The sequence below is a fragment of the Chryseobacterium koreense CCUG 49689 genome, from assembly GCF_001045435.1.
In the GTDB taxonomy this organism is placed as follows: domain Bacteria; phylum Bacteroidota; class Bacteroidia; order Flavobacteriales; family Weeksellaceae; genus Kaistella; species Kaistella koreensis.
Genome location: NZ_LFNG01000003.1, coordinates 115,343 through 170,440, shown reverse-complemented (window position 1 = coordinate 170,440; position 55,098 = coordinate 115,343). Strand labels below are relative to the sequence as shown.

Below are 55,098 nucleotides of genomic sequence, written 5' to 3'. Positions count from 1 at the left end.
AACAGTAATTTTTATCTAAATTTGAACCTACATTAACACATGAAAAAAGCAGTTCACTGAATGAAAAAAGGGGTGGTCAGTTTACTCCGAAATTAGGTGGTCAGTTTAAACCGAACTTAGGTGGTCAGTTTAAATTGAAACTGGGTGGTCAATATCACCGAAGTTTCCATCCTGATGTCTAATTTGCGATAATATTTTACTCAACACGATTTCCATAGCATAGTCTTTTTTGAAGTTATCACTATTTGTTTCGGAATTGCAACTATTGTTGTATGCCAAAATTTGGCAATAATATTGAAACCAATATCACAGGTTCTCCCCAGTGTGGGATTTTTTTTCAAAGATTTTTATATTAGGGAGGATGAAAAAAGGGTAAAGCAGTAATATACTTTACCCATTAATTTATTACATTTGCAGTAATGATTTACAAGGTAATCAAATGAAAGCAAGTGCAGTAAGCACCATTACTAAATCGTTACCGATAAGGTTTTCAATTCTTGTAAACTACTCTTTATAAACAACTTTGAACCTTATTAATCTTTTTTTAAATAAAAAAAACCAAGACAAGAAATTGCCTTGGTTCTATTGATTTTAAATCAAGTTTCTTACGACATCTTTTTAGCATCCGCTACGAATTGCGCCAAACCTTTGTCGGTTAAAGGATGGTTCAATAAATTCAGAATTGAAGCCAAAGGAGAGGTCACCACATCTGCACCGATTTTTGCGCAGTTGATGATGTGCATTGGCGAGCGAATGGATGCAGCCAAGATTTCAGTATCGAACATATAGTTGTCGAAAATCACTCTGATTTCTTCGATCAGGGTCATTCCGTCCACAGAAATGTCGTCTAATCTTCCAAGAAAGGGAGATACGTAGTTTGCACCGGCTTTCGCGGCAATTAAAGCTTGTCCTGCGGAAAAAATCAAAGTGCAGTTGGTTCTGATACCTTTGTCTGCAAAGTATTTCAAAGCTTTCAAACCATCTTTAATCATCGGGATTTTCACCACGATATTCGGGTGGATTGCCGCCAGTTCTTCACCTTCCTTAATCATCTCGTCATAAGTGGTTCCTAAAACTTCCGCGGAGATGTCGCCGTCTTCCACGATTTCGCAGATCGTTTTGTAGTGGTTCAGAATTGCCTCTTTTCCACTGATTCCTTCTTTTGCCATCAATGAAGGATTGGTGGTAACTCCGTCTAGAATTCCTAAATCCTGAGCTTCTCTGATTTGGTCTAGGTTTGCCGTGTCAATAAAAAATTTCATATACTTTCTAATATTTTTTGCAAAGGTAAGATTTTGAAAGCCAATTCAGAATAAAATTGATGAAAGAGAAAATCCCTTTTTTTAATTTAAGTCTAAAGTTAATCCTAAAAATTAAATGAAACGGTATATTTGCTAAAATTTAAAGAGATGAGGAACGTGCCCACATTGGTTTTTGTGTTTGCTTTTTCAATGTCACTTTTCGCCCAATCCAAGAAAATCACTTTTTCAGAGATTCGATGGAAAGCCTATAAAACCTTGAAATCAGAATCCATGTCCCATTTCGGAACGGTGAAATTGAAATCCGGAAATCTCATTTCTAATGGTAATGAACTGACCGGCGGTAGTTTTATTATCGACATGAACACGATTGATGCCGAAGACATGAACGGAAATCCAAAACAAAAGAAATTCCTGGAAAACCATTTGAAAAGTGATGATTTTTTTGATACCGAAAAATTTCCGGTAACTGTTTTTCAAATCAAGTCGGTCAAGAAGATTTCAGGGAAGGACTATAATTACCAAATTGATGGAATTCTCAATATCAAAGGAATTTCTAAGACTATTTCATTTCCCGCAAAAGTGGTCGAAAATAACAAAGCCATCAGCATTACTTCCGCCCAATTTACCTTTAACCGAAAACATTTCGGGTTGAAATACAATATTTTCGAAGATATGTTGATTTCCAACGATGTGGAGATGAATGTGAAAATTTCGGCACAATAATTTCTGTTTCTTTATTGAGTTTTTGACGATGAAAGTTTACGTTATCAGTGGAATGGGGGCCGATTTCAAAGTTTTGGAAAAGCTCCGGTTTCCAGAGAATCTGGAGGTGGTATTCCTGGATTGGCTGATGCCGGAACAGGGTGAAAGTCTGAGCCACTATGTTCAAAAAATGGCAGATAGAATTGATGATTCCGAACCGTTCTATTTGTTGGGATATTCTTTTGGTGGAATGATTGCGCAGGAAATCGACAAGTTGAAACCTGCAGAAAAAATTGTAATTCTGGGAAGCATAAAATCTAAGAATGAAATGTCGGGCTTTATCAAATTGGGTCAAGTGACGAAGCTCGCGCACTATCTGCCGGAAGTCCTGTTTAATGAAAAATCCGGATTAGCCTATTCCTTTTTCCGAAAACTTGTGGACCCGAATAATCCGAAAATAATGAAATATTTCACCGTCAGGAATCCTTATTATTTGAAATGGTGTGTCGCGAAAATTTCCGGCTGGAAATCGACCGAGATTAACCCAAAAGTCGTTCAGGTTTTGGCGGATCATGATGTGGTTTTCCCGCCAAAATATTCCAAGCCGGAGTATATCGTGAAAAATGCCACTCATCTTTTTCCAGTTACTAAACCAAAAGAGGTTTCGCGGATTTTGGCCGAGATTTTTACTTCATAGACCAAAGAACTGCTGTTTCCACCCAAAATCTACGGTGATTATTCCTGAAAAGGTTATCCAATAATTTATTTAGATTTATCTTTGTGCAAACATTAGCATTTTACACCTCATGGAATCCATAAGCGTTTTTGAAATCATCAAAGTTGGAATCGGCCCATCAAGTTCCCACACAATGGGACCGTGGAATGCTGCGGAAAACTTCTTGAAAAAAATCAGAGCTGATTATCAAATTCGTGATGTGAAAGAAGTTTTCGTGGAATTTTTTGGTTCACTCGCAAAGACTGGAATCGGTCATGGAACGGACATTGCGGGTATGCTCGGACTTTCGGGTGAAAACTTTAAAACCATTGACACTACGAAAATTGAGGAGAAAATTGAAAAAATTAAGTCCTCCAACGAACTTAATTTGGGTGGCGAAAAAATAATTCCATTCGTTTATGGAAAACACTTGATTTTGAATAAATCGAAGTCTTTGAATTTTCATCCGAACGGGATGATTTTTAAGGCTGTCTTTGATGATGGTCATGAAATTTCGCAGGATTATTATTCCGTCGGTGGTGGATTTATCGCCACGCAGAACGAAAATTCGATGGAGAAACATTGTATTCGAACGCTTTATCCATGTCATAACGGTGCGGATGTACTGCGAAATACGGAAAAATTAGGTTTGGATAAGATTTCAGATTTAATTTTCCTGAACGAAGAATCATGGCGAACAAGGGAAGAAACCGAAGCGGAAGCACTTTATATTTGGGATCAAATCAAAGAATGTGTTTACAAGGGAATTAACAAGGATGGAATTTTACCGGGAGGCTTGAATGTAACCCGGCGAGCGGCAGGTCTGAACAGGAAACTGCTCGGTGATAAAGTTTATGAAAACCTTGACCAATGGTTTCAGCTCGTGGTGGACGCGGAGGAATCTTTTACGAATATCAATAAATGGGTTTCCACTTTCGCCTTGGCTGTGAACGAGGAAAATGCCAGTTTTGGAAGGATTATCACTGCTCCAACCAATGGCGCGAGTGGCGTGATTCCGGCGGTTTTAATGTATTCGCAGGCGTTTACTGAATTTCAATCGGAAGACGATATCATCAGATTTATTTTGGTGGCGGGAGAAATCGGGACTTTATTCAAAAAAAATGCAACCATTTCTGCGGCGATGGGCGGCTGTCAAGCAGAAATTGGAGTCTCCTCGGCAATGGCTGCCGCAGGTTTGACCGAAATCATGGGCGGAACTCCCGGCCAAGTCCTGATGGCGGCAGAAATCGCAATGGAACATCATCTTGGGATGACTTGCGATCCCATTGCGGGTTTGGTTCAGATTCCTTGCATCGAAAGAAATTCAATGGGAGCTATGAAGGCAATCACGGCAGCAAATATCGCGCTGGAAAGCGATCCCACCAAAGCTAGAGTGAGTTTGGATCAAGTCATCCAATCGATGTGGGAAACCGCTCAAAGCATGAGTGACCGTTTCAAGGAAACTTCCGAAGGCGGTTTGGCAATTGCGGTGAACGTGCCGGAATGTTAGTGAAATCCGTATAGAAAATATTAGATTTTTCCGGTTAAAACTGAGCAATGTAGAAAAATGAATTCTGCAGGTCTTACAGGGGCAATTCCAATTTGGAGCACAATTCGCCCGGCAGCAATATCCTGTTCGGTCATCGTTTCATTTAAGCCACATAAAACTAGATAGGCATGTTCCGGTTTTGCGCCCATAAGTGCTCCTGAATTCCAAAAACGGTAAAGGTAATCGCTGGCCATTGATTTTATTTTAGACCAGGTCTTGACATTGTTTTCTTCCAGAGAAAATTGGTGCAGCGAATTCTGGATTTCTTTTTCGATTTTGTTTGCCAACCGGCGAATGGGAAAGTATCTCCATTCAATTTCATTTCCAGCCAATGTTCTGCTTCCCCAAATCAGGTTTCCTCTACCCGCGAAATAGCGTATGCAGTTGATGGGTTTTTCTGACAGGTTCAAGTTTACTGATTGCTGATCACTGTCTGTCATTGATATTTCAGGCCTTATCACTTGGTTTAAAGCTACTACGGCGGGCGCTTTCCAGATCCCTATATTCATATCATTTTTCATAATCGCCCCCATTACCGCTCCACCGACGGGAATAATGACCGAAAAATGATCAATCGCATTCTTATATTTGGAGATTTGGGTATTGGTGAAGGAGCTCAAAGGATGAAAAAAACCATTCTTACTGATTTCCACTGCAGATTCATCATAGCGATAGCTGCAGGAAGTTTCCACAGAAGGGAAAAATGATGCTCCGAATTTCAAGGAATTTGAATTAAGTTTTGCCCTATAGTCGGTAATGATGTTTGGATAATTATCCTCAGTGGCTTTCGGAAGATCCAGAATAGCGAAACCGCGATGGATTTCACAAAATTCAAGTAATTCCTGCTGCAAAAGGTAGAAGTCCGTTTCCGATAAATTTTGACTTTCGGGAGCGCTGATCAGAAGAGTTCCGTTTTCGCTTTGCAAAGCTTCCAGACCTGTCTTGAAATCATTTGCGGTGATTGTTTCACCAATTTCTTTGAATAAACCCACGGAAATTATTTTGCATGAGTTTCCTCCGTTTTCAAAGAAGAGTTTCACGGAATAAAATAAGTTGTGCTTTGATTTTGCGCCGCTAAAACAAACCTGAAAACGATCCTCACCAGAATTTGAAAAATCATGAATCACCAAGTTTTTTTCAGCTTGTGCTGTTCCGAAAAATTTTTCAAATTCCAGTATGGAATGGATTTCAGTGGGAATATTCTGGATACTTTGGGCGTTTTCGTTTTGGCATTTTTCTGAATAGCCTAAGAATACGGCGGTGTTTTCTAAAGATTTTACTGTTGGAATTAAATTATTTTTTAATTCCTCAATATAAACGCCGGGAAAATTCCATTTTGCCATGGGGATTAGTTTTTAGTAAAATTACAATATTTAAACTAATCAAAATCAGCTTACTGGAGTTTATTTCAAAATTCCGCGGATTCTGTTGGCATTGGTAATCAACTCTTCCAGCAACTCATAATTTTCCTTTTCCAAAGCTGATTTGAACTTTCTGAGCTGGGAAATATGTTCGTTCAGGACGTCCAAAATATTTTCCTTGTTTTGCTTGAAAATGGGGACCCACATTTCCGGATGCGATTTAGCCAACCGAACCGTGCTTGAAAATCCGGAACTTGCCAACTGAAAAATGGTCTCTTCTTCGCGTTCTTTTTCTAGGACGGTATTTGCCAAAGCATAGGAGGTGATGTGTGAGATATGCGAAATATAAGCGGTGTGGATGTCGTGGTCTTCCGCGCTCATGTACAGCAGGTGCAGATCTAAGTTTTTTGCGACTTCTTTCGCCAATTCCAGTGCATCTTCTGCGGAATCGTTTTGGTTGCAGATTACGGCTGCTTTTCCCCCAAAACTTTCTGCAGTTGCAGATTTTGGACCGGAGTCTTCCGTTCCCCACATGGGATGAAAGGGTACGAAACGATTTCTTTTGGGATGGTTTTTCACGGCATATACGATCCCTGATTTTGTGGAACCCACATCCATCACGGTTTGATGGTTGTCAACTAAATTCAGAACGCTTGGCAAAACTTCCCGGGTTGCATCAACGGGTATTGCGATGATGATGAGTTCAGAATTTTTCACTGCGTTTTCCAGCGAAGAAATTTCATCGATGATTCCTAAACTTTTGGCATCTTCCAAATGTTTTTCATTAAAATCTACCCCAAAAACATAATCTGCAAAATGTTTTTTCCGAAGTTTCAGCGCTATGGAGCCGCCAATTAATCCGATTCCGATTACCGCGATTTTCACTTTTTGAAAGAAGAATTAAAAATTAATAAAGAATAATTTAAAGGCGATTACCGAAGCTTTTTGAATGAATTGAAAGTGGTGGTTTTTTCGCATTTCTCATAGGAAATTTCGAACTTTGGATTTTTTTTCGGGTAAATTAAAACGTATTCGGGACAAGGCTTTTTTTGTGCAAGGCTTTTATCGAAGTTGATTTCGCCTTTGGTAATGACGCTGTCTCTAAGGAATTTTTCATCCATTTGATGAGCACTCATCTCCGCTTTGAAACTTTCGGAATATTGGAAATCTTTAGACAAAGTTTCTGCAATCACTCTGGAATTCGGTAAATAGCCGCTGCAGCTCGCGCCCTTTTTGTTAAGGATAAAAAACGTCAAAAGCAGTCCCGGAATCAATCCGATTAAGAAAAATCTGAGTTTTCTCATTTAAAAGATTAGGAGGTTAATATCGTGGTAAGTAAGGTCGAATCGGTCGCAAAGGATTTTCTTCGTGTGACGCCCTTTGTACATATATAGGGATTGCTTCATTTCGTTTTTATGGACGAGCATGTTTTCAAAGCCGCCCTCTTCATCGTAGTTTAGGAGATAACTCAAAAAGAAGTTGGAAATTGCTTTGGTCGTAGTTCGCGGCATTTTAGAAGTGAGGTTGGGCAAGCCGCTGTGAATCACGCCGTGTTTGATGATATACGGATTTTCCATGCTGGTCAGTTCAGAAGTCTCGATGACATTGCCATTGTCAATTGTCACGTCGATGATTACACTTCCTTTTTTCATCTGGGCAACCATTTCTTCGGTAATGATTGGGAAAGCACTTAATTTGGAGTAGGCGCCAATGACCACATCTGCTCTTTTCAGACTTTTTGCCAATTCTTTGGGATCAACAATCGAGGTTGGAACTCTGCCATCCACCATCATGTGGAGTCTGCGGAGTTTTGATAGTGAATTGTCAAAAACTTTTACACTTGCTCCCAAACCTAGAGCGGCTTTTGTGGCAAATTCACCCACGATTCCTGCGCCAAGAATCACCACTTCCGTTGGACGAACCCCGGTAATTCCACCCAGCATCAATCCATTGGATAACGCTAAAAGTTCTGCAGCATACAGGATCGAGATATTTCCCGCTATTTCTCCAATCAGCCGTACCAGTGAAAGTTGCTTATATTCATCGCAGATAAATTCGAACGCGATTGCGTTGATTTTTTTCTCGGAAAGTTTCTTGAAATATTCCTGGTCACGCAAATTGATTTGCAATGCGGAAACCAGGTAGGTGTTCGGTTGAAGGTATTCTATTTCTTCGGTCGTTGGAGGATTAATCTTTAAGACCAAATCTTGCTCAAAAGCTTCTTTGGGATCGTTGGTGATTTTTGCACCCGATTCGGAATATTGCAGATCGGTAAAGAATGAACCTTCTCCGGCACCGGATTCCACCACAATTTGATGTCCGTTTGCAACCAAAACCTGCACTGCGTCTGGAGTGAGGCAAGTTCTCCTTTCGTGGAGACAAGTTTCTTTCGGGATTCCGATTCCGAACTGTTTTCCTTTCTTCACCACCTCCAGTTTTTCTTCTTTGGGAATTAATTCTTCTTCGGAAAATGGTGTGAATATCTGTGTATGACTCATTATTAAAGATGTTGATGATTGCTTGCTAAAACATTCATCGATTTTGGTTTAGCAAAGATACAATGATTTGGTAATTGGCAAATAGCCATTTACCTGAAATCTACGGTTCGTTCAGTTCCGGATGTTTCGATGGTCATTTCGTGGTGAGGTAAATCGGCCAGTTCCTGCTCGTAAATTTCAGGCCATTCGATAATGCAGAGGGCCGCGTTATCTAAATATTCTTCGATACCGATATCATAAACTTCACCGATGTTCTTCATCCGGTACAAATCGAAATGGAAAATCTTTCCATTTGGCGAATGGTATTCGTTGACAATCGCATAAGTGGGGGAGGAAACTTCATCGCTGCTGCCTAAATTTTTAAGCAAATATTGGGTGAAAGTCGTTTTTCCAGCACCAAGATTTCCTTTTAGCAAGAGAATAGGATGCTGAAGTTTTGGCAGGATTTCGTCAATCACGTTTTGCCATTCTTCGATTTTATGGATTTTAAATTGCATGGGGCAAAATTAAGAATTTTCGGATTTCATTTTCTACCGGTAGATTTCAATTTCAATGTCACCGTTTTCAGTCACTGCTCCGCGATACATTCCCGCAGTATTGAATGGCATTGCAATATTTCCGTCTTTATCTAAAGCAATTAATCCGCCGTCACCGCCCATTTTTCCAATTTCATCGATCGTTTCCTGGGCTGCAGTTTTCACATCTTTATTTTGATATTCCATTTTTGCGGCCACAGTTCTGGCAGCGGTGGAACGGATGAAAAACTCGCCCCATCCCGTTCCTGAAATTCCAACTTGGGAATTGGCGTAAGTTCCCGCACCAATAATTGGGGAGTCGCCGATTCTGCCAAATTTTTTGTTGGTCATTCCACCCGTGGAAGTTCCTGCAGTGATGTTTCCCTCTTTGTCTAATGCAATCGCCCCCACTGTGCCGAATTTTTGGTCGATGGAATAAGAATCCGGTAAAGTATTTTGCGAAGTCTTCTTATTTTTTTCTAATTCTTTCTGTTTGGCTTTTTGCAAACCGTGCCACCGGTCTTTTGTCCAGAAATATTTTGGATCCACGATTTCCAATCCTTGTTCTTTCGCAAAAGTTTCGGCTCCGGTTCCGGCGAGCATTACATGTTCGGATTTTTGCATTACCGCAATCGCTGCTTTGATCGGGTTTTTTATAGTGTGAACTCCTGCAACCGCACCTGCGGATTTGTCTTTTCCAAACATGATGGACGCATCCATTTCGTTTTTTCCGTCTGCGGTGAAAACGGCGCCTTTTCCGGCATTGAAAAGTGGTGAGTCTTCCATGACGACTATTGCGGCGGAAACCGCTTCGATGCTGGATTTTCCTTTTTCAATCTCGGCATATCCCGCTTTCAATGCTTCCGTCAATTTTTCGCGATAGGCTTTTTCCTTTTCAGGAGTCATGTTTTCTTTGGTGATCGTTCCCGCGCCACCGTGAATGACCATGACATATTTTTTTTGTCCATAAATAAACGTGGTGAACAAAACTAAGAAGGCAAGAATTACTTTTTTCATTAATAATTTTTTTCAAAATTAGTCATTATTATGTGATGGAAAGACTTTATCGGGGCAAAGTATTCCAATTTTCAGAGGAAGTCCAGAACATTTTATTGTTGATATTTAACGCACAAGCGCAATTGAAGTCATCAAGAAAGGATTTGATTTCCATTCTAAAACAGCGTGGTTTCTATGAAATTCCATTAAATAGTATTAAATTTCATAAAATATGGGTAAATTATTAAAAGTAATTGAAATATTTAATAATTTTGTTAGTGAACCTTTAAAATCAAACTCTATGAAAAAATTTTATCTTCTGACCAGTCTATTGATTGGTTTTTACAGTTTTTCACAGGTCGGTACTTTATGTACTGATCCTATTGTGATTAGTACGCTGCCTTATACCACCACAGACAACACCGCAAATTATGCGGATAATTACGATCCGCAAACCGGCACAAGTCCTGCATGTGTCAGCACCACTTTTGGAAATTTCTACCATGGTGGAAATGATGTAATCTACTCTTGGACCGCGCCTTCTGATGGTTCCATCAAAATTGAAATTCCGAATGCCGTTGCCTGGACCGGTATGTTCGTTTATACCGACTGTGCCAATATCGGCGTTAATTATGCCGCGTGTGCAACTAGTCCAACAGCCAAAACATTGACGATTGACAATTTCGCGGTGATTTCTGGACAGAAATACTACATCTATATTTCTTCGTGGCCAAGTCCACAAACCGTTCCTTATACCTTGAAAGTGACTGCAATCAATTTGGCGACCGAGAACTCGGTGAAAGTGAATGGATCTGCAATTTATCCAAATCCGGCAGGAAAAGAACTGAACTTTAGAACTGAAAACCCTGTCCATTCAGCGACCATATATGATATGAGTGGAAAAGTCCTCCATAAAATGAATGTTTCAGATGGCAAGATTTCCGTGGAAGATTTGAAACCCGGAAGTTATATCATCGAATATACGGACAGAGCGGGAGTTACCGCAACCAAGAAATTTATCAAGTCTTAAAGTAAGTAGATAAACAGAACCAGACCCTTCAATTTTTGGAGGGTTTTTCATTTTTAAAATGCATCTTGAGGCGATTTTAAAAAACTTATTTCCTATTTTTACAGCATGATTTCAAAGGCAACCATCGATAAAATTTTCTCTACCATCCGTGTGGAAGAAATTGTTGGTGAATATGTGCAGCTGAAAAGAGCGGGCTCTAATTTCAAGGGATTGAGCCCGTTTCATGATGAAAAGACGCCGAGTTTCGTGGTTTCTCCCAGCAAACAGATTTGGAAAGATTTTTCTTCGGGAAAAGGTGGTACCGCGATTTCTTTTTTAATGGAAATCGAAAATTTCACCTATCCTGAAGCACTTCGGCACGCTGCAAAAAAATACGGAATCGAAATTGAAGAAGATAAGCGTGAATACACTGAAGAAGAAAAGCAGCAGCAAACGGATAAGGAGCTGCTCTACAAAATCCACGAAGTGGCGAATGATTTTTTTCAGCACCAGCTTTTTGATACCGAAGAAGGAAGGTCGATCGGTTATTCTTATTTCAAGGAAAGGGGACTCCGAGATGAAATCATCCGGAAATTTCAGCTTGGTTATTCGCCGGAACAGAAAAATGCGTTTACGGAATTTGCTTTAGATAAAGGATATTCGAAGGATATTTTGGAGAAATCGGGATTATCTATTTTTCCTGATCATGCGCAAGATGGCGTGGACCGGTTCAGAGAAAGGGTGATTTTCCCTATTCACAGTTTTTCCGGGCGGGTTTTGGGATTTGGTGCGCGAATCCTCAAAAACAATGTCAAAACCGCAAAATATCTCAACTCTCCGGAAACCGAGATTTACCATAAATCCAATGTCCTTTATGGCTTAAACCAAAGTAAACAATCCATTTCTAAGCACAACCTCTGTCTTTTGGTGGAAGGTTATATGGATGTGATCGCACTTCACCAAGCAGGAATTGAAAACGTGGTTTCAAGTTCCGGTACCGCTTTGACGGTGGAGCAAATCAAACTGATCAAACGGCTCACTGAAAATGTCACGATTCTCTTTGATGGAGATTCGGCCGGAATCAAGGCAAGTTTCCGAAGCATCGATATGTTGCTTTCAGAGTCCATGAATATTAGGATTTTGCTTTTTCCGGATGGGGATGATCCCGATTCTTTTTCCAGGAAACATCCGCAGGAATATGTGGAAAATTTCATTAAAAATGAAGCCCGTGATTTCATCGACTTTAAAGCTGAAATTTTACTGAAGGAAGCAGCAGAGGATCCCATCAAAAAAGCGGAAGCGATCCGGGATATCGTGAAATCGGTCGCTTTTGTGACCAATGCCCTGAAACAGGAGATTTATTTAAAGGAAATTTCAAATCGGTTTGGACTTTCGGAACAGTCGCTTTTTAATGAGTTGAATGTTCAGAAACAGATTAAAAATCAGCAGGTTTCCGCAGTGCAAAGACCGGCAGTTGCCAATCAAGTGAAGTTGGAAAAGGTTGCCGATGTTTTTGAAACCGTAAATCCATTGCTGATTTTGGAGGAAAAACTGGTAGAATTAATGCTGAAATATGGAGACCGCGTCCTGGATCGAAAAGATGAAGAAGACCAAGCCTTTCAAATCACGGTGATTGAGGAAATTATCGCTCATTTGGAAGAGGATTCCTATGAAGTGCAATCGCCATTAAACCAAAAGATAATTGAAGAGATAAAATCCGGAATTTCTGAAAACCAGCTTCGTGCCGGAGATTTCTTTAAAACTTTGATGGATGAAGACATCACCGGAAAAGTTGCTGATGCTTTAGTGGAGCCTTATGAAACCAGTGATTGGGCGAAACACCAGATTTTTTTCAGCACGGAAGAAGAGGTGCTCCCGAAAATTGTGCAGGATGTAATTTTCAGACATAAAAGAGAATATATTTTGAAAATCGTCAATGATATGAAGGCCGAATTATCTGAGACGGAAAACAACGATGAAACCTATCGCAAAATCATTTTGCTGAACCAGCTTAGAAAGCAGTTGGATGAAAAACTGTACCGGATTTTGTGACAGATTGTCGGATTTTTGATTGTGGAATATTGTTTGAGAGAAGTCATAGGAATGTAGTCCGAAGTCATTAGTAACCAAGCTGAAAACTTGTAGTAAATCATTAACTTTAAACAAAAAAAAATAAAATGGACATAAAAAAAGATTTCAGAGATTTCTCTGTAAAACATTTGGGAAATAGTGGATTGGTAACCGACCAGTATATGGGAATGTTTAACCCGACCAATCTCACGCCATACATTATGGAAGAAAGGCGTTTAAACGTTGCTCAGATGGACGTTTTTTCAAGGTTAATGATGGACAGGATTATTTTCTTGGGAACCGGAATTGACGATCAGGTTGCAAATATTGTGACTGCACAATTGCTTTTCCTCGAAAGTTCGGATGCATCCAAAGACATCCAGATCTATATTAACTCTCCTGGCGGAAGCGTTTATGCCGGATTGGGAATTTATGACACGATGCAGATCATCAAACCACACGTTGCCACGATCTGTACAGGAATGGCGGCTTCCATGGGTGCGGTGCTTTTGGTTGCAGGAGAAAAGGGAAAACGTTCGGCACTGAAACACTCCAGAGTGATGATTCACCAACCTTCCGGCGGAGCTCAAGGTGTGGCGTCTGATATGGAAATCAACTTACGCGAAATGCTTAAACTGAAACAGGAACTGTATGACATCATCGCGCATCATTCCGGACAAACCTACGAATGGGTTGAAAAAAGTTCAGATCGGGATTATTGGATGACTTCTTCCGAAGCTAAAGATTTTGGAATGGTGGACGAAGTTTTGGAGAGAAAAACTGAAAAATAGCTTCTAGCGAATATAGAGAGCTGTTTGTCAAAGGCAGAATAGTGCCATAGGATTTAAATAAAATGCGCCCCAATTTGAGGCGCATTTTTGTCGATTGTTCCAGGTTTTTTTTTCAGGAATTGAAACCTTCAATAATTTTTGCAAAATCTTCAATTTTCAAAGCGGCTCCTCCGATCAAACCACCATCAATGTCCGGTTGCGAGAAGATTTCTTTAGCATTGTCTGGTTTCACAGAACCGCCATAAAGAATAGAGATTTCGTCTGCAACCTCTTTTCCGTACTTGGCGGCGATGAGGTTTCTGATGTGTGCGTGGATTTCCTGCGCCTGTTCCGGCGTAGCGGTTTCGCCGGTTCCGATGGCCCAAACCGGTTCGTAAGCAATCACTACTTTCTTAATTTCATCAGCAGTAAGGGTGAATAGTGCCACTTCTGTCTGGTTTTTCACCACCTCCAAATGTTGGCCGGATTTTCTTTGCTCCAAAGTTTCACCGTTGCAGTAAATCGGGATCAATCCTTTGTCCAGGGCAAGCTTGATTTTTCTGTTGCAATGTGAATCGGTTTCGCCATGGTATTGCCTTCTTTCAGAATGTCCGATGATGGAACCGGTCGCTTCGATGGATTCCAGCATGGAGGCAGAGATTTCTCCGGTGTATGCGCCGCTTTCGTGTTCGCTCATGTCCTGAGAGAAAACGCCTACTTCATCTTTCTCATAGAGGTCTTTTGCCATCATTAAATAGAGCGATGGTGGCGCGATCCAAACTTCGCAATTGGTAGGATTGTTTTTTTTGTATTCCAGGATCTGAAACATGAGTTGCTGTGCATCAATCACGTCCTTGTTCATTTTCCAGTTTCCTGCCACGATATTTTTTCTCATAAAGCTTCCTTATTTAGATGTTTTAAATGATTTCGGTTTTTAAGATTTTCTTTAGCGCCATTTTCGGCATTCACCAATCAGGATAATCCCCACATATTTTTCAGCAGTTTATAGAACTGGTGTTCTCTGTCGGTGACTTCTTCGTCGGCTTTGATCAATGATTTGGCGAATTGGATGAAGTCCAAGCGCTCTTTTTCGGTGGAATCTTCATGGAAGCATCTTGCATGAAACTCAAAATGATCTTTCCATTCTTCAGGTTGCAACAAAGCAATGACATGCAATTCGTTATCTAAATTAACTTTAAACGGAAATTCTTCCGCTAAATATTCCTGGATTTTCATTCCTTCTTCGGGCGCGAATTCCCCGTCCACAGAAGATAAAATCATCAAAAGGTGATAACCTGCTATTGATTTATTAGATTTTTGCATAACGCGTATTTTTTTGGATGTTTTAAAACTTAATTTTTCAGATAATCTTCTGCCGACATTTTATCTAATATTTTGCCCCTTTCCAAAACCAGGACGAAAGGATTGCTTCTCGCAATAGTTTTGATCGCTGTTGCATCCATCATGGCTTTAGGAATCTGTGTGAAGGTATTCGGATTATTTGAAACCCCCAGAACATAGGTGTCTTTTTCTTCGCTGAGTAACTTTTCGGTTTTTTCCAAGATGTTTTTGTCCACATTTTGTGGAGCATAGGAAAAGAGGAGCACCGCTTTTGGAGCCATTAAAACAGCGTCGGTCAAGTCCATTCCTTCTAAGTTTTCTGGTTTAAACTTCATGATTTCAGACGCATATCCCTCTTTTACAATTTTAGAAGTAGTTTTACCTTCCTGGATTTTCCATGGCGAACCTTCTTTCCAATATTCTTCTTTGTTTACATAATCATCCTGATTCACGTCGATCACCTCGCCGGTTTTTTCATTTTTTAAGGAGTAGAACGTTTTGTATTCCGATGGATTTTTCTGAATTTTTTCTTTTTCGGAGATCAAGTTGGTCCCGATCTTATAGTCTCTGAAATCGATGAGTGGTTCGTGTTTTATGCCATGTGCGGTGACCATTCCCATTGCAATGACAAAAGAAATCAGTGCGATGGTTTTTGCCTTTCCGTTATTTTCATGATTGAAATCTTTGCGATAAAGCTGCCATAAAAGCAAAAGCCCCAAAAGGAGTGCGATATCTTTCCAGAAGCTTTGCCACGGTGTGAATTTTAGCGCATCACCAAAACATCCACAGTCGGTCACCACTTGGAAGTAGGCGGAATAAAACGTGAGAAACCCGAAAAACACGCTTAATGCGATCAGAACTGAAAGGGTGAATTTCAAACGGATTTTGAGCAAAAGCATGAATCCAAAAATGAGTTCCACCGCAACCACAATGATCGCGATCGGAAGTGCCTGCTTTTCAAAAAACGGCATATTAAAGACTGAAGGTGAAAAGTATTCTTCCAATTTAAAGGAAAATCCCACTGCATCTATAGCTTTCACAAATCCGGATGCGATAAAGATCAACGCAATAATAACTCTTAAAATGTGCTTCATAATGGTCCTAAATAAAAATCCGTTTTTTTTTTAAATATTACTTTCAGGTAAATTTTCCCTTAAACTCCGCGTTTTCCTCCCAAATCTTAATTAAAGAGAAAACGGCGTAATTCAAGATGTCATAATAATTGGCATCCAAACCTTCTGAAACAAGGAGTTTTCCCTGTCTGTCTTCGATGTTTTTCACCCGCAAAACTTTCTGGTAAATTAAATCGGTGATAGAAGTGACCCGCATGATTCGCCAAGCTTCGCCGTAATCGTGGTTTTTGCGCATCATCAAATCTTTCGCCTCTTTGGCAAATTTGTCGTAGAGCTGCATAGTGGAATCCCTGTTTTCTTCCAGGTTTTCAGAAGTTCCCTTTTCCAGCTGAATTAATCCGATGATGGAGTAGTTCACAATCGCAATGAAGCAGTCTTCTTCATTCTCATCATCCACTTTTTGCACCGCGGAAGTTTGCAAAGTGACCAGGCGTTTTACCTTGATATAGATTTGGTCTGTAACCGATGAAGTGCGTAAAATTCTAAAAGAAGATCCATAGTCGTAAAACTTTTTTTCAAAAAGCTCACGGCATTTCATAATCACTTCATCAAACTGCAATGACGTTCTGTTCATAATTTTCTTAATGTTTCAAAGATAAGGATTTGGCCTGAAAAAAGCAGTATGGAAACTGGAAAACTCCCTGCTCCACAAAATTAGATGAAATCGAAAGTAACGTGTTGTATTTCTGATAATTGCGCAGTAATTTGCTCTTTTTCGGCCAATTTGATGTTCGCGAATATTTTGCAATTTTCCTCGGAAATGAAATCCAGAATTTTTGCCCCGAATTTATTCAGCATGGTGAAAATAATGTTTTGTTGCTCGAAATGGAATTGGATTTCAATTTGCGTTTCCAATTCTTTGGTGATGATTTCGGCTTCCTCCAAAGTGAGTTTTGCAGATTCTTTGTAGGCCTTCACCAATCCGGAAACACCAAGTTTCGTTCCACCGTAATAGCGTACCACAATCAATAAAATATTGGTGAGGTTATTCGCAAGAAGTTGGTTATAAATCGGCAATCCTGCAGTTCCGTTGGGTTCGCCATCATCATTTGCACGGTAATTTTCGCCACTGATTCCCAGTCGAAATGCATAGCAATGATGAGTCGCTTTCGGATGTTCTTCGCGGATTTTTTCCAGGGATTTCTTTACCTCCATTTCGGAACTCACCGGAAATGCAAAGCCAAGGAATTTACTTCCCTTTTCTTTCAGAAGGACGTTGTCGACGGGTGATTTGATGGTTTGAAATTCGAATTGCATGAGAAACCGGAATATTAAAACTAATATTTGCTGCTAGAATTTGAAAGGTTACAGAAATGAATCTACAAATTTAGTGCTTAAAAAAGAAAATTCTGCAATCTCCCCATTGTTGGTCAGCAATTGGTTTATAGGTAAAAATGGGAGCTTTCGTGCCGTTTGTCAAAAAAAGGTGTTCATTCACTGTGATTTGGGCTTCATCCCATAAATCGGAGTCGATCAGTTGTTTCAAAGTGAAACTTCCTCCTTCCACCAAAACCGACTGAATCTGAAGTTCGTGAAGTTTTTGCATCATGTTTTTCAAGAAATTCTTTCTTTCAATTTTGATGAATTTCAGATTCCCTTCCGTCAGATCTTTCTTTGAATTCAGGATGATGGTTTCAGCTTCATCATTAAATATATTGAAATCTCCAGGAACGCTTAAATCAAGATCAATCAGGATTCTCACGGGATTTCTTCCAATAATTTCGCGGGTAGTCAAACTCGGGTTATCGCCCAGTGCAGTTTTGGTTCCCACCAAAATGGCGTGTTCCTCGGTTCGCAATTGGTGCACCAACTGTTTGCTTAAAGGATTTCCGATTTGATAGGGTTTGAAATCTTTGTCCATAAAACCATCTGCAGATTGTGCCCATTTCAGCAAAATGTAAGGACGTTTTTTTTGATGAAAAGTGATGAAACGTTTGTTCAGTTCCATACATTCTTTTTCCAAAACGCCCGAAACCACTTCTATTCCTGCATTTTCTATGATTTTTTTTCCGTTTCCGTTTATTTTTTCATGTGGATCCAGCGTTCCAATCACCACTTTTTTGAAACCAATTTCCACAATTTTGTTTGCACAAGGCGGTGTTTTCCCGTAATGGGAACAGGGTTCCAGGGAAACATAAATCGTGGAGTCTTTCAGCAGTTCCGGGTTTTTTACGGAGTTGATCGCATTGATTTCAGCGTGGTTTTGTCCGGCTTTTTTGTGATAGCCTTCACCGATGATTTTTCCGTCATGAACAATTACACTTCCCACCAGAGGATTCGGGTAGGTGTTTCCAAGGGCTTTTCGCGCAAGCTCGATGCAGCGCTGCATGTAGAATTCGTCGGTTGACAAAGTGATTTTTTAATAGTTTAAAGGGATTCCGATTATTACGAAAAATGGATTTTCGGGGCGGAATTATTTAGAGCCGGTGGTCGCGGTCTGCACTTTGATTTCCGGAATTTTGTATTCAATCATCGCGGTCATCAAAGGATCCCGCTGTTTTGCCAGGATTTTCACTGCAGATTTTGGATCGCCATAAATCCTTTTTCCATAATTGACCATCAGGAAGCTTTTCTGGGTTCCGTTGTCAAATTTCTTAAACCTGAAAATGTCATATTCCACGAAGGAATCACCGTTTGCGGGGGATTCAGAAATGTAATAATCAACGATATACTCTGATCCATCGGGACTTTCAGATACGTTTACTTTGGCATATTTGTCCTCCTTTTGTTTTTCCTGAACCATTTCCACTTTTTGCCGGACCGCATTTTCAATGTCAATTTCTTTGTTTAAAAAAGTATATTCAAAGATCTGGTTGAATTTCTCCAGCTCTTCGTCTTTCGGAAGATATTGTTGTTGGAATAGGGTTTTGGAACGTTGTTCGGCGCGGATCAGATAAAATTCTGTTCCATTAAAATCAATCGGATTAGGAACGTTCAGCAAATCTTTTTCCTGGGCATTGATGAAAGTCAATGAACCGAAAAACGCTAAAAGCAATATTTTTTTTAACATAACATATTCGGATTATGAAAAAAGCCACAAAAGTTTCTTCTTTTGCGACTTTTTGTGGGGTTGATATTACTGATTTTCGCCCGCAAGAATCTGATGCAGACTTTGCTTCATGCTTTCCAAGTGGGATTTTTTCTCGTCTATTTTATCAAAAGTGTCTTTCAATAAAGGATTTTCACGGGTGGAATTGCTGAAGAATCCGAGATTGTTTTCAAGCTTGCTGATTTCTGCCTCCAGATCTGAAATCTGATTTTTGATTTTTCTGGCTTTGTCTGTCAATTGATTTTCAGATAGTCCTTCCTCTTTCAGTTCATATTCACTGATTTTATTGAGTCGGAGCTTTTCCTTCAAGGTCTTATTGAACTCGGAATTGATGGAGATTTTCTCTCTCGGTACTTTTCCGACTGCATTCCATTTGTTTTTGATTTCTTCAATTTTCTCTACACTTCCTTCCTCGTCACCGATTTCCTTCAATTCATCCAGAAGTTGTTTTTTATGTTTGTAATTTTCCTTCCAATTGTCATTTACTGCATTGTTTTTTTCGCGGTAGTTATTGAAGAAAGTGTTGCAAGCTTCGCGGAAGTCATCCCAAACTTTATTGGTCATGCTTCTTGGAACGTGGCCGATCTTTTTCCAGTCTTCCTGGAGTTTTTTGAAAAGCGGAACTGTGGTTTCCCAATCTTCGGAAAGCATATTGTCTTTCGCGGTTTGGATGAGTTTCAGTTTTTCATCCAGATTGGTTTGCTGGGAATTTTTCAGCCCTTTGTAAAACTCATTTTTCGCGGAATTGAAATTTCTTAAATGGGTTTTGAAGTCATTCCAATTTTGGTTGGATACTTTTCTAGGAACGCTTCCCAATTTCAGGAATTCACTTCTGAGTTCCTCGATTTTTTTGATGGCATTTTGCCAATAATTATGGTTGGGTGCTTTCTCAGGCGAAGTAATTTTTTTGATTTCCTCGATGATTTTGTTTTTCTTTTCAAGGTTTTCTCCTTGTTCCTTTTCTATTTGTTCAGAAAGTTCGCCTTTTCTTTCATGGATTCTATTTGAAATTTCCTTGAATTCTTCCCAGGTTTTTTCCCGGAATTCTTCCGCTACCGGCTCTGCTTCTTCTCTCCATAGTTTGTGCAGATATTGCAGTTCGTTCAGTGCCTTTTGCACAGAAGGTTCCGTTTCCAGTTCTTTTGCCCGCTCAATGATGTGCTGCCTTTTTTCCAGGTTATGGGTATATTCCTGTTCCAAAAATTCCTTGTTCAAATCGAGCATCTGATAGAACTGGTTTAAATGATGGAAATAGTTGTTGTTCAGTAATTTGAATTCTGATTTTGCAACCTGACCTGCATTTTTCCATTCCTCTTTAATCTCACGGATTGCCTTGAAAAGATTGGTTCCAACTTCGGTATTGGTATAGAGATTTTTCAGTTTCTCTATGATATTTTGTCTTTCTTCCAGATTTTTTCCGTGACTTTCTTCCTGCTTTTTATTGTATTGGTCATTTTTTTCTCGAAAAATATTGATCAATACAGAAAGTTTTGCAGATGCTGGATGTTCAAAACTGAAATTTTCTTCAGGATTTCCGGATGCTAGAAACGCTGCCTTATGATCCGCTGTTTCTTCGGAAATATATTGGTTGGCTTGATCTCTCAGCTGGCTGAATTTTCGATACTGTGCTCCTGCATCATCTTTGTTGATGAGGGATTCCATTTCTTGAAGAATTTCCGGTAAAGTGAGCACGGCAACTTTGCTCAGTTCTTCATCATGTTCTTCTTGTGGTTCACCATCTTCAGCTTTTTCGAGGAGCGTTTGCTCTTCAGGAATCTCAGTTGAATTTTGGTGATCAAAATCTGTTTGGATGGGTTGATCATTTTCCTGATGTGGATTTCCGTCGTCTGCCTTGGTTCTGTCAATTTCAGAAAGTACTTGTTCTTCCGGAATTACTGTAGATTGCTGGGTATCGACATCTGCTTGATGTTCCGGCACCGTTTGTTCTTCAGCTGCATTTTCGGGGATTTCCTGGATTTCGGTGGCTTCTGCGTTTTCGGAATCCGAAATTTCGGAAGTCAGGGATTTATTTTCACTTAAAACCTCTTCTGCAATTGGTTTTTTTTCGTTGTGGTCAGAGATTGAATCTTCTGTAATCATGGCTAACTATTTTTTAATTAAAAGACAGACGGTTATTTTCGGGTTTTGTCCTGAAAAAGTGCACTAATTTAACCTATTTTTTTGGAAAATTCCAAATTTCCCAATTTTTTTCCGCCTGCTGTTCGAGCATGTAAAATCCATTGGTGGTTTTAGCTCCATTTTTCGAGGCATTTTTAATGAAGGCCGTATAATTTGGATTGTAAATTAAGTCGATGACCAGATGCTTTTCAGTGAGTGCATCAAAAGGAAAATCTAGGCAGTCCTCTACATTTGGGAATGTTCCAACGGGAGTACATTGAATGATCAGATGATGCGCGGCAACGATTTCTTTGCTGAGGTTCTCAAAATTCAGTTCATTCTTTCTTGCCACAATTCTGTAGGGTATTCCATGTTTTTCCAGCACGTATTTTACCGCTTTTGCTGCACCGCCATTTCCTAAAATCAATGCGGCATGATGAAAATTTTTTCGGTGTAAAAGGAGCGTTTTCTCGAAACCAACTGCATCAGTATTGAATCCTTTTTTGATATTGTTTTCGAAAACGATACAGTTTACTGCACCCATTTTTTCGGCTTCGTCACTGAGTTCGTCCAGATAAGGAATTATTTTTTCCTTGTATGGAATCGTAACATTTAATCCCAATAGATTTGGAATTTGGAAGATCTTTTCCACCTCAGAAATATCGGTTAAGTCAAAAATTTCGTAAGTGTAATTTTTGAGCATCAAATTCTGAAACTTGTTCTCAAAATATTTTTTGGAAAAAGAATAGGAGATATTTTTCCCGATGATTCCCAATTTTTTTGGTGTTTCCATAATTCAAAAATAGAAAAAAGACCGGTAATTATCCGATCTTTTAAGATGATATATTTAATGAATACTGATTTTTACTTTCAGCGAATTCACTCCTGATAAAACAGTTTACAAAATCTTCGCGATCTCTTGGCAAAGCCATTCCAACATTTCCCGATCCTCCTCTGTGAAGGGATCGATGGTGTGCGAGTCAATGTCGATCTGGCCGATATTTTCACCGTTTTTGATGATAGGGACCACTATTTCTGCTTTGGTATCGATCGAGCAGCTCAGATAATTGTCTTGCTCGTGAACATCTGGAACCACGAAGGTTTCATTCGAAACGGCAACCTGTCCACAAATTCCTTTTCCGAATGGAATGATTTTATGGTCAGTTTCCGCACCCACATAAGGTCCGAGGATCAGCTCTTCTTTGTCACCATTCTTAAAGTAAAATCCGGTCCAGTTGAAATAGGGGATTTCCTGATCCAAAAGCTGGCAAATTTTCAAAAGTTTGGTATCTGTATGCTGGTTTGGACTTTCAATAATTGACGAAAGTCTCTTTTTTAATTCTGACATTTTAAATTGTTTTAAAGATTTCGGCTGATTTTTAAGAGAACTCTTTCAATTTGAGTTCCTCTTTATATCCAAACATTCCACGCTCCTTGATCATTTCCGCAACACCGAAAGGAAGCTGTGATTCCCATCCCTCCTCATGATTTGCGATTTTGGAGAGAATTTCCCTCGAGTATATTTCGGAATAATCCGGATTGTAGTTTTTGATGTCAACAATTCTGTTGTTGAGTTTGAAATATTTGTACAGTTCCTTCAAATTATCGTTGACTTTCAGATTATTTGAAGTGAGCAGCTCGTGTGTTTCCGGATCTTTGTAGGGATAAAGGTAAACCCTCATATCCTGACGGAAAAATTTCCCGAATGCCTCCAAAATTCCGCCTGAAAGGTTTTTGTAATAATTCTCGTCGAAAACATCAAGCAGGTTGTTCACGCCCATTGAAACACCGATTTTGCCCGCGGTGTAATTTGCAAAATAATCGATCAGTCGGTAATATTCGGAAAAATTGGAGATGATGACGTTGTAGCCTAATTTCGCCAAAACATCCACCCTGTCCAGGAAATCTCTTTCATCAATCGCACCGGAAGCACGCAAATTGGAAATAGTGATTTCAAATAAAACTTCGGTTTCGGAATCATCTGCGAAACCCCAATCTTTCTTGAACATTTCAAGCCCTTTCACAAACATATCTGTATTGACCAGGGTTACAGGCCTGAAACTTCCCCGGATTGCGAAAATATTCTTTTTGTAAAGCACATCTGCAGGAAGCATGTTGTTTCCCTGTGAATTGAAAATCACCGCATCGGTCATTCCGTTTTTCACCAGTTGAAGGCTCATCAAACGATTGTCCACATAAATGAAATCAGGGCCGCTGAAATCAATCATGTCAATTTCAACATTGTCGGTGGAAATATCGTCATAAAGCGATTCAATCAGCTTTCGCGGATTGTCTGAATAATTGAATGCGCCATAAATCAGATTCACTCCCAAACTTCCGAGCGTTTCCTGCTGAAGTGTGGCATCGTTCTCTTTAAATTTTACGTGCAAAACGATTTCGTTATAATCTTGATTTTCATCTAGTTGAAATCGCAATCCAACCCATCCGTGACCTTTTAAAGTCTTGTTAAAGTTGATGGTTGTGACCGTGTTGGCGTAGGAAAAAAACTTTCTTCCCGGGAAATTATCTCTACAAAGCCTTTCCTCAATCAGTGCCACTTCATACCGCAGCATTTTTCGCAAACGGTTTTGGGTGACGTACCTGTTTTTAGGTTCCTTGCCATAGATCGCATCGCTGAAATCCTTATCATAAGCCGACATTGCTTTTGCAATGGTTTTCGATGCGCCGCCTGCTCGGAAGAAATGGCGCACGGTTTCCTGTCCGGCTCCAATTTCGGCAAAAGTTCCGTATATATTTGAATCTAAATTGATCGCTAAAGCTTTCTGCTTCGGAGTTAATTTTTGATTAATCACTTGAATCACTTCTTTTTGCAAAAATACGAATAATTAAGGAATTTTAGATTAGAATTTTGGGCTTAGCTTATAGATAAATGTCATATTTTATAAATTCCAAATGACCTGAATTTGCCTTAATGCCGATCATTGATTAAATTCATCATGAAATAATTCCACAACCAAAATAAAATCCCGATTTTTGTCAATCTGAATATCAATTTTAACCACAACTAAATTTAATGGAACAAAATATTTTAGATTGCGTCATCATCGGATCTGGTCCTTCTGGGTTTACCGCGGCGATATACGCCGCAAGAGCAGATTTGAAACCGGAACTTTATACCGGACTCGAACCGGGAGGACAGCTCACCACGACCACGGAAGTAGATAATTTCCCCGGATATCCGGAAGGCGTTACCGGTCCGCAAATGATGATGGATTTGCAAAAACAGGCCGAAAGATTTGACACAAAAGTTCATTACGAGTTAATTACCAAAGCTGAATTTTCAACCGAAGTAGGAGGGATTCACAAACTTTGGGCCGGAAACAAGGAAATTTTGGCAAAATCTGTGATTATCTCCACCGGTGCAACCGCAAAATATCTCGGATTGGAAGATGAAAAAAAATATTCCGGCGGAGGAGTTTCTGCATGTGCTACCTGTGACGGATTTTTTTATAAAGGAAAAGAGGTCATCGTAGTTGGAGCGGGTGATACCGCGGCAGAAGAAGCGACCTACCTCGCGAAATTGTGTTCCAAAGTGACCATGCTCGTTCGCAAAGACCATTTTCGCGCCTCCAAAGCAATGATTCACCGGGTAAATAATACGCCGAATATCGAAGTGAAATTCAATCACGAACTCATCGGAATCGAGGGTGAAAACGCGATGGTAGAAAGGGGAGTGGTCATCAACAATCAGACCGGCGAAACTTCAAAGATTGACGTTCACGGAATTTTCATAGCGATTGGTCACAAACCGAATACTGACATTTTCAAAGGCCAAATCAACCTTGATGAAAACGGATATATCAAAACCATTCCGGGTTCCACGAAAACAAACCTTCCGGGAGTTTTTGCTGCCGGTGATGTTCAAGACCATATTTACAGACAGGCGATTACTGCTGCAGGAAGCGGTTGCATGTCTGCAATGGATGCCGAAAAGTACTTGGCTGAACTGGAATAATGTCAATAGAGTGTTTTAGTGAGATAATAAAAGACCAAAAAAAATTAAAGAATAAAAGCAATTCTATACATATTTCTAGGAGGAGGATTAGGAAGTGTACTTCGTTTTCTGATGTCGAATTATACCCAGAAACTTTGGAATATCAACTCATTCCCAATGGGTACATTTGTAGTGAATTTGTTGGGATGTTTTCTAATCGGTTTGTTCACTTCCTATTTTATGAAATTTGACAATCCCTTGAAGTTCCTGTTGATTGCCGGATTTTGCGGCGGATTCACTACGTTCTCTACTTTTTCGGCAGAAAATGTTTCGCTTTGGCAGAGCGGGAATTATGGAATATTGGCATTGTACATTTTATTGAGCATCATTTTTGGAATTTTTGCAGTTTATTTAGGCCTGAATTTATCAAAAAATTAAGTTTTTCCTTTGAGAAATAGGACTTTATCCCTTTTTCCAAAAATTAATTTGGTCAGAATATAAAACAGTTTTATATTTGCACCACTGAAAATGAGAAATCATTTTTCTGGAGGAATGGCAGAGTGGTCGATTGCGGCAGTCTTGAAAACTGTTGACTGTAACAGGTCCCGGGGTTCGAATCCCTGTTCCTCCGCCGAGATCCCTATAAACATTTGTTTATAGGGATTTATTTTTTTAAGTACTATTATTTATTTTTCACAAAAAAACTGGATCAGTTTTAAAACTTGGGGGAAGCTATGGAAAGGGATGGATCAGTTTTAAAACTTGGGGGAAGCTATGGAAAGCATTAATTTTGCTGGATGTTAAGTAGCTACGAAATCCTCCGACTTTTATTACCTGAATTTTTGATAGAACATTTCGATATTACCGCCATTAGTAATATTGATGATGTTTTACATATTTCTTTTGCAGAAAAAAGCACCGCTAAAAGCAGTGCCTTTGAAAACTATATTTCGTCGGCCAACCTATCCCTCTCGGGTTGCTCCCCAGCAGAGCCCGATTCCGTTTCGGTTGGCAGATGCAAATTTCAATTGAAAAAACTATATTTACAAACTGTCAAAAAAGTAGACCACTTACCGGAGCAAAAATAAAATTAGATGGTGTTAAAAATAAATCAAATCCGGGAGGTAAGACGAAATGTTCACATAATCACGTTTTAGGGGCGTATAATTTAAAAGAGTATATTATTGATAAAGATTTATTTGGAAAAGCTACTGAATATAATGGAATGGATAATAAAAATGTAATTAAAAGCGTTTCAAATAAGACAGGAATATTATTTTTTGAAAGCTTTATTGAAGAAGATGATAATGGCAATCAAAATAGGTCAGCTTCCAACAGACATATTGAAGTCTGGAATGGTAAATACTTAATAAGTGGATATGATGATCAAATGTTTGACGCAAAAAAAATATTATTTTGGGAAATAAGATAAGTGAGATTAAAATATATGTTTTTATATTTTTTTTCTTTGCGGAATTAGGGTACGCACAAGAAATTAATGGGTTTTGGGTAAATGAAAATTTAAGAAATAAAATCTTGAGTAATCAATTGGGAGATAGCGTAAAAAGTGGAGATTTACCTTTTTTTATAAAGATAGAAAACCAAAAACGTTTTAAGTTTAATCAGATAGAACCATTTGGAGAAATTAAATACGATTCTATTTATAGAAAAAAGAAAAATCAATATTCTTTAAAAAAAGAAAAATATATTCTTAAAAATGATAGTAGTATAATGATATATAATGATGGGCATAAAAATATTATTTTCAGAAAAGAAAAAACCGAAAGAGGTGATGACCTTTTTAATGTAAATTCGTATCTTATTACTACCTATGTTGAGCCGAAAAAAATTATAAGTTTCATAGATAAGCAAAATACGGAAATCCCGATTAAATGCTATGCTAATAAAAATGAGGTAGAATGTGCTTCCGAAGATTTAAATTTTTCTTATACGATACGTTTTAATTGGTTATATCATTTTAAAGGAAAATGGGATCAAAAAGAATATAGCTTTTTATTATTTCTGAATAATAATAGTTCAAATTTCGAATTCATCAAAAAAGGGAACAGCTATAGCATAAAAAAATTATAGTTATTAGACAAAACTTATTTTTAATCCTCAACCGCAACTCAAAAAGTTGCGGTTTTTGTTACTAAAATCTGGACAACTACACCGCCCTTGCCAAATTTATGGAGCAGGCTTTTGAGTGGCAGATTATAAATTATACATTCTATCCTTACTACTGAGCAAGCAAGGCACATTGGCAAAACCTTTACCTGGCAGAAGACATGGATCCATTGTTCAGAAGCTTTCTGCAGGCAGGAATGGCAAGAATAATTGTAACGGTAAAACCGGGCTTTGAAAACACTGTACAATTCTTTATGACGACCGGAAAATCTGGAACGGTGGTGAAGTGCCGGTAATTGGAGATCCACTTTATTTAAGTATTGTAGATGAATTGCGACAGCCGACAGGTGAACCGCAAGGAAAATTCTGGATTTCGAGAGTGCCGACAACTTTGACGATTTTACAGGACAAATCTACCGGATTGTCTGTTACACAGCCGTTGCCGATTTTCCCGGAAGATGAGCCAGAGAATTGCGAGAATCCTTTGGAACTGGAAACAGAAACGAGCTTCTCTCAAAGAGAATATCATTTAACGGAAGGTAAAGATACAACCACTTTGCCAAAGGAATTAACCACGATTATTAACAAAAAATAATTTGTAAAGCAGAATAGGCGGTGTGAAAATCACCGCCGAATTCTGTTTTCGTTGAACCTTAAAAATAAAAATTATGTACAATTATACACCTATAGGAATATACGCAGCCAAAGGCATTGGCTGATGAAGAAAGAGAGGAGAGAGAAAAGCAAAAAAATAGAATCATTAGAATTTCTCACAAATTAATAGCGGAAACAGAGACGAAACCCGGATTAGGTCTGGACGGAAAAATAGCCGAAGACTTGAAAGATATTTCTTATCTGAAAGAAATAAAAGATTATCAAAAGAAATATTGGGAAGGACATAAAAATATTTTTGAAAAACAAGATAACGAGCTGTTTGAAATGATGAAAGATTTATTTACAGATGTTTCTATGTTTGACCTTGAAAATGTAGGTCTTGATATGTGTAAAAAATTTTATGAAGGCACAAAAGGAAATTACACAGATAAGAGATTAATTAAAAATGTCTTTCCCTACAGATGATGCCGTTTTAAAGTCCGTGTATCTCGCTCTGAAAGAGGCTACTAAAAAATGGACAATGCCTATCCATAATTGGGGTATTATTCTCAACCAATTTATGCTTATTTTTGGAAAAAGGCTCAGATTATAAAATCCAAGCCTAACTTTTCTACTTTACACACTTTACGGGATAGTGTCTCCAAGAATGAGTTTTGATGGCTTTAAGAACAATATAATGGGACTTGGGATTACAATACATCAAGTATATGCAACAAAAATAGAATTAATTACTTTTGTGACTTGGATAAAAAATATTGGACAGGGACTTTTCGCTATACTTTGTATGACCACTTTGGTTTAGATTGGAATGATATTTTACTTCACGGAGAAGATTCTATACCTTCTCCCAACACTGGGAATCATTTTAAAGCGTGGTATTTATTACAAATAAATAGAAAAGCAAAACCTTTTATTGTCGAATTAAAACACGATATGTATGCTGATGGTAGATTTTAAAAAAAATAAATTGTGGTATGTTATTTTATTATTATTTGTAATAAATTGGCTTTGTTATTTTTTTCATTCAGTTATAGGAATTGGTGTATTTCAGTCTTTTATAATTGATATTATAACTTTATTGTTAATGTTTGTTTTATTATGGATAAATCATTTTAAAATATCAATATATAAATACGTGTGTGTAATATTAATAATTATAATAATTCTCATTAAAAATTATTATTTGTATCAGTATTTCAAGAATTTTTCTTTATAAGAATTATTTTATAACCAAAACTTCAACCCCGCAAAGTTCCGCGCTTTGCGGTTTTTTATTTCCAAAACATACATTTCAACTTACGAAACATCGTACCAGACTTTTTTAAATGACCAGAAAAAGCTGGACGACGAGCAGAAAGCCAAAGAAGCGGAAGCCAAAGAAAAAATGGGCAACTTCTACCGCGATACCGAAGCCAATATTTTAAAGCATAATTGTATTGCTTACTTATTGCAGAGCTATGCAACATTAGGGCAGGAAATGTCTATAGATGACGGACAAAGAATGCAGAGCTTTAAAATGCTTTTCGGGGATAATCTGGACAACTACACCGCACTTGCCAAATTTATGGAGCAGGCTTTTGAGTGGCAGATTATGGATTACACGTTTTACCCGTACTACTGGGCAAGCAAGGCACATTGGCAAAACCTTTACCTGGCGGAAGACATGGATCCTTTGTTCCGCAGCTTTTTACAGGCAGGAATGGCAAGAATAATTGTAACGGTAAAACCGGGCTTTGAAAATGCTGTACAATTCTTTATGACGATCGGAAAAATCTGGAACGGTGGTGAAATGCGAAGCATTCGCAAATACCTTAGAAAGTAATGGAAAATACATTTGCAAGTGCCTGTAATTGGAGGTCCACCTCATTTAAGTATTGTAGATGAATTGCGACAGCCGACAGGTGAACCGCAGGGAAAATTCTGGATTTCCAGAGTGCCGACAACTTTGACGATTTTACAGGACAAATCTACAGGATTGCCGGTGCAAAAACTTATCCACAAAAATAAAATACGACATCATTTGTCGTATTAGCATATTATATTTGTTACAAATATGAACCGATGCAAAAAGATTTCTACCTTACGAGATATGCCCTAATTATCAAAAAAATAGAAAGTAACCCATTGAGCTATCCGCAATTGGAAGACTATTTGCTCAATTCTTTTGAGTTTCAAGACGCGGGTGTTACCAGTTATTCTATCCGCACATTGCAAAGAGATATTAAGGAAATTTCGCGGCTTTTCAATATTTCCATTCACAATAAGAAAAAAGGTGACAATCGTTATTATATTGAAAGAAAAGATGAGTTAGAAAATGATGACTACAACCAGAAGTTGCTTGAGTCTTTTCAAATCAGCAACACGTTGAACCTACATCCAGACTTTTCAGACTTTATTTTTTTCGAATCCAGAAAACCAAGTGGATTACACCTTTTTTATGATTTATTCTTCGCCATCCGTAATAAAAGGATTATAAAATTTGAACATTACAACTATAAAACCAAGGAAAAAACAGTTAGGAAAGTTCATCCACTCGCCCTTAAGGAATCGGGAAACCGATGGTATCTTATTTCCATTGACACCAAGGATAAAATGCTGAAATCTTTTGGCTTAGACAGGATCAGTTTTCTTGAGGTAACGAAATCAAAATTTAGAGAAAATTATAAATGTAATCTGAAAGAGCATTTCAAGCACTCCTTCGGAGTAATGAACATAAGCGGCCAAAACCCCGAAAAAATTGTCTTGAGATGTGGCAAAGAACAGGGTGAATATATCAAAAGCTTTCCATTACACCAATCACAAAGATACTTACGTGAAACCCAAGAAAATATTTATCTGGAATTTTTTCTGCATCCAACTTATGATTTTATGCAGGAACTACTTTCTTATGGAGAAGAGGTTACAATTGAAGAGCCAGCATCTTTTGCAAATCAAATAAAATCTAAATTGAAAAAGGCTTATGAAAATTATGAACGGACATAATTTTTAATAAGACTAGTGAAATAAATTCCTTTCTGGGTGGCTGCGAAAGAGTGACTTTCGAGGGAGTGCTGCAAGCAAAGATGTTTTCTGGTTCAATCAGGCGTATTTTCCAGAACACAGACCAGAGGAATTTGAAATATTGTTATCGACGACGCTGCATTCCAGGGTGTCTATACGTTGACATCCCCAAAAATTATCACATTGGTAAGGATTCCACTCTATAATCCGTAGCTAAATCCTTGCGAACAATTTTGAAAGTGCATCAAGAAACGATTTAAAAAAAAATACTTTTGAGAATATGCAGGTTCTAAGAAAATGGCATTATGAAACTCTGGACTTTTTCTGACAGACAGAAAGTAAAAACAATAACTTCAAACGACCGATGTCTTGGAAAATATATGATTGTTTTTGTCTTTTAATGGTATAATTTACTTTTAAAATATATTGAGAAAATCCAAAAAATATAAAATTTTCTGATTGATTTTCCTATCTTGCGCAGCAAAATTTGATTTTTATGAAAAAAATACTACCCCTTTTTTTGGCATCCAGCCTGATTATCAGTTGTTCAAGAACCAATGATGAAGTGACCCCACCAGAAGACACCACCCCCGTTCTGGTTACAAAAATTAATTTTCTAGAAGCTGATGGGACTACCGCGGGCAGCATGAATTTCACTTACAGTGGGGATAAAATTGTAAAAGCAGAATCTTCTGATGGAAGTGAAAAAATAGAATATACTTACACTGGTGACGACCTTTCAAAATCTGTTGAATACATTAACAGCAAAATCAATTCGATATCGGAATTTTCTTATACCAATGGAAAATTAACCTCACAGAAAGTTATAGAAAGTTACTCTCCCCATACTTATACCTATACCATTAATTATGAATATGTGAATGACAATTACGTTAAATATTCAAGAATTATAGGTTATACGACAAGTCCTGGAGGGGTGATTACTTATAATTCTGCTAATTATGACGCATTTCTTTCAAATGGAAAGTTAAATAAGTTAGTATCAACCTCTTCTAGCAGCGGCACCACCACTTATACCTACACGTATGACGACAAGAACAGTCCCTATCGAAATATCAAAGGGTTTACCAAAGCCATGCTCTTTGATTCAAGTGATGCAGAAATTAACCAGAGCAACCTGACTAAAAGAAATAGTTCGCAAGTAATTGGTACAAGCACTTACACCAACAGCAGCACCATGAACTATACTTACAATGCAAATAATTATCCTACGAAGAGCACTACATCATTTACCTCAAGCTCGTCTCCTTCAATCACCTACAGCCAAACTTTCGAGTACAATAAATAATTTTCAATTGGCAGCAAGGAAACCGAAGGCAGCTCGGATCATCATCTACATGGACCGCTCAATCTCTTGAGCGGTCCATTATTTAGAAACTCTTAGGGGTAAATCTCCATTCAGGAAAACCCTCTCTTGAAAGATTTAGGAAAACCTGAATATTGACCACTAAAACAATAGCAATGCTACAAAATTCCAGTAAAGAGACCGGAATCCCCCTTATCTCAAAAGCGCATTGAAAGTATCACCCTGCCGAATGTCTCCGGTATTGTAGCCTTTCATAAACCACTCCTTCCGTTGCGCCGAACTACCGTGTGTGAAACCTTCCTGGTTGACGTAACCTTGCGATCGGCGCTGGATATTGTCATCACCCACTGCTTCTGCCGCAGAAATGGCAGACTCAATGTCTCCCGGCTCTAGAATATGTTCACGATTGTCGGTTTGCCTGGCCCAAACTCCGGCGTAGAAATCTGCCTGAAGTTCGGTCGCCACAGAAACCCTGTTCATTTCGGCTTCGGAATATTTTCCGCTCGCTCGCAATTCGTCCACTTTTCCGGTCGTTCCCAAAAGCGTCTGCACGTGGTGCCCGATTTCGTGCGCCATCACATACGCGATGGAAAACTCGGTCACCTTTGCCCCAAATCGCTGCTCCAACTCCTTGAAGAAGCTCATATCCATATAGACGGTTTGATCTGCAGGACAGTAAAAAGGTCCCATCGCTGCCTGCGCAGTTCCACAACCGGATTGGGTCACCGATTCAAACATCACCACTTTCGGGGCGCTGTATTGCATGCCGTTTTCCTGGAAGATTTTTCCCCAGGTTTGTTCGGTTTCGGCAGTAACCATTGACACGAAGTCGCGGACTTTCAACTCATCCGCCGTCAGATCTCTCTGCTCGGTTGGCGGGGAAGATCCGATGCCGGAACTTAAAATCGCGGATGGATCGCCACCTAGAAAAAACACGATCGCCGCAATGATCAGCGTTCCCAATCCTCCACCAACTAAAAACCCACCTCCTCCACCGGTTCCACGTCTGTCATCCACGTTGTCACTTCTATCGTTTGTCCATTTCATTGTTTCAAATTTTATTAATGAAAAGTAAATTTACAAAAATCATCTGCAATTCTCCAGCCAATTTTTTGTTGGATAAAAATAAAAAATCCCATAGTCTAAACCATGGGAAAATGTGCTTTTTTGTGATCAAAATTTAAAAATCAACTATCTAAAGATATTCATATTCTCGTCATAAACCGGACTTGATATTCCAAGGAAGTTCAATACGCTGTGAAAAACATTGTTTTGCGTCAAAGACTTCTCCGGTTTTAGGGTTTTGGAATGATCGGAAACCCAGACAATGAATGGGATCTCATACTGTTCTTTTGGCGCGATGCTCATCGGAACTCCGTGCATGTAGAGGTTTTTCTCTCCCAAAGATTCGCCGTGGTCTGAAACAAAAATCATTGAACTGTCATAGTCCTTCAATTGTTTCAAATCCTGAATGATACTGTGCAAAAGGAAATCCGTGTAAACGACCGTGTTGTCATAAGCATTGATCAGTTCTTCCCTGCTGCAATTTCCCAGCTCCACACTGTTGCAGACCGGCTTGAAAACCTCAAATCTTTTTGGATACTTCTTGCTGTAAGTAGGACCGTGACTGGTACTTGTGTGCAACACAATTAAAACTTTATCGCTTTTGCTCGCCAAAATCTGCTCTTTCAGTCCATTGACCAGAATTTGGTCATACCCACAATCTGGTCCTTTGCAATTCTTTGCCAACATTTCGGAGGTTTGGTAATTCGGAATATGAACGGGCGGTTCGCCCCAGTTGTTGGTTCGCCAAATGACATCTACTTTATTTCTGTTCAAATAATTTGGGAGGATTTCATACAAATCTCCGGTGTCCTTATGTTCTAAAATGCATTTTACGCCCGCCGTGGTATAGGTTGCACAAGAAGTGGCATTAAAATGAAAAACATTGGGAGTTTTAGAAAGTAAAGGATTCGTGTTTTTTTGATATCCGTATAGAGAAAAATTTTCGGAACGGGCAGATTCGCCGATCACCAAAACCACCACCGCTTTTTTGTGGTCTTTAAAAGTGGCATCCGGCAACAGGATTTCCTTCTTATTTTTTTGGGCATCATGAATGAAAAAAAGCGCAGTATTCACTGAGTAAGACCACGGCATCGCGAGTCCGCCGAGAGATTTGGAATTTTTATCAATCCACAACCAGTTCGCGGCGTTCACGAAAGCCATGATTAATGCAAACAGTAAGACCAGTCCACTTTTGGTGAAAAACCGCTTCACACCATCATTAACGATTTTAGCTTTAATAATATAAATACTCGGAAGAATCCCAAAAAGCACGACATACAACACCATCTTGAAAGAGAAAAAACTGCCCGCCTCGTTTTGATCCGTATTGAACACATTCCCTATCATGCTTTCATCGATGATAACGCCGTAAGTATTGACAAAGTAAACCGACAGTGCGGAAATCATGAAGGTTAAAACCAAAAGGAATTTCCCCAAATATTTAGAAATAGAAAGGAAAAGATAGAAAACCCAAGCGTTCAACACCAACATCAAAACAATCAAACTGACGATGGCCAAAACACCATTGAAACTTTTGTAATCCAAATTGCTAAAAACAAATTTGAAAAATGGGTAATGGAAAAAAATAAAGTTCATCGCACCAAGAATCAATGAAAATCTGGTGATGGAAATGCTATTTTTGAACATAGACTTTGATCATTTTATAAAGGGATACTACCAATCCGACGATGGCTAAATAATACACCGGCAAATTTTCTGTCCTAATTTTATTGACGAAAACAACCACGCAAACCAAGAAAATCAGCATTAAAAACGGAAACCATTTCTTTTGCCCAATCCAACCGAAAAGATTAAACTTCCGCATGGTGAAAATTCCCAGCAAACCGCAAATATAGCCGGTAATACTTCCGGAAACCACATCGAGCGGATAATGCGCGCCGACTCCGACGCGTGTGAGCGCAACGATAAGTCCGACAAAGACTACTAAAGCAAACCATGCTATTTTTTTTCCCAATTCTTTAGGCATAAAGCCAAACATTAAGACGGTGAGAAAGGTAAAAACGGTGATCGAATGTCCGGAAGGCAAACTGGAAAATCCCACAAGGGTTTTTCCAATAATATGAAAACTGTCCTGATCTAAAATTCCGGCAGGTCTGGGAACGGAAAAAAGACTCTTGAAAAGCTTTGAGAACAACAACGAAAAAAGTGCAGCCGGAACCGCGGCTTCCCAAATCTTTGGCGCGATGACGATGAAAACCCCCATCATAGAAAGAAAAACCAAAGCATCTCCCATATAAGTGAGATTGTACATCAAATTGGGAAATTCGGATAGGCGGGAATTGATTGCGTAGAAGAAGGGTTTCTGAATCTCAACGTAACCATTGGTGTTTAATGCATTCTGCGAAAACAAAAATAAAGCAATCATCGAAAGCAAAACCACCGGCAAAACCAACAGTGCAGGTTTAAGCTGAGCGAAATTTTTGGCAACTTGGGAATTCATCATGAGGAACAGCACTATTTTCTAGGACAAAAACACTTGAAAACATTCACTTTTCTAAATCCATTGCGGCATTCAAGCAAAATAATCCGCGTAAAAATACAAGAAAAATATTTGGCGGGAAATTAGTTTCCGAAGCCGATATTCCCTTTCTTCCGGGAAAGTTTTCGTTTGAAATCAATCATCTTCAAGGCGGTTACTGCAGCTTCCACCCCTTTGTTTCCCAAACTTCCGCCGCTTCGTGCGATGGACTGCTCCTTATGGTCGTCTGTCAAAAGGCAGAAAATGGTGGGGGTATCGGTCAAAATATTGCAGTCTTTGATTCCCTGTGCAACTGCAGAGCACACGTATTCAAAATGTGGAGTCTCGCCTCGGATCACACAACCAATCGCGATCACCGCATCATATTCGCGCTCTTTGCAAAGCTGCATGGATGCATAATTCAACTCGTATGCGCCCGGAACGTCAAAAATTCTGATATTTTCTTCTTTTACGCCTTCTTTAATCAGGGTTTCAAGGGCGCCGTCGCGCAGGTTGAAGGTCACGAAATCATTCCATTCTGAAACAACGATACCGATCCTGAAAGAATCGGCATCATTTATTTCTAATGGTTGGTAATCTGAAAGATTTACTGTAGCCATACCTATTTTGTTTGAAGTTTGAGGCCTGTCTGCCGACAGGTAGGTTTAAGGTTTGAAATTGCAACCCGAAGTTCAAAAAGTACGCGCTGCGTCCAAATTTAACCTTAGTAGTATTTCACCATTTCAATATAGGCATCAGACATTCCGTTGTCATAATCCTGATATTTTTCGTCGATGGTGGAGAAGTATTTTTTTGCTTCCGCGTTTTTCTTTAAAGCCAAAGCCACGATTCCCGCTTTTCTGGTAAAATAGTAAGACGTGTATGGATCGTCTGATGCTTTGCTTGCCTTATCCAGCAAAGAAAGTGCATCTTCGTTTTTGTTCAGATTGGATTGGCAATCCGCCATCGCTCCGTATTTCAACGCCACCAAAGTTTTGTTGTCTGAAGAAAACTTGTCCAACAAATCATAGGCTTCCTGGTATTTTCCTTCCTTGAATTTCAAAAGACCTGCATTATAGGCAGAAAGTTTTCCTACCTGCGTCCCGGAATATTCGTTGTAAGTTCCCAGATAACCTGGATTTGCAGCGGTTTTTCCACCGAGTGCCAAATCTTCTTTTCCGTCTGCCAAATTTTTCTGGGCAGCCAGATAACCCATTGTTGCCTCACTGTTTCTTGGTGCGACGTAGAATTGCTGGAATGCGAAATATCCCAAAACGATCAAAACCAAACCTACGAAGATTCCGATCAAAGTTTTGGCGTGATTCTCCAAAAACTGTTCTGCATCGAGCGCGGTTTTATCCAGCCCTTTGAAAACCTCTACGGTTTCCTTACCTTCCATTTCCTTTTTGCTCGGTCTTCTTAAATTTTTTGCCATAATGTCGTTAAAAAAATTGAGTGCAAATTTAATTGTTTTTGAGGGATATACAAAATAATGAGTTGTAAAATGTTTTCAGAAACAGATATCTTTTGATGTGATTTGTTTTATTTGTTTTTATTATACTCCAAATAAACATCATTCCACATTTTTTCGATTTCTTTCGCCAATTTTGAAAATGATTCTTTTTCAGCATCCATTCTTAATTGATCAACTTCCTGATTCTCTTTCCAGATGTTCGATTTCTTTTCCTTTTCCGCGGTAGCTTCAGCAAGACCGAATAAATATTCTGTCTGCACATCAAATAAAGCCACTGAAGAAGTTGTCCTTACCTTAACTTCTTTATTTTTTAAATATCCCAAAGCGAAAACATTCTGTGGCCCATAGTTTTTGGCATCGATTGAAAACTCCGTGTCAAAGGTATATACCAATAACATTTGTGCCTTCATCTTTGCTGCTGCTAATCTCAAATCTTTTATCGTTTGATAATTATAGGGCAACAGAAGCCGGTTAAAAGGTGAGATTTGTTTAATTCCCTTTAATTTAGAAAGTTCGCTGATGACTTTTTCTTCATCCGGTTCACGAGTCAAAATCATAGAAAACCTTCCATCTGGAGTGGATTCCCGTCTGTTGTAAGAATTATTTGAATAATTTGGCGCTTGAATTCTTGCTACCGCGATATTTACTGGAAACTCAGCAGCAGGTTTGTTCGATAAAATTTTCGCTACATCTTCATCGGCAAGTGAAGAAATTTTAACATCACTTCCAGGTGTTGTATATTTTAGCGAGCAAGAACTTAATATAAAAACGATGATCGTTGAGAATACTACTTTATTGAATTTCATATTTAAGATTTATAAAGAGGAAAAAACAATGGCATATGCATGAACTTCTTAATACTCCAAAATCTGGTGAACTTCGGCATCAAACTGTTTCAGCCTTTCGGTTCCGTGCAAATCTTTCAATGCGATGAGGAAACTAAACTGCGCTACTTCGCCACCCTGCTTTTCAATCAATTTTGCGGCTGCTTCGGTAGTTCCGCCGGTGGCCAATAAATCGTCGTGGATCAGCACTCTTTGTCCGGGTTTTAATTGTCCGGTCCGCATTTCGATTTCAGCGGTTCCGTATTCCAGATCGTATTTCTCACCCACGAAAGGCGGCGGCAATTTCCCGGCTTTTCTGATCAGGATAAACGGCACTTCCAAAGCCACGGCAATCGCGATCCCGAAAAGGTAACCCCGGCTTTCGATTCCGCATACCGCATCGATTTTTCCACGGCTGAAATCTGCCAAATCTTTGATGACTTCCTCATAAAGTTTCGGGTCAAGAAAAATCGGGGTGATGTCTTTGAACTGAATTCCGGGTTGTGGGAAATCAGGGATGTTCTGGATGGTTTTTTCTAATTTTTGGACCAGGTCGGGCTTCGTCATTCTAATTGATTTTATAGCTGGATATCTTCCATTCGCCGTTTACGTTTTTCAACCCGAAAGTCACCAGCAAAGCAGTAGTTCTGCCCTCTTTGTCGGTCACCTCATAGGTTGCGTTGACACTTGCGGAATTGGCGGATGTGCTGTTGGTGGTAATATTTTTCACGGATACATTTTTCACGGCTCCAAATCCGGAAGTCGGATTCGAGAAGTTTTCATAGGATCCCCAGTTTGGATTGTCTGAAACCTCATATGCGCCCCGAAGGTTTTGCGAACCCAGGTTGTTGAGAAACTTTGAAACGCTTGATTTCGGGTCCGCATTGGGTTTCTGCGGAGTGGTTGCGGCAGTGGTTCCGGCGGCTTCGTTGGGGTCCATAGATTCCACGGGAAGCTGGCTCGTATCATTCGGATCCAGATTGGCGGGATTATCTTCGGGATTTCCGGCCGGCATCAGGAGTGCTTTCGGATTCACCTCTACCCCTATTTTAGACATTTTATAAGTCTTCTTCGTGGTTTTTACCGAAACCGTGATGTCGATGGTGCCGTCGATAATCTTTTGTGCGGGCAGCGAAGCAAACCTCAAATTAAAGCCTTTGAAATTATTGTCCAGCATCAGATTTTTTGAAGTCAGGACTTTATTTCCGCCGCTGAAAACTTCCAGCACCGTTTCCAATGCGGCTCCTTCAAACTTGATATTATTGCCGGAATTATCAACCAACCTCGGAATAATCTGCAGGGATTGGGCACCCAGGACATTGTCTGTGGCAACCGGCTGAACCTCAATGCTCAAACCGTTTGCGGAAATATCGTTCGGGTCGGTTTCCTTGGCGTCTTCATTCCCAAAAATATTCATTTCCCCCAATGAAGGCGGACCTGTGCTCGTCCACTCGATTCCGTTTTTCTGGGCGACCTGGTCTGCAAGCGCCAAAATTCCCGGCACCTTCATCCCGTTGATCAATTTTCCCAATGCCTTGATCTCGTTCAGATCACCATCGGCATCCACCCCGAAAGTTTTCAGGATGTACAGCGCCTCATTGAACTTCACCTGTTGCAAAGTGGTGAGACTGGAAGCCATATCATTGATACTCGACTGAAAAGCTTTGGGATTGGTGGCATCCACTTTATCTTTTTTGCAACCTACAAACAGGAAGCAAACGAATAGAAACATCAAAATTTTTTTCATTTCATGGAGGTTTAGACAAATTTAAAAAAAATCTCGGTATAAAGTCGGGAAAATAACGTGATGGTCTATTTGTTTTTCACTTCCCTTAAATCATTCTTAAAGAAACTTTCGAAAACCTTCTGCATATTTGGGAAGGAATCCTCTTGCCAAAATTGTGTTTTGTACTTACTTGAACCTGGCCTGAATTTCACATCGTCCACTTGAACTTGGTCTGAAAACTCCATTTCCGTCGGGTAAAAGTTTTTCTGGACGATGATTTGGTTAAAATTTGGTTCAGATTTGTGCTTTAATTTGACCTTTCGAAGATCAGAAAATTCCAGAAGGTCGCGGTAAGATTTCTTAGACCCTTTTCCAAATGAAAAATCAATCGCGGTGTCGGAATCAAAAAATCGATAGCCAAGAAGGGAAAACTCTTTATCCTGCAACAGTTTTTTCCTCACTTCCACTATATCCTTTCCCGAAGCAGAAACTTCTTTTACAACGGTATTCTCCTTATTTTTAAAGTCGTTAATATTGACCAAACTATTCATATCGGGAAGATTCAAAAAGAATTTGTAATCCCATTCTGAAGTATTTTTGCGGACATCATTCGGGTTCAGCAATTCAAAAACCCTGTACTGTTGAACTTTTTTACTTCTTAATTCTTTGGTTTTGTTGTCAAAAACAAAAGTGATGATTCCATCACCATAAGAATTCAGCTTATTGTTGACGAAAACATAGGTGTTGAAATTGCCTTTCAGCAAGATATATTTTGCTTTAGCATTATCTTTAATGACCACGGGTTCCACATCAACAATCTTTTCACGAAGTTTAATGACGGGCTGGTTGAAGTCTGCCTGGTTCAGTTTGCCGATGACAAAGTTGTCGTAGATCAAACTGTATTCACTTTTGTTAGGATCAAGCGCCACCTTATCGATGGTTCCATAAATATCTGAGGTGGTAACCAATTTCCCATCACTGCTAAACACCATCACTTTCGAAAGCGGTATTCCAGAAAATTCTGAGACCAACGTGAGCGTTTGGGAATGGACGGAAATAAAACTGGCCAACACGAAAAACAAGATGAATTTTGTTTTCATAATTGTTTTAAAAAAAATTCCGGCTAAATCATTAACCGGAATTTTTCAATTTTTATATTTAAATCCTTAGAAAGGATATTCATAAATTTCAGATTCTTTCAGGAATGGGTTTCCTGTCGGGATCAATTTTGTTTTTGACAATGCAGTCATGACCACAAAGATGAACAAACCTACGAACAGCAATACCGCTCCCAAATTCAGCAATAGAACCTCCGGAGTTTTCCAGAAAGGACCAACTGTTCCTGGCATTACCATGTTGAAATGGTTTACCCAATGACCAAAAATCACTATTACAGCCATGGTGGTGACAACCTTGTAATTCCTCTTGATACTTGAACTTACCAAAACCAAAAGTGGAAGCAAGAATACGAAAATCAAAACCGGAAGGAAAGTCCAGCTGTAATACTCAAATCGACCGAAGAAATAGTTAACCTCTTCGGGAATGTTTGCATACCAATACAACATGAACTGTGCGAACCAGGTATAAGTCCAAAGCATACTTGTGGCGAAAAGGAAGACCCCTAAATCGTGCAAGTGGTTGTCATTGAACTGCGGCAGGAATCCGTTTTTCTTCAAATAAACACTGATGAGGATCATCACTGCGATTGAAGAAGCCAAAGCAGAAACCATCGCATACCAAATATACATGGTAGAATACCAGTGCGGGTCGATGGACATTAACCAATCCCACGCCCAAGCTGCAGAACAAAATCCAAAGAATACAATGTAACCCACGCTCCAACTGTAATAGCTCGCGTAGATTTTTCTGTCGCCCTTGTTATCGTCCACTTTTTTAGAAAGTGTCTTTAATTTCCATGCGAAGAAGGTTGCTCCGATTACGTAAAGAATAGTCCTGACAGCATAAAATGGAATATTCAAAAACTTTTTCTTTTCATATAGAATTGGGTCAAAGTTAGCATTGCCTTTTTCAGTTAAAGCCGGATCCATCCAATGGAATAGATGCCCTTGATGGGTAACATTGAGAACCATAAGGATAATCAAAGCCGCTCCCGCCCAAGGAATAAATGATGCGATTGCCTCCATTACTCTCAGAATAATGATTGGCCAACCTGCGTGTGCCGCATTTTGGATTGAGTAAAAGAAAAGCGCACAACAGCTCAATGCAAACAAAAATACCGCAATAGTGTGAACCGCTGCTAATGGCTGATTGTGAACTTGCATTTTGGCATGCTCCAAATGAGCAGCGTGATCTTGAGGACCTACCAATTCACTGGAATGAGTTGGAGCATTATGTCCGGTGGAATGAACCACCTCCATCATGTGCTCGATTCTTGCATCATCAATACTGTGATTCATGAAGTAACCAGCTCCAAAAAGGATTAATCCCAGAACGATAAATACGATTGAATATAATCTTAATTTCGGTGAAAAACTATACATTTCTTAATTCTTTTTATTTTTTAGGAGTGGTTGTTTCACTTGCTGCTGCCTTTGCATCCGCTGCTGGAGCTGGAGCGGCCGCAGTTGTTGCTGCTGGTGCTGTAGCATTTACTCCACCCTTGAAAGCGCTCATCACGTACATTGCTACTCTCCAGCGATCACCAGGTTTCAGTTGTCCTGCGTATGAGCCCATCGCATTTCTACCGTTTGTTAAAACATAATGCACGGAACCCACTGTAATTTGTCTATCTGCATATTTCGGAACTCCTGAATACGCTCCACTTACAACAATTGGTCCCTGTCCATCGCCACCTGTTCCGTGACAAGCTGCGCAAACCTGGTTGAAAAGTACTTTACCTCTTTCAATATCTTTCGCCTCATTCGCAGGGTCAAGCGGTGAAGAAGTTACGGCCTTTGACGCATCATATCCGGCGATATAGTCATCCGTCTTCATTGCAGTATTTGCTGCTTCATCGGCAACACCATCTCTATTTTGTGCAACAGTTCCATTAACTGGACTCAAACCAGTGGCCCCGTTTTGTTTTACAAAAAGTGGAATTTCGTTTTGATGTTTTGAGTAGGCATCTTCCGCCTTTTCCAATGGGTCGTAAGCTACCGGGAAATACATATCGGGGAAGTAAACCAATGGCGGATTCTGCTTACTGCATGAACTCAATGAAATTGCTGCAAAACCTAAGATAGCTGTAATTTTAAAAATATTCTTTGTCATTGTATTAAGCATCTTTTACAGTTATTTCTTCAACTCCCGTATCAACCAAAATTTGTTTGATGGCCTCCACATGTTCACTCTCAAATTCGATCATGAATTTGTCATCGGTAGTTCTTGGATCCGGATTTTGTGGCGGACATCCTGGATACATTTTGTTTCTTGCCAAAAAGGTAAGCGACATCATGTGTGCTGCACAAAATACCATCAATTCAAACATAGGAACCACGAAAGCAGGCATATTGTGTGCCCAGTCAAATGCCGGTTTCCCACCGATATTCATTGGCCAATCGTGATTCATGGTGTACCAGGTAACCAAAATTCCTATCGTAACTCCATATACTGCGTAAATAAAAGCAGCGTCAGAGATTCTTGTTTTTCTTAAACCCAAAGCTTTGTCAAGACCGTGAACCGGAAACGGAGTGTAAACTTCCGCAATTTTGATTCCTTTGTCATTACAAGCATGCACGCCGTTCAGTAAATCGTCGTCGTCGGCATAGATACCATATATTTTCTTAGTGGTGCTCATCTTCTTCCTTTGCTTTATAAGTTTCACCTGAAATTTTCAAAATAGTCTTCAATTCCGCCTGCGCAATTACAGGGAAAGTTCTTGCGTAAAGAAGGAATAACACGGAGAAGAATCCGATTGTTCCAAGGAATACGCCCACATCGATAATGGTTGGTTTAAACATCGTCCATCCGGAAGGCAAGTAATCTCTTGCAATGTTGATAACGATGATATCAAATCTTTCAAACCACATCCCGATATTGATGATCAATGCTACGATGAAAGTCCAGATAATGTTTGTTCTCAATTTTTTGAACCAGAATGACGCCGGAACCACCAAGTTACAGATAATCAACGACCAGAACGCCCACCAGTAAGGACCGGTTGCCGCACCTGGAGAAAGGTAAGTAAAGTCCTCAAATCGTGACCCGGAATACCAAGCGATAAAATATTCTGTGGCATAAGCTACAGTTACCATACCACCCGTCACAATGATAACGATGTTCATGATCTCGATGTGATACATGGTGATGTATTCTTCTAGGTGACAAACTTTTCTTGCAACCAACAAAAGCGTCTGTACCATAGCAAATCCAGAGAAAATCGCACCCGCAACGAAATATGGCGGATAGATGGTGGAGTGCCATCCTTTGATTACCGAAGTAGCAAAGTCAAAGGATACCGTGGTATGCACCGAGAATACTAGCGGAGTCGCCAAACCGGCCAACACGAGGGAAAGTTCCTCGAATCTTTGCCAGTGTTTCGCTTTTCCACCCCATCCAAAAGAAAGTAATGTGTAGATTCTTTTGGTCCAAGGTGTTTTTGCCCGGTCACGGATCATTGCAAAGTCCGGAATCAATCCCATAAACCAGAAAACGGTTGATACGGAGAAATAAGTCGAGATTGCAAATACGTCCCAAAGAAGTGGGGAGTTGAAGTTGGTCCAAAGGGAACCAAATTGGTTTGGCAAAGGAAAAACCCAATATCCTACCCAAACTCTACCCATGTGGATCACCGGGAAAATCGCTGCCTGCACCACCGCGAAGATCGTCATCGCTTCTGCAGAACGGTTCACCGACATTCTCCATCTTTGTCTAAATAACAATAGTACCGCGGAAATCAAGGTTCCAGCGTGACCAATACCTACCCACCAAACGAAGTTGGTAATATCCCATCCCCAGTTGTTAGTTCTATTAAGTCCCCATGCGCCAATTCCGGTTCCTATGGTGTAAGCAATACAGCCGAATCCATAAACGAAAAGCGTTAAAGCGATCCAAAATGAAACCCACCACAGTTTACCGGCTCTCTCCTCGATAGGTCTTGCGATATCTTCTGAAATATCATGATAAGTCTTATGACCAATAATTAAAGGTTCCCTTATCGGAGCTTCGTAATGTCCTGACATTTTTTACCTATTTATTATTTAAACGTTATTTTCTTTTCTGTTTCTTACTTTGGTGTGGTAGAAAACGTTTGGTTTTGTACCGATTTCCTCAAGCAAGGTATATCTTCTGTTGCTACCGAAAAGCGAACGAACTTTTGATGATTTATCATTCATATCACCAAACTGCATCGCTCCAGTAGAACAAGCATTCACACAAGCAGTGGAGAATTCACCGTCTTTTACAACTCTTCCTTCTTTTTTGGCTTCCAGGATGACGTTCTGTGTCATTTGGATACACATTGAACATTTCTCCATAACCCCTCTTGTTCTTACCACTACATCCGGATTCAGAACCATTCTTCCCAAATCATTATTTTGGTTATAGTCGAATTTGTCATTAAGGTTATAGGTAAACCAGTTGAATCTTCTTACTTTGTACGGACAGTTGTTTGCACAATATCTTGTACCGATACATCTGTTGTAAGCCATTTGGTTTTGGCCTTGTTTTCCGTGCGAAGTTGCAGCAACAGGACAAACTGTTTCACAAGGTGCGTGGTTACAGTGTTGGCACATCACCGGTTGGAAAATCACATCCGGATTATCTGAAGGATGGTTCAAGATACCGCTCTCTTTGTCCAAGAAATGTCCATACATTCCCGGAACATCCAGACCTGCATCCACAGCTTCTTCCTGAGAAAGTTTGCCGTCTTTGTTGGTATCCATTCCTTCTGGAATATCGGTGGTGTAGTACCTGTCAATTCTCAGCCAGAACATGTCTCGGGACATTCTCACCTCGGCTTTACCCACAACTGGAACGTTGTTTTCTGCCTGACAAGCAATCACACAAGCTCCACATCCTGTACAGGAGTTCAAGTCGATGGATAAGTTAAAGTGTGGTCCGTCTGTATCGTCAAAAGCATCCCAAAGGTCCACTTTTCCCGCTGGCAAAGCTCCACCGATGGTGTGGTACTCCAAAGGTTTGTTCCAACCCAGTTTCTCGTCGTCAAACTTTACGTTAAGGAAAGTATCCAATGGAACTTCTCTTGCGATTTCGTAACGACCCATCAATGTATTTTGAAGCTGTATCCCTGCAAACTCATGCATGTCTCCAGTCTTCTCGATAGTAACTCCTGAAAGAACAGTGTTTGAACCATCAAATAATGGGAATGCGTTAACTCCAGTATCAGCGACTTTTCCAGAATTCTTTTTTCCATATCCCAAAGCAAGTCCCACAGAACCGTCGGCTTGTCCGGGTTGAACAAAAACAGGTACATCCTTAATGGTCACCCCATTTGCAGTAAGGTTTACTTTAGAACCGTCCAGCTGCATTCTTCCGTTCAATGAATTCTTGATTCCTAGTTTTTTGGCATCATTTGGCGACATCGTCAAATAATTGTCCCAAGTCATTCTGGAAATCGGATCCGGCAACTCCTGTAACCAAGGGTTATTTGCCTGAGTTCCATCACCCATTGCGGTTTTGGTGTACAATTGCAATTCCAAATCAGACGCTTTGAAAGCTCCCAATTCACTTGCCGCTTGCGCTCCATTTCCACCGGTATATGAAAGCGTTGCCGTATTTCCACCATCCAAAACACCATTATATAATGCCTTGTTGAAAGGAGTTCCACCAATTAAGGTGGCAGCATTTGCTTTTAAATAGTCATAATAATTATTCGCCGGATTGTTTTTTCCATTCATCCAAACCAAAAGCGATTCTTCAATCTGTCTTGACTTGTAAATCTTTTGGATGGTCGGCTGCATCAAAGTATAAACTCCGGTTTGAGGCGTCATATCTCCCCAAGATTCCAACCAGTTTGCAACCGGGATCACTGCTTTCGCAGCTTTGTACATCTCGTTTTTCTTGTCAGCGATCGCGATGACGCAATTTACTTTCGCAACGGCTTTTTTAAAATCTTCCGCCTTGTTGCTGGAATACATTGGATTCACGTTGTTTGCGATTAAGACGCCAACAGTTCCTGAATTCATCCAGCCTAAAAACTCCTGGTATTTAGCCCCATCAAATTCCTTCAAAAGATTTGCTTTTCCTGTGAAAGCGGTGGATCCCAATTTCTGGTTGATCAAGTGTGCCAAAACATAAGCACTTTTGGAACCGTCTGCAAAAACCACTGCATTGGATCCTTTTGCCTGAAGTTCTTTTACGATTTCTCCTGCTTCCTTGCTTACTGAACCACCATTCAGACCGTTGTAAACCTCCACCAAAACTTTGTTTACAGCACTTGGCTTCAATTGGATTCTGGTATCTGCATTGGCTCCGGTCAAAGACATATTGGATTCAATCTGAATGTGTCTCAACATATTCGCACCAGGAATTCTAGCGGCCGCGTAAGAGGTTTCGAGTGAACCACCATTATAATCGCCCAAGAAATCTGCATTGAATGAAACCACCAATTGGGTTTTAGACAAGTCATAAACTGGCAAATGTCTCTGTCCGAAAACTTCCTGAGCTGCATCTAATGCCGCTGCGTAAGGGAAAGCATCATAAGTTACGAGTTCTGCCGTTGGATATTTTGTTTTGAAATCTTCAAATAACTTTTTGAAGGTTGGAGAAGCGAAAGAGTGCGAAAGCAAAACAATCTTTTTACCCATCGCAGCAGAATCAGACAATTCTTTCAGGATGAAATCATCAACTTTATCGAAAGTCTCGTCTTTTCCATTCAATTTTGGTTGCTTGATCTTGTCATTATCATAAAGAGAAAGCAACGAAGCCTGAGCTCTCGCATTGGTTTTACCTAGAGATTTCGCCATAGGATTCGGCTCAATCTTAATTGGTCTTCCCTCTCTGGTTTTCACCAATACGCTTGCAAAATCAAACCCGTCAAAATAGGTTGAAGCGTAATAGTTAGGGACTCCCGGAATAATTTCGTGCGGTTTCACCACATACGGAATTGTTTTAATCACCGGCGCTTCACAAGCTGCCAAAGTTACCGCCGCAGTGGAAAATCCTAAAAGTTTCAGGAAGTCTCTGCGGGAGGTTCCTGATTTTTCGGAATCATTAGATTTTAGTTCTCCTGTTTTTTCATCCACGGGAATTTCCTCGAGGAATTCTTTTTGGGCCAACCTTGTTGTCAAAGTTGGATCTTGCAACTCGTGGATACTTCTGAATTTTATTTTATTTGAAGCCATTGATACTTCTAATTTTTAATATTAATAATGACATTTACCACATTCAAGACCTCCAATGGCATCTACGGTGATTTTTCCTTCAGTTTGAGGATATTGCTTTTTCAGCTTATCGTGTAGATTTTTGAAGTATTCTTTATTATAACCATTGTTCATATCAACCTCCGTTGTTCTGTGACATTCGATACACCATCCCATGGTAAAATCATTTGCCATCTGCACCACATTCATGGTATCTACCTGTCCGTGACAAGCTTTACAAACCACGTCGATTTTCGCGTCTGGATTTTTCTTGTTGAAAGAGTTGATGATGGCCTGTTCACCGGCAACTACGTGCTGCGAGTGGTTAAAGTAAACAAAGTCCGGCATGTTGTGGATCCTCACCCATTCTACCGGATTGGTTTTTCCGGTATATTGCTGTTTTCCGGCATCCCACCCTGTTGCAGCGTAGATTTTTTGGATTTCTGCATCATAGAAAGCTTTATCCTTTCCTGGCTCAAAATATTTACCTTGATATTCGGAGATGTTTCTGTGGCAGTTCATACAAACGTTCATCGAAGGGATTTCAGAAACCTTTCCGTATTTCGCGCTGGAGTGGCACATCTGGCAGTCAATCTTATTGATTCCTGCGTGGATTTTGTGGGAAAAATAAATTGGCTGTTCTGGTTTGTAACCTTTGTAAACACCGATCCACATCAACCAGTTCCAAATTCCATAAGCGGCAAAAATGGCAAGAAGGGTTAAAATTCCTTTTCCTACGTAACTGTATTTCTTGTAAAGATCACTGAAAGAAGTTGCTCTGGTAGCATTCAGCCCCTCAAGCTCTTCAGTTTGCTGTAGCTTAACCAACTGGCGAAGCCTAACGAGTAACCATATAAGTAATCCGCAGATGGCAAGAAGCGAAATGATGATGACTTTTCCGTTCATCGAGTCTCTTTTCGCCTGCTCCATAGCTGTGAAAGAGTTCGCATCTGTTGCGGCAGCTGCATCCGCTGCGGGTTCTGCTGGTTTTGGAGGATTGCTGGTGTATTCCAGAATATCGGTGATGTCCTGCTCTGAAAGATTCGGAAACGGGGTCATCTCCACCTTGTTGAACTTCTCGAAGATTTCGTTCGCGTATTTGTCGCCCGATGCGCGAAGCGCCTTATTGTCTTTAATCCACTTGTGCAGCCAGTCTGTATCCAGATTCTGCTCGGTCTTTACTTTTTCAACTATTCCGCCGAGAGCAGGCCCCACAAGCTGTTTGTCTAATGCGTGACACGCTGTACAGTTTGCCTTAAAAAGCTTCTCACCGTTTGCCGCATCTCCTTGAGCGTAAATAGAAGCACTGGTTGATAACAATAATCCAATCGCGACCAGACCTTTTTTGTAATGCTTTCTCCAACTAATCATTTATAAAATCTTGGGTTGTTAAAATGTCTTGAGTTTACTTTTCAATTTGGCAAAAATAAGACTTTTAACACATAATTAACAGAAGATACGGGAGCATTTCGATTTTTCACATAATTTGTAACTATTCTAAATAACACCTTTTAATGGTTCTAAATAAAGGCGCTTGGCATAATTTTTATTTCACTAAATTTGCCCAAAATAGAATTTTGATGAGAAGTTTCACAAAAATTATTGCCCTCTTATCGCTGTTTTCTTTAAACTTGATTGAAGCTCAACAAGTTGTAAAAAAAGACACCATTTCAGGAACGCCTTTGACCATCTCGATGGATAAAAGAATCGACGATATGTTGGTCAACCAAGAGGAGAAATGCCTCACTTCGAATACCAAAAACGTCTCCTCTTCAGAAGATGACAGCCATAACATTCCGAAAATAGCCGTTCCGGAAAGAGAATTGTCACAAGCTGAGATTTGCCGGAAAAACCCCAGAATCATGGGCTACAAAATCCAACTGGCGGTAGTGAAAAGCAATGAGGAAGCCAGAGAAGTGGGAACGTATTTCAGAAGACGTTTTCCCAATATGAAAGTGGAAATAGACGCATCGCTGAGACCCAACTACAAAGTGATGGCGGGAAGCTACCTCAGCAAACAAAGCGCCGCATCTGATTTGGCCAGCATCAAAAAATATTTCGAGAACGCAGTAGCGATCCAGTACCGCGTTTTCTGTGTGGAAGCAAAATAATCAGGTAAAAGACCAAGAAAAAAGTTCGGAAAAATTTCCGAACTTTTTTTAATTAAGACCTTTCTCCCCTAAGAATTTTTGACCAAAAGTCTAAATCCTTCACCGTGCACATTGATGATTTCAATACCATCATCTTCTTTCAAGAGTTTTCGGAGTTTCGCGATATAAACATCCATACTTCGTGCAGTGAAATAGTTTTCCTTTTTCCAGATTTTTCTCAAAGCCAAATCTCTCGGCATAAAGTCGTTTCTGTGCAGGCAAAGCAATTTCAGCAGTTCATTCTCTTTAGGTGAAAGTTTGTATTCATTGTCATTTACCCGGAGCTGTCTCAGCATAGAGTCGAAGAAAATGTTGCTGATTTTGAACTGTTCCTGTTCGTCATCTTCCAACACGGCGCTTCTCTGCAGGATTGCCTTGATTTTGTAAAGCAATAATTCCGTGTCAAACGGTTTCGTGATGTAGTCATCAGCACCGAGTTGGTAGCCTTTCAAAATATCTTCGCGCATATTTCTTGCGGTGAGGAAGATGATCGGCGTATTCTTGTCGATTCTTTTCACTTCTTCCGCCAAAGTGAATCCGTCTTTTTTGGGCATCATCACATCGAAAATACAGATGTCAAATTCATTTTCTGTAAATTCTTTCAATCCCTGTTCGCCGTCTGTAGCGAGGGTAACCTCAAAATTATTGATGGTCAGGTAATCTTTCAATACCGCACCAAAACTTTGGTCGTCTTCTACTAATAAGATTCTGTTGCTCATATCTTTAATATTTTGTTTAATGTTTCTTTTGTTTCAGGTTTCATGTTAAAGGCCTGTCTTCGCAGAGGCAGATTGCCATTTTCAAAATTAACCCAAACCCATTTATTTTAGCTCATCGGCAGTTTCACCGTAAATGTACTTCCCTTTCCTTTTGTCGATTCCACCAAAATTTGCCCTTTGTGCAGCTCAATGATTTTCTTCACATAAGACAAACCAAGTCCCTGTCCTTTGACATTATGAATATTTCCGGTTTCCTCCCGGAAGAACTTTTCAAAAATCTTCCCGGTATTTTGCATATCCATTCCCATTCCCTTATCAGAAATTTCAATGACGTACCAATTTCCTTCATTTCTTGTTCTCACAGTGATCGCAGGATTTTCCGGCGAATATTTGTTCGCGTTATCCAGCAGGTTCACCAAGGCGTTCGAAAAATGGAACTCATCGATTTTGAATACATATTTTTCGGTATTGAATTCCTGAGTCAATGTTCCGTTTCGCTGCGCCACAATCAAACCGAAAGATTCCGTTATTTTCTTGATCAATGATCGAACGTCTGTTTCTTTAAGGAAAAGCTGCACTTCATTTCTTTCCAGTTTCGACATGTTCAGCACATTTTCCACCTGTTTTTTCATGCGCAGGTTTTCCTGCTTGATGAGTTGTGAATAGTATTTCACTTTCTCGGGATTCGTCGCTATTTTATCATTGCTCAAGGAGTCGGTCGCCACAGAAATAGTTGCCAGCGGAGTTTTGAACTCATGCGACATATTATTGATAAAGTCTGTTTTGATATCCGAGATCTTTTTCTGCCGCATCATATAGTTGATGGAAATGATGTAGATCCCCAAAATCGTGAGCAATGACATAAAAGTTCCGAGAAGCATGGGCAAATTGTTTTTTGCCAAAGAGTAATCTTTTCTTGGAAAAACCAGAGCCAGCGTATAAAGTGTCTCATCTTTGCTGTCAGTGAAAAGCGGATAGGTGTAATTGATTTTGTCTTTTTCGTCGTTATAAATTTTGTTGGCTACTTTGGTAATCTTGTTGTGCTTATCGATTACCGCAAAACCGAATTTGGTATCCAAACCGCTTAATTTCAATTCTTTGGCGACCACCGAATCCACTGTTTTTTCGTCCACCCTTTTTTCAATCGGCAGGTTAGATGCGCTCAGTTTCGCAAATTCCCGCAAAGCATAGGTGTTATTGCTGATATCTTTACTCAATTGCGAAGTCAGCGGTTCGGAGTTGCTTTCTTTTTTGATTTTCAGAATTCCCTCATCGGTGTAGAGTTTGGTAAGTTTCAAACTGTCCCCTTTTTGCGAAATCGGGATATTTTGATTTTCAACAATACTTTTTTGAAAAGTGATCGTGGAACGATTTGCTGAATCTGAATTCTGCTGGATGTAAAACTGCGTTGGTTGCGCATTGTTCCCCGCGATCACATTTTTTCCGAAGTTCTTATATTCCTGGTTAAGGTATTTATCCACTTCCAGTTGTGAAATCTTCATGGCAGAAGATTCCATTGCAGAATACACTTTGTTGGAGAAATCCTGATTCAATGCGGAATACAGCTCCTTAATCCAATAAAGCTGCAACGTGACGAAAACAATCATAGAAATTGTCATCAACACAGAAATAAAAGGAATGAACTTATTATTCAACTGGTTTTAATTTGAATTGTTAAAATTAATGGTTTTAAGAATAACATAACAAAAAATATGCTAAAATATTATGTAAAAACTCTTAAAACATATTTTTTTAACAATTTTTCTTGAAATCATGCGCTATTTGTTTTTAAATCAGCCGTTTAAAAAATATTGATTTAAATTTGTTTAAAATTAAAAATATGAATTCTCCGATCATTTTTTCAAAAGACGAAGACCAACTTTCATTATACATCATGAAAATCTACCCCTCTGATGTTTCGGAAATCTGGAACAACTACACTCGTCCAGAACTGATCGACCAATGGTGGGCTCCGAAACCCTGGAAATGTGAAACCAAAAACATGGATTTCAGGGAAGGCGGAAAATGGAATTATGCGATGGTGAGTCCGGAAAACGAGAAACAGTTCGCTGGAATGGTGTACCAGGAAATCAAAAACCACAGAAGCATCGCCGTCTCTGATTTTTTCACAGATGAAAACGGAAACGTAAATACGGACCTTCCCACTTTGAATTGGCTGATTGGCTTCACCGGGATTGAACAAGGCACCAAACTGACCTTCAATATCTATTTCAATTCGCTGGAAGACCTGAACAAAATCCTGGAAATGGGTTTCCGAACCGGTTTTGAAATGCAGCTGAACCAGCTGGAGGAAATTATTGCCAAATAGAATTAAAAAAGCCCTTCATCCATAAAATACTGGATTACCGCCTTTTTCATCAGAATCTGCTGTTCATTCGGTTTCAGTTCCGGCAAATCTTCCAGCACTTCAAAATGCGGATAGCCATCATCGTCGTAATGCGTGAACTTAAAATAACCAAAAGGTTCCAGCAATCTGCAAACCGCAATATGCAGGATATTCAACTTGTCGTCTTTGGTATATTTCTGTTTTCCGCTTCCCAATTCCTGAACACCGATTAGGAATAAAATCGTGTCTATTTGCGGATGCTTGTCGGTATCGAAATTTTCAGAGAAAAATTTTTCAACCTTGCTCCATAATTCTGTTTCTGTCATATTTATTTAAGGTCACGAATGCACAAATTTATCAACTATAAAGAAAGTTATTTGTGCATCAGTGGCTATTTATTTAAATTATTTTTTCCAGTTTCATCAAAAACGCATATTCCAAAGCATCCTCTTTCAAACTTTCAAATCTTCCGCTCGCGCCGCCGTGACCGGAACTCATGTCGGTTTTGAAAAGTAAAATGTTGGAGTCCGTTTTCAATTCCCGAAGTTTTGCCGTCCATTTTGCGGGTTCCCAATACTGAACCTGCGAATCATGCAATCCGGTAGTTATCAGCATATTCGGATAATCCTTCGCTTCCACATTGTCATATGGGGAATACGATTTCATGTAATCGTAATATTTTTTCTTTTTCGGATTTCCCCATTCGTCGAATTCTCCCGTGGTTAAAGGGATTTCTTCGTCCAACATCGTGGTCACCACATCTACAAAGGGAACTTGTGCCACTATTCCGTTGAAAAGATTTGGTTCATAATTAACCACAGCTCCAACTAAAAGTCCACCTGCGGAACCTCCCATGGCATAAAGATGTTTCGGCGAGGTATAATTTTCGTCCACCAAAAACTTCGCAGCATCGATGAAATCGAAAAAGGTATTTTTCTTGTGGAGCAACTTTCCGTCTTCGTACCATTCCCTCCCCAAATATTCTCCGCCACGGATATGTGCAATCGCGTAAATAAAACCCCTGTCCAAAATCGACAGTCGCACATTTGAAAAACTCGCATCCACAGTATGTCCGTAACTTCCGTACCCATAAAGCAAAAGTGGAGTTTCATCAGATTTCCGGGTGTCTTTATGATAAACCAAAGAAATCGGAACTTTCTTTCCGTCTCTCGCTTTTGCCCAAATTCTTTCGGAAATATAGTTTTCTGCAAAAAATTTCCCACCCAAAACTTCCTGCTGTTTCAGAAGTTTGGTGGTTTTCTGCTTCATATCATATTCAAAGGTAGAACTTGGTTTGGTCAAAGAAGTGTATCCATACCGCAATTTTTCGGTATCGAATTCCAGATTCAATCCGATGTAAGCCGTGTAAGTAGGATCAGAAAACGGAAGGTAATGCGATGTATTATTTTTATGGTCAATGATTTTGATCTGAAGAAGACCTTCTCTTCTTTCTTCCAGAACCAAATAATTTTTAAAGATTTCAAAACCTTCCAGGAGCACCTCTTTTTGGTGCGGAATCACATCTTTCCAGTTTTCGATTCCGGGATTTGATACTTTTGTTTTCACGATTTTGAAGTTGGTCGCTTTATCCGCATTGGTGATGATATAGAACTCGTCCTCAAAATGCTCCACCGAATATTCCAAATCCTTGGTTCGCGGCTGCACGATTTTCCATTCCGCCAAAACATTTTCTGAAGGAATAAACCGCTGCTCGTCCGAAACCGTGCTGGAACTTGAAATAAATATATATTCCAGTGATTTTGACTTAAAGACATTCACATCAAAAGTGTCGTCTTCTTCATGAAAAACCAAGACATCCTGCGAGGAATCGGTTCCCAGTTCGTGCATATAAACCTGGAAGGCACGCAGATTTTTATCTTTTCTAATGTAGAAAATATGTCGGTTGTCATTGGCCCAAAC

The 55,098-nt window shown here is 39.6% G+C and carries 55 protein-coding genes, 1 tRNA gene and 1 pseudogene (1 of these 57 running past the window's edge); 20 read left to right on the top strand and 37 right to left on the bottom strand.

Annotated elements, in window-relative coordinates; genetic code table 11:
* Positions 1-605: 605 nt before the first annotated feature.
* Complete coding sequence (gene fsa / locus ACM44_RS02750) at positions 606-1,262, bottom strand: fructose-6-phosphate aldolase (protein WP_048498570.1); 657 nt, start codon at positions 1,260-1,262, stop codon at positions 606-608.
* A gap of 147 nt (positions 1,263-1,409) precedes the next feature.
* On the opposite strand from fsa, the gene ACM44_RS02745 reads away from it, so the two are divergent.
* The 3 genes from ACM44_RS02745 (at position 1,410) to ACM44_RS02735 (ending at position 4,189) form a co-directional block, all read left to right on the top strand.
* Positions 1,410-1,985, top strand: coding sequence for a YceI family protein (locus ACM44_RS02745; RefSeq protein WP_048498569.1), 576 nt, complete (start codon positions 1,410-1,412; stop codon positions 1,983-1,985).
* Positions 1,986-2,013: 28 nt separating this feature from the next.
* Positions 2,014-2,661: an alpha/beta hydrolase gene (locus tag ACM44_RS02740; RefSeq protein WP_048498568.1), complete on the top strand. Its 648-nt coding sequence runs from the start codon at positions 2,014-2,016 to the stop codon at positions 2,659-2,661.
* A 109-nt stretch (positions 2,662-2,770) separates the two neighbouring features.
* Positions 2,771-4,189 carry an L-serine ammonia-lyase gene (locus ACM44_RS02735; RefSeq protein ID WP_048498567.1) on the top strand — a complete coding sequence of 473 codons (1,419 nt, stop codon included), beginning with the start codon at positions 2,771-2,773 and terminating at the stop codon, positions 4,187-4,189.
* Between the two features lie 20 nt (positions 4,190-4,209).
* Here ACM44_RS02735 and ACM44_RS02730 read toward each other — a convergent pair whose 3' ends face one another.
* The 6 genes from ACM44_RS02730 to ACM44_RS02705 all read right to left on the bottom strand — a co-directional run bounded on the left by ACM44_RS02730 (position 4,210) and on the right by ACM44_RS02705 (position 9,619).
* The gene (locus tag ACM44_RS02730; RefSeq protein ID WP_048498566.1) at positions 4,210-5,571 is read right to left on the bottom strand and encodes a phage tail sheath family protein; all 1,362 of its coding nucleotides are present in this window, start codon (positions 5,569-5,571) and stop codon (positions 4,210-4,212) included.
* A gap of 60 nt (positions 5,572-5,631) precedes the next feature.
* The gene (locus ACM44_RS02725) at positions 5,632-6,474 is read right to left on the bottom strand and encodes a prephenate dehydrogenase (RefSeq protein ID WP_048498565.1); all 843 of its coding nucleotides are present in this window, start codon (positions 6,472-6,474) and stop codon (positions 5,632-5,634) included.
* Between the two features lie 47 nt (positions 6,475-6,521).
* A complete protein-coding gene (locus ACM44_RS02720; RefSeq protein WP_048498564.1) occupies positions 6,522-6,893 on the bottom strand; it encodes a hypothetical protein in 372 nt (123 codons plus the stop codon).
* A complete protein-coding gene (locus ACM44_RS02715) occupies positions 6,894-8,087 on the bottom strand; it encodes an alanine dehydrogenase (protein ID WP_048498563.1) in 1,194 nt (397 codons plus the stop codon).
* Between the two features lie 89 nt (positions 8,088-8,176).
* The gene (gene tsaE / locus ACM44_RS02710; protein ID WP_048498562.1) at positions 8,177-8,584 is read right to left on the bottom strand and encodes a tRNA (adenosine(37)-N6)-threonylcarbamoyltransferase complex ATPase subunit type 1 TsaE; all 408 of its coding nucleotides are present in this window, start codon (positions 8,582-8,584) and stop codon (positions 8,177-8,179) included.
* Between the two features lie 33 nt (positions 8,585-8,617).
* Positions 8,618-9,619 (bottom strand): isoaspartyl peptidase/L-asparaginase family protein, encoded by a 1,002-nt coding sequence (locus ACM44_RS02705; protein ID WP_048498561.1) that lies wholly within the window; start codon positions 9,617-9,619, stop codon positions 8,618-8,620.
* 280 nt (positions 9,620-9,899) lie between these two features.
* Between ACM44_RS02705 and ACM44_RS02695 the strand changes: the two genes are divergently transcribed.
* From ACM44_RS02695 to clpP, 3 genes are all read left to right on the top strand, one after another.
* On the top strand, positions 9,900-10,628 hold the full coding sequence (locus ACM44_RS02695; protein WP_048498559.1) for a T9SS type A sorting domain-containing protein: 729 nt from the start codon (positions 9,900-9,902) through the stop codon (positions 10,626-10,628).
* Between the two features lie 105 nt (positions 10,629-10,733).
* Positions 10,734-12,659: a DNA primase gene (dnaG, locus tag ACM44_RS02690; RefSeq protein WP_048498558.1), complete on the top strand. Its 1,926-nt coding sequence runs from the start codon at positions 10,734-10,736 to the stop codon at positions 12,657-12,659.
* A 125-nt stretch (positions 12,660-12,784) separates the two neighbouring features.
* The gene (gene clpP, locus ACM44_RS02685; RefSeq protein ID WP_048498557.1) at positions 12,785-13,468 is read left to right on the top strand and encodes an ATP-dependent Clp endopeptidase proteolytic subunit ClpP; all 684 of its coding nucleotides are present in this window, start codon (positions 12,785-12,787) and stop codon (positions 13,466-13,468) included.
* Positions 13,469-13,580: 112 nt separating this feature from the next.
* On the opposite strand, the gene tpiA is transcribed toward clpP, so the two are convergent.
* The 11 genes from tpiA to ACM44_RS02630 all read right to left on the bottom strand — a co-directional run bounded on the left by tpiA (position 13,581) and on the right by ACM44_RS02630 (position 23,898).
* Entirely contained in the window at positions 13,581-14,342 is a 762-nt protein-coding gene (gene tpiA / locus ACM44_RS02680) for a triose-phosphate isomerase (RefSeq protein ID WP_048498556.1), read from the bottom strand.
* A gap of 77 nt (positions 14,343-14,419) precedes the next feature.
* Positions 14,420-14,770 carry a tellurite resistance TerB family protein gene (locus tag ACM44_RS02675; RefSeq protein ID WP_048498555.1) on the bottom strand — a complete coding sequence of 117 codons (351 nt, stop codon included), beginning with the start codon at positions 14,768-14,770 and terminating at the stop codon, positions 14,420-14,422.
* Between the two features lie 29 nt (positions 14,771-14,799).
* Positions 14,800-15,882: a BT_3928 family protein gene (locus tag ACM44_RS02670; RefSeq protein ID WP_048498554.1), complete on the bottom strand. Its 1,083-nt coding sequence runs from the start codon at positions 15,880-15,882 to the stop codon at positions 14,800-14,802.
* Between the two features lie 43 nt (positions 15,883-15,925).
* Positions 15,926-16,495 (bottom strand): DUF1599 domain-containing protein, encoded by a 570-nt coding sequence (locus ACM44_RS02665; RefSeq protein WP_048498553.1) that lies wholly within the window; start codon positions 16,493-16,495, stop codon positions 15,926-15,928.
* A gap of 80 nt (positions 16,496-16,575) precedes the next feature.
* Complete coding sequence (locus tag ACM44_RS02660) at positions 16,576-17,178, bottom strand: IMPACT family protein (RefSeq protein WP_048498552.1); 603 nt, start codon at positions 17,176-17,178, stop codon at positions 16,576-16,578.
* A gap of 70 nt (positions 17,179-17,248) precedes the next feature.
* Positions 17,249-18,271: a bifunctional diaminohydroxyphosphoribosylaminopyrimidine deaminase/5-amino-6-(5-phosphoribosylamino)uracil reductase RibD gene (ribD, locus tag ACM44_RS02655; protein WP_262486466.1), complete on the bottom strand. Its 1,023-nt coding sequence runs from the start codon at positions 18,269-18,271 to the stop codon at positions 17,249-17,251.
* A gap of 63 nt (positions 18,272-18,334) precedes the next feature.
* Positions 18,335-18,931, bottom strand: a complete 597-nt coding sequence (locus ACM44_RS02650; protein WP_048498550.1) for a hypothetical protein — start codon at positions 18,929-18,931, stop codon at positions 18,335-18,337.
* Between the two features lie 66 nt (positions 18,932-18,997).
* A complete protein-coding gene (locus ACM44_RS02645; RefSeq protein ID WP_083993627.1) occupies positions 18,998-21,070 on the bottom strand; it encodes a DUF349 domain-containing protein in 2,073 nt (690 codons plus the stop codon).
* 73 nt (positions 21,071-21,143) lie between these two features.
* The gene (locus tag ACM44_RS02640) at positions 21,144-21,881 is read right to left on the bottom strand and encodes a shikimate dehydrogenase family protein (RefSeq protein ID WP_048498549.1); all 738 of its coding nucleotides are present in this window, start codon (positions 21,879-21,881) and stop codon (positions 21,144-21,146) included.
* 105 nt (positions 21,882-21,986) lie between these two features.
* Positions 21,987-22,436: a GAF domain-containing protein gene (locus tag ACM44_RS02635; protein ID WP_048498548.1), complete on the bottom strand. Its 450-nt coding sequence runs from the start codon at positions 22,434-22,436 to the stop codon at positions 21,987-21,989.
* 31 nt (positions 22,437-22,467) lie between these two features.
* Positions 22,468-23,898, bottom strand: a complete 1,431-nt coding sequence (locus ACM44_RS02630) for a hypothetical protein (protein WP_048498583.1) — start codon at positions 23,896-23,898, stop codon at positions 22,468-22,470.
* Between the two features lie 224 nt (positions 23,899-24,122).
* On the opposite strand from ACM44_RS02630, the gene trxB reads away from it, so the two are divergent.
* From trxB to ACM44_RS02580, 12 genes and pseudogenes are all read left to right on the top strand, one after another.
* Positions 24,123-25,064 carry a thioredoxin-disulfide reductase gene (trxB, locus tag ACM44_RS02625; RefSeq protein WP_048498547.1) on the top strand — a complete coding sequence of 314 codons (942 nt, stop codon included), beginning with the start codon at positions 24,123-24,125 and terminating at the stop codon, positions 25,062-25,064.
* Positions 25,065-25,115: 51 nt separating this feature from the next.
* Positions 25,116-25,481, top strand: a complete 366-nt coding sequence (crcB, locus tag ACM44_RS02620) for a fluoride efflux transporter CrcB (RefSeq protein ID WP_048498546.1) — start codon at positions 25,116-25,118, stop codon at positions 25,479-25,481.
* Between the two features lie 108 nt (positions 25,482-25,589).
* A tRNA-Ser gene (locus ACM44_RS02615) sits at positions 25,590-25,674 on the top strand.
* Between the two features lie 384 nt (positions 25,675-26,058).
* Positions 26,059-26,475 (top strand): T6SS effector amidase Tae4 family protein, encoded by a 417-nt coding sequence (locus ACM44_RS02610; protein WP_048498545.1) that lies wholly within the window; start codon positions 26,059-26,061, stop codon positions 26,473-26,475.
* Positions 26,460-27,134 (top strand): hypothetical protein, encoded by a 675-nt coding sequence (locus ACM44_RS02605; RefSeq protein WP_048498544.1) that lies wholly within the window; start codon positions 26,460-26,462, stop codon positions 27,132-27,134. The genes ACM44_RS02610 and ACM44_RS02605 overlap by 16 nt, the downstream gene beginning before the upstream one ends.
* Before the next feature lie 322 nt (positions 27,135-27,456).
* Positions 27,457-27,765, top strand: coding sequence for a hypothetical protein (locus tag ACM44_RS14830; RefSeq protein WP_053215426.1), 309 nt, complete (start codon positions 27,457-27,459; stop codon positions 27,763-27,765).
* 116 nt (positions 27,766-27,881) lie between these two features.
* On the top strand, positions 27,882-28,250 hold the full coding sequence (locus ACM44_RS02595; protein WP_048498543.1) for a hypothetical protein: 369 nt from the start codon (positions 27,882-27,884) through the stop codon (positions 28,248-28,250).
* A pseudogene (locus ACM44_RS15665) lies at positions 28,228-28,377 on the top strand (IS256 family transposase); the annotation flags it as partial. The gene ACM44_RS02595 and the pseudogene ACM44_RS15665, both read left to right, overlap by 23 nt.
* Before the next feature lie 669 nt (positions 28,378-29,046).
* On the top strand, positions 29,047-29,607 hold the full coding sequence (locus ACM44_RS14825) for a hypothetical protein (RefSeq protein WP_053215425.1): 561 nt from the start codon (positions 29,047-29,049) through the stop codon (positions 29,605-29,607).
* Positions 29,608-29,625: 18 nt separating this feature from the next.
* Complete coding sequence (locus ACM44_RS15130) at positions 29,626-29,817, top strand: hypothetical protein (RefSeq protein WP_152669286.1); 192 nt, start codon at positions 29,626-29,628, stop codon at positions 29,815-29,817.
* A 29-nt stretch (positions 29,818-29,846) separates the two neighbouring features.
* Positions 29,847-30,767, top strand: coding sequence for a helix-turn-helix transcriptional regulator (locus ACM44_RS02585; protein ID WP_048498542.1), 921 nt, complete (start codon positions 29,847-29,849; stop codon positions 30,765-30,767).
* Positions 30,768-31,281: 514 nt separating this feature from the next.
* Positions 31,282-32,094: a hypothetical protein gene (locus tag ACM44_RS02580; RefSeq protein ID WP_048498541.1), complete on the top strand. Its 813-nt coding sequence runs from the start codon at positions 31,282-31,284 to the stop codon at positions 32,092-32,094.
* A 210-nt stretch (positions 32,095-32,304) separates the two neighbouring features.
* On the opposite strand, the gene ypfJ is transcribed toward ACM44_RS02580, so the two are convergent.
* From ypfJ to ACM44_RS02505, 15 genes are all read right to left on the bottom strand, one after another.
* Positions 32,305-33,159: a KPN_02809 family neutral zinc metallopeptidase gene (gene ypfJ / locus ACM44_RS02575; RefSeq protein ID WP_048498540.1), complete on the bottom strand. Its 855-nt coding sequence runs from the start codon at positions 33,157-33,159 to the stop codon at positions 32,305-32,307.
* A 144-nt stretch (positions 33,160-33,303) separates the two neighbouring features.
* Positions 33,304-34,824, bottom strand: coding sequence for a phosphoethanolamine--lipid A transferase EptA (gene eptA, locus ACM44_RS02570; RefSeq protein WP_048498539.1), 1,521 nt, complete (start codon positions 34,822-34,824; stop codon positions 33,304-33,306).
* On the bottom strand, positions 34,811-35,641 hold the full coding sequence (locus tag ACM44_RS02565) for a phosphatase PAP2 family protein (protein WP_316932546.1): 831 nt from the start codon (positions 35,639-35,641) through the stop codon (positions 34,811-34,813). Before ACM44_RS02565 ends, eptA begins: the two co-directional genes overlap by 14 nt.
* Before the next feature lie 119 nt (positions 35,642-35,760).
* On the bottom strand, positions 35,761-36,276 hold the full coding sequence (ribH, locus tag ACM44_RS02560; protein ID WP_048498538.1) for a 6,7-dimethyl-8-ribityllumazine synthase: 516 nt from the start codon (positions 36,274-36,276) through the stop codon (positions 35,761-35,763).
* A gap of 104 nt (positions 36,277-36,380) precedes the next feature.
* Positions 36,381-37,091, bottom strand: coding sequence for a YfgM family protein (locus tag ACM44_RS02555; protein ID WP_048498537.1), 711 nt, complete (start codon positions 37,089-37,091; stop codon positions 36,381-36,383).
* 107 nt (positions 37,092-37,198) lie between these two features.
* On the bottom strand, positions 37,199-37,936 hold the full coding sequence (locus ACM44_RS02550; protein ID WP_048498536.1) for a hypothetical protein: 738 nt from the start codon (positions 37,934-37,936) through the stop codon (positions 37,199-37,201).
* Positions 37,937-37,984: 48 nt separating this feature from the next.
* Complete coding sequence (locus tag ACM44_RS02545) at positions 37,985-38,521, bottom strand: adenine phosphoribosyltransferase (protein ID WP_048498535.1); 537 nt, start codon at positions 38,519-38,521, stop codon at positions 37,985-37,987.
* A gap of 1 nt (position 38,522) precedes the next feature.
* On the bottom strand, positions 38,523-39,701 hold the full coding sequence (locus ACM44_RS02540; protein ID WP_048498534.1) for a DUF6694 family lipoprotein: 1,179 nt from the start codon (positions 39,699-39,701) through the stop codon (positions 38,523-38,525).
* A 65-nt stretch (positions 39,702-39,766) separates the two neighbouring features.
* A complete protein-coding gene (locus tag ACM44_RS02535; RefSeq protein WP_048498533.1) occupies positions 39,767-40,780 on the bottom strand; it encodes a hypothetical protein in 1,014 nt (337 codons plus the stop codon).
* Positions 40,781-40,846: 66 nt separating this feature from the next.
* Positions 40,847-42,181 carry a hypothetical protein gene (locus ACM44_RS02530; RefSeq protein ID WP_048498532.1) on the bottom strand — a complete coding sequence of 445 codons (1,335 nt, stop codon included), beginning with the start codon at positions 42,179-42,181 and terminating at the stop codon, positions 40,847-40,849.
* A gap of 13 nt (positions 42,182-42,194) precedes the next feature.
* Positions 42,195-42,911 (bottom strand): c-type cytochrome, encoded by a 717-nt coding sequence (locus ACM44_RS02525; RefSeq protein ID WP_048498581.1) that lies wholly within the window; start codon positions 42,909-42,911, stop codon positions 42,195-42,197.
* A 4-nt stretch (positions 42,912-42,915) separates the two neighbouring features.
* Positions 42,916-43,437, bottom strand: a complete 522-nt coding sequence (locus tag ACM44_RS02520; RefSeq protein WP_048498531.1) for a DUF3341 domain-containing protein — start codon at positions 43,435-43,437, stop codon at positions 42,916-42,918.
* Positions 43,424-44,821 carry an NrfD/PsrC family molybdoenzyme membrane anchor subunit gene (nrfD, locus tag ACM44_RS02515; protein ID WP_048498530.1) on the bottom strand — a complete coding sequence of 466 codons (1,398 nt, stop codon included), beginning with the start codon at positions 44,819-44,821 and terminating at the stop codon, positions 43,424-43,426. The genes ACM44_RS02520 and nrfD overlap by 14 nt, the downstream gene beginning before the upstream one ends.
* An 18-nt stretch (positions 44,822-44,839) precedes the next feature.
* Positions 44,840-47,944, bottom strand: a complete 3,105-nt coding sequence (locus tag ACM44_RS02510; RefSeq protein WP_048498529.1) for a TAT-variant-translocated molybdopterin oxidoreductase — start codon at positions 47,942-47,944, stop codon at positions 44,840-44,842.
* A 21-nt stretch (positions 47,945-47,965) separates the two neighbouring features.
* Positions 47,966-49,333 (bottom strand): c-type cytochrome, encoded by a 1,368-nt coding sequence (locus ACM44_RS02505; RefSeq protein WP_048498528.1) that lies wholly within the window; start codon positions 49,331-49,333, stop codon positions 47,966-47,968.
* Between the two features lie 209 nt (positions 49,334-49,542).
* On the opposite strand from ACM44_RS02505, the gene ACM44_RS02500 reads away from it, so the two are divergent.
* Positions 49,543-50,073 carry an SPOR domain-containing protein gene (locus tag ACM44_RS02500; protein ID WP_048498580.1) on the top strand — a complete coding sequence of 177 codons (531 nt, stop codon included), beginning with the start codon at positions 49,543-49,545 and terminating at the stop codon, positions 50,071-50,073.
* A 68-nt stretch (positions 50,074-50,141) separates the two neighbouring features.
* Here the strand turns inward: ACM44_RS02500 and ACM44_RS02495 are convergent, their stop codons facing one another.
* Both ACM44_RS02495 and ACM44_RS02490 read right to left on the bottom strand, forming a co-directional pair.
* On the bottom strand, positions 50,142-50,831 hold the full coding sequence (locus ACM44_RS02495; RefSeq protein ID WP_048498527.1) for a response regulator transcription factor: 690 nt from the start codon (positions 50,829-50,831) through the stop codon (positions 50,142-50,144).
* Positions 50,832-50,938: 107 nt separating this feature from the next.
* The gene (locus ACM44_RS02490) at positions 50,939-52,486 is read right to left on the bottom strand and encodes a sensor histidine kinase (RefSeq protein WP_048498526.1); all 1,548 of its coding nucleotides are present in this window, start codon (positions 52,484-52,486) and stop codon (positions 50,939-50,941) included.
* Positions 52,487-52,671: 185 nt separating this feature from the next.
* Between ACM44_RS02490 and ACM44_RS02485 the strand changes: the two genes are divergently transcribed.
* A complete protein-coding gene (locus ACM44_RS02485; protein ID WP_048498525.1) occupies positions 52,672-53,160 on the top strand; it encodes an SRPBCC family protein in 489 nt (162 codons plus the stop codon).
* Between the two features lie 2 nt (positions 53,161-53,162).
* On the opposite strand, the gene ACM44_RS02480 is transcribed toward ACM44_RS02485, so the two are convergent.
* Positions 53,163-53,504 carry a hypothetical protein gene (locus ACM44_RS02480; RefSeq protein ID WP_048498524.1) on the bottom strand — a complete coding sequence of 114 codons (342 nt, stop codon included), beginning with the start codon at positions 53,502-53,504 and terminating at the stop codon, positions 53,163-53,165.
* Positions 53,505-53,577: 73 nt separating this feature from the next.
* On the bottom strand, positions 53,578-55,098 hold the 3' portion of the coding sequence (locus ACM44_RS02475) for a S9 family peptidase (protein WP_048498523.1). It continues 522 nt past the right edge of the window; the window shows 1,521 of its 2,043 coding nt (coding positions 523-2,043); its start codon lies off the right edge, out of view; it ends in the stop codon at positions 53,578-53,580.

Excerpts from the sequence above, each read along its gene's own strand:
- ACM44_RS02695 (WP_048498559.1), top strand. The coding sequence starts at position 9,900 with ATGAAAAAATTTTATCTTCTGACCAGTCTATTGATTGGTTTTTACAGT.
- ACM44_RS02645 (WP_083993627.1), bottom strand. The coding sequence starts at position 21,070 with ATGATTACAGAAGATTCAATCTCTGACCACAACGAAAAAAAACCAATT.
- ACM44_RS02670 (WP_048498554.1), bottom strand. The coding sequence starts at position 15,882 with ATGAAGCACATTTTAAGAGTTATTATTGCGTTGATCTTTATCGCATCC.
- fsa (WP_048498570.1), bottom strand. The coding sequence starts at position 1,262 with ATGAAATTTTTTATTGACACGGCAAACCTAGACCAAATCAGAGAAGCT.
- ACM44_RS02580 (WP_048498541.1), top strand. The coding sequence starts at position 31,282 with ATGAAAAAAATACTACCCCTTTTTTTGGCATCCAGCCTGATTATCAGT.
- ACM44_RS02505 (WP_048498528.1), bottom strand. The coding sequence starts at position 49,333 with ATGATTAGTTGGAGAAAGCATTACAAAAAAGGTCTGGTCGCGATTGGA.
- ACM44_RS02510 (WP_048498529.1), bottom strand. The coding sequence starts at position 47,944 with ATGGCTTCAAATAAAATAAAATTCAGAAGTATCCACGAGTTGCAAGAT.
- tpiA (WP_048498556.1), bottom strand. The coding sequence starts at position 14,342 with ATGAGAAAAAATATCGTGGCAGGAAACTGGAAAATGAACAAGGACGTG.
- ACM44_RS02530 (WP_048498532.1), bottom strand. The coding sequence starts at position 42,181 with ATGTATAGTTTTTCACCGAAATTAAGATTATATTCAATCGTATTTATC.
- dnaG (WP_048498558.1), top strand. The coding sequence starts at position 10,734 with ATGATTTCAAAGGCAACCATCGATAAAATTTTCTCTACCATCCGTGTG.
- ACM44_RS02730 (WP_048498566.1), bottom strand. The coding sequence starts at position 5,571 with ATGGCAAAATGGAATTTTCCCGGCGTTTATATTGAGGAATTAAAAAAT.
- ypfJ (WP_048498540.1), bottom strand. The coding sequence starts at position 33,159 with ATGAAATGGACAAACGATAGAAGTGACAACGTGGATGACAGACGTGGA.
- ACM44_RS02650 (WP_048498550.1), bottom strand. The coding sequence starts at position 18,931 with ATGTTAAAAAAAATATTGCTTTTAGCGTTTTTCGGTTCATTGACTTTC.
- ACM44_RS02610 (WP_048498545.1), top strand. The coding sequence starts at position 26,059 with ATGCAAATTTCAATTGAAAAAACTATATTTACAAACTGTCAAAAAAGT.
- ACM44_RS02640 (WP_048498549.1), bottom strand. The coding sequence starts at position 21,881 with ATGGAAACACCAAAAAAATTGGGAATCATCGGGAAAAATATCTCCTAT.
- ribH (WP_048498538.1), bottom strand. The coding sequence starts at position 36,276 with ATGGCTACAGTAAATCTTTCAGATTACCAACCATTAGAAATAAATGAT.
- ACM44_RS02495 (WP_048498527.1), bottom strand. The coding sequence starts at position 50,831 with ATGAGCAACAGAATCTTATTAGTAGAAGACGACCAAAGTTTTGGTGCG.
- ACM44_RS02540 (WP_048498534.1), bottom strand. The coding sequence starts at position 39,701 with ATGAAAAAAATTTTGATGTTTCTATTCGTTTGCTTCCTGTTTGTAGGT.
- ACM44_RS02715 (WP_048498563.1), bottom strand. The coding sequence starts at position 8,087 with ATGAGTCATACACAGATATTCACACCATTTTCCGAAGAAGAATTAATT.
- trxB (WP_048498547.1), top strand. The coding sequence starts at position 24,123 with ATGGAACAAAATATTTTAGATTGCGTCATCATCGGATCTGGTCCTTCT.
- ACM44_RS02705 (WP_048498561.1), bottom strand. The coding sequence starts at position 9,619 with ATGAAAAAAGTAATTCTTGCCTTCTTAGTTTTGTTCACCACGTTTATT.
- eptA (WP_048498539.1), bottom strand. The coding sequence starts at position 34,824 with ATGTTCAAAAATAGCATTTCCATCACCAGATTTTCATTGATTCTTGGT.
- ACM44_RS02480 (WP_048498524.1), bottom strand. The coding sequence starts at position 53,504 with ATGACAGAAACAGAATTATGGAGCAAGGTTGAAAAATTTTTCTCTGAA.
- ACM44_RS02740 (WP_048498568.1), top strand. The coding sequence starts at position 2,014 with ATGAAAGTTTACGTTATCAGTGGAATGGGGGCCGATTTCAAAGTTTTG.
- ACM44_RS02745 (WP_048498569.1), top strand. The coding sequence starts at position 1,410 with ATGAGGAACGTGCCCACATTGGTTTTTGTGTTTGCTTTTTCAATGTCA.
- ACM44_RS02485 (WP_048498525.1), top strand. The coding sequence starts at position 52,672 with ATGAATTCTCCGATCATTTTTTCAAAAGACGAAGACCAACTTTCATTA.
- ACM44_RS02660 (WP_048498552.1), bottom strand. The coding sequence starts at position 17,178 with ATGCAATTCGAATTTCAAACCATCAAATCACCCGTCGACAACGTCCTT.
- ACM44_RS02735 (WP_048498567.1), top strand. The coding sequence starts at position 2,771 with ATGGAATCCATAAGCGTTTTTGAAATCATCAAAGTTGGAATCGGCCCA.
- ACM44_RS02520 (WP_048498531.1), bottom strand. The coding sequence starts at position 43,437 with ATGAGCACCACTAAGAAAATATATGGTATCTATGCCGACGACGACGAT.
- ACM44_RS02635 (WP_048498548.1), bottom strand. The coding sequence starts at position 22,436 with ATGTCAGAATTAAAAAAGAGACTTTCGTCAATTATTGAAAGTCCAAAC.
- clpP (WP_048498557.1), top strand. The coding sequence starts at position 12,785 with ATGGACATAAAAAAAGATTTCAGAGATTTCTCTGTAAAACATTTGGGA.
- ACM44_RS02720 (WP_048498564.1), bottom strand. The coding sequence starts at position 6,893 with ATGAGAAAACTCAGATTTTTCTTAATCGGATTGATTCCGGGACTGCTT.
- ACM44_RS02500 (WP_048498580.1), top strand. The coding sequence starts at position 49,543 with ATGAGAAGTTTCACAAAAATTATTGCCCTCTTATCGCTGTTTTCTTTA.
- nrfD (WP_048498530.1), bottom strand. The coding sequence starts at position 44,821 with ATGTCAGGACATTACGAAGCTCCGATAAGGGAACCTTTAATTATTGGT.
- ACM44_RS02535 (WP_048498533.1), bottom strand. The coding sequence starts at position 40,780 with ATGAAAACAAAATTCATCTTGTTTTTCGTGTTGGCCAGTTTTATTTCC.
- ACM44_RS02555 (WP_048498537.1), bottom strand. The coding sequence starts at position 37,091 with ATGGCAAAAAATTTAAGAAGACCGAGCAAAAAGGAAATGGAAGGTAAG.
- ACM44_RS02675 (WP_048498555.1), bottom strand. The coding sequence starts at position 14,770 with ATGCAAAAATCTAATAAATCAATAGCAGGTTATCACCTTTTGATGATT.
- ACM44_RS02550 (WP_048498536.1), bottom strand. The coding sequence starts at position 37,936 with ATGAAATTCAATAAAGTAGTATTCTCAACGATCATCGTTTTTATATTA.
- ACM44_RS02525 (WP_048498581.1), bottom strand. The coding sequence starts at position 42,911 with ATGACAAAGAATATTTTTAAAATTACAGCTATCTTAGGTTTTGCAGCA.
- ACM44_RS02545 (WP_048498535.1), bottom strand. The coding sequence starts at position 38,521 with ATGACGAAGCCCGACCTGGTCCAAAAATTAGAAAAAACCATCCAGAAC.
- ACM44_RS02565 (WP_316932546.1), bottom strand. The coding sequence starts at position 35,641 with ATGATGAATTCCCAAGTTGCCAAAAATTTCGCTCAGCTTAAACCTGCA.
- tsaE (WP_048498562.1), bottom strand. The coding sequence starts at position 8,584 with ATGCAATTTAAAATCCATAAAATCGAAGAATGGCAAAACGTGATTGAC.
- ACM44_RS02585 (WP_048498542.1), top strand. The coding sequence starts at position 29,847 with ATGCAAAAAGATTTCTACCTTACGAGATATGCCCTAATTATCAAAAAA.
- ACM44_RS02665 (WP_048498553.1), bottom strand. The coding sequence starts at position 16,495 with ATGAACAGAACGTCATTGCAGTTTGATGAAGTGATTATGAAATGCCGT.